The organism is Paraburkholderia sp. BR10936 (genome assembly GCF_040965735.1).
GTDB lineage: Bacteria > Pseudomonadota > Gammaproteobacteria > Burkholderiales > Burkholderiaceae > Paraburkholderia > Paraburkholderia nodosa_A.
The window spans coordinates 1-57,671 of record NZ_JBFRCM010000005.1 but is presented as its reverse complement, the minus strand read 5'-3'; the positions used below and the strand labels follow the sequence as shown (position 1 = coordinate 57,671).

Below are 57,671 nucleotides of genomic sequence, written 5' to 3'. Positions count from 1 at the left end.
GTGGCGTGGGGCATCGCGGGTGCGCTCCTCGTGGGTGCCGTGCTCGCTACGCTGTGCGTGCGCATCGTGTTCCATCTGCGGACTCGATATGGCGAAGCGGTGGGCCTCGACGGCTTCATCGCGATCGGGTTGATGTCAGTGACCTACGGCGTGGCGCTGCTGCTGCATGCGTACGCGTTCGTGGCCGTATTCGCGGCGGGCGTGGCGCTGCGTCACGAGGAACTGCGCGCAACGGGCGAGCGCCGCCCTGCAGAAGCGCTCGAAAGCGTGCAACTCGGCGAGCGCACCGAGGTCGCGAAAGACCCGCAGCGCGCGCATGCCTGGCTCGCCGAAGGCATGACGGGCTTCACACTGGAAATCGAGCGGCTGGCCGAGTTCTCGGTACTGCTGATCATTGGCTGTGTGATTTCCGCGCATTGGCGCGAGATGCTCGATCTGCGCCCCGTGCTGTGCGCACTCGTGCTGGTGTTCGTTGCGCGGCCCCTGGCCGTGTTCGCGGCAATGGCGGGTTCGCACGCGGACGCGCCGCAGCGCGTGCTGATGGCGTGGATGGGCATACGCGGCGTGGGTGCGTTCTACTACGCGGTGTGGGGCATCGACGAGGCCGGCGACGTGTTGCGGCCCGTGCTGCCCGCGGCACTCGACGCGATCGTGCTGTCCGTCGTGCTGCACGGCGCGACGGCGGGCTACGTGCTCGAACGCTATTACCGGCGCCAGGAAGCGCTCGCAGCAGCGGAGCGCGGCGTGCGCGCGAGGCAAGCGTACGACTAGCCGGCGGGTGGCGCGGCACGCATCGATGTAGACCCGGGTCGTGCCGCATCCAGCCCGATGGTTACGGCACGCGCCGCTGGGAAATGTCTTCGAGCGTATTGGCGATGCGCTCGCGCTGCGCGCCGTCGCAGCGCGTGGCGATGTCGCCGAGTGAGAGCGTGCCGACCAGTTCGCGTTCGTGGTTCACCACCGGCAGCCTGCGCACCTGCGCCTCCGCCATGCGGCGCTGAACGACGTTCACGTCTTCGTCCTCGTAGCACCACTGGACGCCCGACGTGGCCACGTGCGAGACCGTTTCCTCGCCCGTGCAACCCTGGGCAAGCCCGCGCATGGCGAGGTCGCGGTCGGTCACCATGCCGACGATCTGCTCGCCTTCGCATACCGGCAGCGCGCCGATGTCATGGTCGCGCATGAGCTCTGCGGCGTGCCGGATTGTCGTATCTGGCGCGATATGGACGACCTCGCGTGACATCACTTCGCGAACCTGGGTCATTGTCTTCTCCTTTCGTGGTTGTCGTGTCTTTTCTCATGCAAATTGCGCCGCGCGCTCGAACCGCTCGGGCGGCACGTGCGGCGGCGGATCGCCTTCGGGCAGCGTGGGCGGCGGGCGGTCGTCCGGTTGCGGCGGCAGCGGCGGGCGTTGCGGGTCGTCCAGCGGATCGGGCGGCGGCAAATGAAACGACGTCATGCAGGCGTACGGCATCGGCATGAATAACTCCTGTGGAGAGGCCATGGCGGTTGGAGGTGAGACACTTGCGTGCTACTGCGGTTTGGACACTTTCAGCTCGTTCGTTACGTAGACCACGCCGTCGAGGCCGTGGACCACGCTTTCGGCCTTGTCGCGCTGCGCCTCGTCGGGGACGGTGCCCGTGAGCGTGACGGCGCCGCGCTGGGTGGTGACGTGCACGTCGCTGGAGTTCACGCCGTCTGCAGCCATCAGCGCAGCCTTTGCGTGGGCGGTGATGAACGTATCGCTTGCCTCGCCGCCGTACCCCGGATTGCCCCCCGCGAGATTGTGCGGCGGCAACTGATTGGGCCGCGCGGCGTGCTGAGACTCGCCGCTGCCCGCCTGTGGGCTACTCTGGGAAAGCGCCAACTGCGTGCCGAGCACGGCACAGAGGCCGACGAGGCCCGCGCGCAAGGCGCATTGCAACGGGTACATGGTAGCCTCCTTCACTTTGAGAGCCACAACTTGCCTGCCGCAACAGGCGTGCCGCAGCACTCAGCGCGTCCCGAGACACGCATCGCTCTCGCAAAAGCCGGTTCGGGCACAGCCGGTGCGCATAGGCGGGGAGACCTTTTCAAAGGAGCCGGCAATGCTTTACTACGCGATCGTTTTCTTCGTGATAGCCATCATCGCGGCTGTGTTCGGATTTGGCGGGATTGCGGCGGGCGCCGCGAGCATCGCCAAGATTCTGTTCGTCATCTTCGTGATTCTCTTTCTGGCGAGCTTGCTATTTGGCATCACGAGGCGATAAACATTCCCCGGCGGCGGTCAAGGCGCCACTTCGCCTGGGCATGCATGATGCGCGCGCCGGGGAGAAAGCGGCATGGAACCGTTGAAAATCGTGGTCATAGCCGCTTCGCGCGACGGCTTTTCTGCGCTGCGTACGCTCGCGGCCGGGCTCCCTGGCGATTTGCCGGCCGCCGTGTGCGTGGTTTTGCATATTGGCCGCCACAAAAGTACGCTGCCCGAACTGATGTCGCGCAGCGGTCCGCTGCCAGCCGCCCACGCCGCCGATGGCGAAGTGATGCAGGCGGGCCGGATTTACGTGGCGCCGCCCGACCGGCATCTGATCGTCGAGAAAGGGCGCCTTCGGCTCTCCGATGGCGCAGCCGAGAACTTCTCGCGGCCCGCCGCCGATCCCTTGTTTCGCAGCGCCGCCATGGCGTACGGCAGCAAGGTGGTCGGCGTCGTGCTGAGCGGCGATCTCGACGATGGCTCAGCGGGCCTCGCAGCGATTCGCGCGTGTGGCGGCGCGTGTCTCGTGCAGGATCCGCAGGAATGCGAAGCGTCGTCCATGCCTGCAGCGGCCCTGCGCGCGGTAGACGGCGCGGCGACGGTGGCCGGCATTCAGGACATGGCTGCCGCGATCGGCGACGCCGTGCGTGCGGCGCCATTGGCTACCCTGGCTAAGGAGCGTGCCATGAAAGCGGGCTCGCAAACTGAAGAGGAGGCGCGTGTGGCCGCGCGCGGGTTCGTTTCGCCCGAAGAACTCGACAACGTCGGCGAACGCACGGCCCTCACATGCCCCGAGTGCGGCGGTACGCTCTGGCAGATAAAGAACGCGCGTCCACGCCGTTACCGTTGCCATACGGGTCACGCGTTTTCGGAGATGTCGCTGGAGGAGGGCATCGTCAGTCACGTGGAGCGCGCACTGTGGACCGCGGCGCGCTCCGTCAGGGAGCACCTGGTGTATGCTCGCGAACGCAAGGACTGGGCTCAGCGTTCCGGCGACAGCGACTTCCTCGTAGTCGAAAGCGCGCGCGTGGCGAGGGCGCAGGAACTCGAAGCCATCATGCTTGAAGCGCTACGCGCGGTGGCGCGTACATCCGGCGTGAGCGGCTAGGACGCGTCGAGCAGATTGGTCGGCAAGCAATTCAGGAGTCCATCGATCATGAAAATCACCTTTCCCGAAGGACCGGTCGAGTACGACACGGAGGAGCTTGCGCTAACCTTTGTTGCCGTGGCGGATTCCGTCCCTGTAGACTGTGCCATTACGGCCGAAGCGCTGGAAGACCGCTTCGGCGCGAGATCGCTGCGCGAGCCCGATCTGCGCCAGGCATTTCACCGCAACCGCGACGCAATCGAAGCGGCGGCCGCCCGCCTCATCGAAGAGACGGACGGCAAGCCCGTGATGCTGCACAGCGGCTATTTGCGCATGTACGGCACCGGCAGGCACTGACTACTCGTACTACTCGCCCGCGCCAGCCTTGCAGCGCGCAATCTGCTTCTTCGCTTCTTCGACCACGCGCTCCGGCGTGAAGCCGAATTTGGTCTTCAGCGCCTTGAGCGGCGCGGAGGCGCCGAACGTGTGCATCACGATCTGCGAGCCGAAGCGGCCGACGTAGCGGTCCCAGCCGAGTGTCGCCGCCTGCTCCACGGCCACGCGTGCATGGATGTGCGGAGGCAGCACCGACTCGCGGTACGCCTCGTCCTCCAGTTCGAACACGTCCCATGACGGCATTGAGACCACGCGCGCTGCGATGCCCTCCTGTTTCAGCGTCTCATAGGCGGCAATGCAAAGCGAAACTTCGCTGCCCGTGGCGAGCAGCAGGACTTCGGGCTGCTTGCCGTCGGGTGCGTCGGCGAGCACGTATGCGCCGCGCCGCACGCCTTCCGCGCTCGCGTATTTTTTGCGGTCGACGGTGGGCAGCGGCTGGCGCGACAACACCAGGCAGGCCGGTTCGCGCGAACGTGCGAGCGCTACGCGCCAGGACTCGGCGACTTCGTTGGCGTCGGCGGGGCGCAGCGTGAGCAGGCCCGGCACAGCGCGCAGCGAGGCGAGCTGTTCGATCGGCTGGTGCGTGGGTCCGTCTTCGCCGAGGCCGATCGAATCGTGCGTGAACACGAAAACGACGGGCAGCTCCATGATTGCGGCGAGCCGGATCGGCGGCTTCATGTAGTCGCTGAAAATCAGGAACGTCGACGCGAACGGCCGTAAGCCCGAAAGCGCGAGGCCATTGGAGACCGCGCCCATGCCATGTTCGCGAATGCCGAAGTGCAGGTTGCGGCCGTCGTAGTGATCGCGCTCGAAGCTGCCCGCGCCTTCGAACTTGAGATTGGTTTTGGTCGAGGGCGCGAGGTCGGCGGCGCCGCCGATCATCCACGGCACGCGTTGCGCAATGGCGTTGAGCACCTTGCCCGACGACTCGCGCGTGGCCATGCCCTTTTCGTCGGCCTCGAAGGTGGGAATATCGGCGTCCCAGCCGTCGGGCAGCTTGCCATCGAGCATCAAGCTCAGTTCCTTCGCTAGCTCGGGGTAGCGCTTCGCGTAGTCGTCGTAGCGTTGCTTCCATGCTTCGTGCTCTGCCTTGCCACGCGCGCCCATGCCTTGCGCGAAACGTTCGTACACGCCATCGGGTACGAGGAAATGCGCGTCCTCGGGCCAGCCGTACGCGCGCTTGGCGAGGCGCACCTCGTCCTCGCCCAGCGCCTCGCCGTGCGCCGCCGCCGTGTCCTGCCGGTTCGGCGCGCCCCAGCCGATGATGCTCTTCACCACGATGAGCGTCGGCTTGTCGGTCACGGCCTGCGCTTTTTCGATGGCGGCTTCGATGGCATTCATGTCGTTCGCGTCGTCCACGTGCAGCGTGTTCCAGTGGTAGCCGCGAAAGCGCGCTTCGACATCGTCGCTATAGGCGAGGTCGGTATGGCCCTCGATCGTGATGCGGTTGCTATCGTAGAACCAGATCAAATTCGACAGACCCAGATGGCCCGCGAGCGAAGCCGCTTCATGCGAGACGCCTTCCATCATGTCGCCGTCGCCGCACACCGTGTAGACGCGGTAGTCGAAGATCCTGGCGTCCGGGCGATTGAAGTGCTGCTCGAGCCAGCGCCCGGCCATGGCCATGCCCACGCTGTTGCCGAGCCCCTGGCCGAGCGGCCCGGTGGTCGTCTCGATACCTGTCGTCATGCGATATTCCGGGTGCCCCGGCGTCACGCTGTCGATCTGGCGGAAGTGTTTGATATCGTCGAGCGAGACCGCGGGCTTGCCCGTGAGCTTGCCATTTTCATCGATGGCCTGCACGCCCGCGAGGTGCAGCAGCGAGTACAGCAGCATTGAAGCGTGGCCGTTCGAGAGCACGAAGCGGTCGCGATTGGGCCATAGCGGCGCGGCAGGGTCGTAACGCAGATGATGCTGCCAGATCTGGTACGCAAGCGGCGCGAGCGCCATGGGCGTGCCGGGGTGGCCGGAATTGGCCTTTTGCACGGCGTCCATCGACAGGGTTCGGATCGTGTCGATGACGAGGCGGTCGAGATCGGATGGGTCGGCTTTCGTGGGCCTGGCATTCGACGATGAGTTCGATGACATGAGCGGAGACTCCTCGGCAGGGGCGCACTGCAACCGGGCGGCAGCGCGCGAAGGGATGGACGCGCAAACGCGGTGCCAGCCAACGCATGGCGGTTTGCACCGTACTCTGGATCGCGTCTGGAACCGATGGGCATAGCCTTTGCGGATTGAGACTACTCCTCTTTCCGATTACCGGCCCCGATGCGCACCACATCACAACGCAAAATTGCTCTCATCACCGGTGCGGGCGCGGGCGTGGGCCGCGCCGCTGCGCAAGCGTTCGCGCGAGCGGGCTACGACGTCGCGCTGCTGTCGCGCGAACCCGAACGGCTCGCGCGGGCCGCTGCGCAATTACAGGCAGCCTACAGTGTGCGCGCGCTCGCGGTGCCCACCGACGTCGCCGACGCACAAGCCGTCGAAGCAGCCGCGGCGCGGGTCGAGCGCGAACTGGGCGACATCGACGTCTGGGTGAACGTCGCCATGGCGACCATTTTTGCGCCGCTCTCGTCGATCTCGCCGCACGACTTCGAGCGTGCGACCCAGGTGACGTATCTCGGCCAGGTGTACGGCACGATGGCGGCGCTCGCGCGCATGCGCACGCGCAATCGCGGCGCGATCGTCAACGTGGGGTCGGCGCTCGCCTCGCGCGCAATCCCGCTGCAATCTGCGTATTGCGGCGCGAAGTTCGCGGTGCGCGGCTTTACCGACGCCGTGCGATCGGAGCTGATTCACGATGGCCTCGACGTGCACATCTCGCTGGTCGATCTGCCCGCCATCAACACCCCGCAGTTCGACTGGGCAGCCAACCGTACCGGGCAGGAGGCGCGGCCCGTTGCGCCCGTGTATGAGCCCGAAGTCGCCGCGCGCGCCATTCTGTTTGCTGCGCAACATCGGCGGCGCACGCTCTGGCTGGGCTGGTCCACGGTGCGCGCGATCATTGCCGACCTGATCGCGCCGGGACTGCTCGACCGCTATCTCGCGCATGCAGGGTATCGCGGACAATTGACGGGCCACCCGCGCGCGCCCGACGTGCCCGACAACCTGCATGCACCCGTGCCGGGCGAGATCGGCGCGCACGGCCGCTTCGACCGTGAAGCGCGCAATGGCGGCGCGCCGCTCTTCACCGATCGCCACGTGCATGCGTTGATGGGCGGTGTGGCGATGGGTGTCTTTGGCGTGGCGATGGCATTCGCACGTTTGCGCAGGCAGGCGCGCTCACGCAGGTAATCGTATCGCTAGCGCACGCTCGCCGCTCACGTTCGGCACGCAGGATGCGCATGCGCGCTGGTGCACCTCACCGACGTACGCGACGGCGCATCGGTGCAAGCGCTCATCGACGCTACGGTCGCGCGTTTCGGGCGCTTCGACGTGCTGTATCGCGGGCGTAATCGTGTTTCTCGCGAGCGAAGACGCGCGCTTCATCACCGGTGCGAATATTCCCGTGGATGGCTGGTCGAGCGCTTCGACCGGGCAGCCGCGGCGGGCGTGAGGGCGCGCGTTGCAAGGCACGCGTTCTGCGCGCGTCGTAGTCGCATCGACAATACAAGGAGCCTGCCATGAACAGCACGCTGGACCCCGACAACGATCTTCCCGACTCCATGCCGCCGGGGCACGACACGGGCTCGCTGGGCCCGGGCGATTCATCCGATTCCGGCAGCGACACCCAGGGCGCGAAGCGCCACGAATTCGACCGCGACACGGAACTCGACAACCATGCGCTCGAAGCGGGCGAAGACGAAGCGCAGAGCGACACCGATAGGGCGGGCACGGGCGAACGCGCCGCAGCAGACGGCGACGAATCGCTGGAACCCGACGGCGACGTGCGTCCGGATCGCATCGACGATCTGGGCGATGTTTAAACAGGTGGGCGCCCGCGATATTGCTGTCGTGCCAGGCGCCCGCACTTCTACCACATGTGTCGCCGCAGCACGGCCACTGTTACCGATGCGCCGTGTCCTTTCCGCCAGATCGGCGGCATAAATTTCCGCACTTTCACTCACTATCACGCCGCAGTTGATTCGGTGTGCGAAGTCATGCGATGCTCTCGTTGCCCGGGACCCGGCGATGCCATTGCGCATCCAGCCGGACCCGCACGCCGCAAACAAACGGCGTGAATGGGCCGGTGCGAAGAGACCAGCGAAGTGCCCCAACACCAAGGAGGCAACATGAGCACGAAGCTGCAGTCTCGCATCCACGCCGCATCGCCAAACGATGCGCATCGCATTCAAGCCAGCTTACAGTCACTCCCGCCCCGAAAGTCGCCGCAGCGTTCCCGCACTGCGATCAGCGCGGCCAGTATCGCGACGCTTTTGCTCGCCTGTGCAAACTGTTTTGCCGACACCCAGGTAGGCGCGCCGCTGCCGCCTGCGCCCGATATTCTGTACGGCGATCTGTTCGTGGCGGTGCAGACCGCTCAGATCTTCTCCGACCAGAAGACCTTCGTCGATTCGACGCCGAACACGGACCCCGCAACCATCGTTCAGCTCTACGAAACGCAGAAGAACCAACCCGGCTTCTCGTTGCAGAATTTCGTAAATCAATACTTCACGCCGCCGCCGGACCAGAGCATCACGCCGCCTGCGGGGCAGACCCTGCGCCAGCATATCGACTGGCTCTGGACCGGGCTCACGCGCACGACCACGTCGGCGCCCGACAACAGCTCGCTCGTGCCGCTGCCGAAGCCCTATGTCGTGCCGGGCGGGCGCTTCCGGGAGGGCTATTATTGGGACACGTACTTCACGATGCTCGGGCTTCAGGAGTCGGGCCATGAAGATCTCGTCGACGACATGCTCGACAACTTCGCGTACATGATCAACACCTTCGGCCATATCCCGAACGGCAATCGCACCTATTATCTGAGCCGCTCGCAACCGCCGTTCTATTCGTACATGGTGGAACTCGCGGCGCAAAAGGAAGGCAACAGCGTGTACCAGAAGTACCTGCCCGCGCTGCGTAAGGAGTACGCGTACTGGATGCAGGGTGCGAGCAGCACGCCGCGTGGGCAAGCCACGCGCAATGTGGTCGTGCTGCGCGACGGCATGGTGCTCAACCGTTACTGGGACGAACTCGACACGCCGCGCGACGAGTCGTATATCGAAGACGTCCAGACCGCGCAGCAGGCCACGGGCCGCCCCGCCAACGCGGTCTACCGCGACCTGCGCGCCACCGCCGAAAGCGGCTGGGACTTCAGCTCTCGCTGGTTCGGCGACAACCAGAACCTCTGGACGGTGCGCACCACGTCGATCATTCCGGTCGACCTGAACAGCCTCCTCTTCCATCTGGAAACGACGATCGTGCGCGCCTGCACAGTCGCGCGCGATTTCGGCTGTGTGGGGCAGTTCGCCGGCTACGCCGCGCGCCGCGCCGAGGGCATCAACCGTTACCTCTGGAACAACAAGGGCTACTACGGCGACTACGACTGGCAACTCGGCAAATCGCGCGACAACCAGACACCGGCGATGATGTATCCGCTGATGGCGGGCGTGGCGTGGCCCGAGCGCGCGAAGAAGACGGCGCAGACGATGCAGAACGTGCTGCTCCAGCAGGGCGGCCTCGCCACGTCGACCTACAACACCGGCCAGCAATGGGATGCGCCGAACGGCTGGGCGCCGCTGCACTGGATCGCCATCCAGGGCCTCAAGCAATACGGGCGCAGCGATCTCGCGCAGCCAGTCGGTACGCGTTTTCTTGCCGACGTCGAGAACGTCTATAACACGCAGCAAAAGCTCGTCGAGAAATATATCGTCGAGGGCGCAGGTGAAGGCGGCGGCGGGGGCGGCGAATACCCGTTGCAGGACGGCTTTGGCTGGACCAACGGCGTGACGCTGATGCTGCTCGATATGTACGGGGGCGGTCAGTAAGTGTGAGAGCGGACCGCTTCCGGCGCGGCTACGTAGCGGTCCGTTTTAGTTTCATTCCAGGCAATGCGATCGGAAGTCCGAAGTCCTGTCTTTCGCCGGCAGAGAACTGCGTGATTTGCCGCTGTGCGTAAAGTGCGAGCGCCGGCGCTGCGGTTCCAATGCGCGTGAGCGACATCTGCGGAAGGTGCTTTTTGCCCACGAAGAAGAGACCGGTCAGGCAGTCGTCTTCTTGCGGATCGATCCGATCGGGGCGCGCGTCCAGATCGAACAGACGCCTGACGCGCGGCGGAAGCTGCCCCACGACCGGCATCAGCGACATCGGCAAGGTGACTTCGAGCGCGTAGCGGATTCTGGCCAGATTTGGACATAAGTATTCTGGCCCTGAGCGCCGGTCTGCGACTTGTGCAGCCGTATGTCTTAACAGCGCCTTTATGACTCGAACGGATTAACGTATCGGATTTGCTTCGTTGTCAGCCGGTGGCCGGATCACGTAGATTGAAGCTGTTGCTTACCTGAAAGGCATGCTGCGTGACTACCACCGCGACATTTACCGCTTCTGCGGCGTCGAACGCGTCCCAGTGCTTCGACATTCTTCCCTTGAGTGCCCCGCTCGGCGCGGAAGTGGTCGGCCTCGATCTCGCAGAGCCGCTGTCGCGCGAAGATTTCGCGCGCATTCATCGCGCGCACCTCGATCACCATGTGTTGGTGCTTCGCGACCAACGCATCACGCCGGAGCAGCAGGTCGAATTCAGCCGCCGCTTCGGGCCGTTGCAGATCCACGTGCTGCATCAGTTCGCGCTGGCGGGCCACCCGGAGGTGCTGATCGTCTCGAACATCGTGGAGAACGGCAAGCCCATCGGCCTTGGCGACGCGGGACACTTCTGGCATTCCGATCTTTCGTACAAGGAGAAGCCGAGCCTCGGCTCGCTGCTGCATGCACAGGAGCTGCCGGCAGAGGGCGGCGACACGCTGTTCGCCAACATGCATCTCGCATGGGACACGCTGCCTGCGCATTTGCGCAGCGCCGTCGAGGGGCGGCGCGCCGAGCATACCTATCTCGCGCGCTATGCGGAACTCCAGGTGCGCAGCCCGTGGCGGCCGAACCTGACAGCGGAACAGATCGCGCAGGTCAAGCCCGTTGTCCATCCCGTCGTGCGTACGCACCCGGAAACGGGCCGCAAGGCGCTGTTCGTGAGCGAGCACTTCACGACGCGCATCGTCGATCTACCCGAAGACGAAAGCCGCGCGCTACTCGACGCGCTGTTCGCGCACAGCGTGCGTGCGGAGCATTGCTACCGGCACGAATGGCGCGAGCACGATCTCGTGTTCTGGGACAACCGCTCGCTCATGCACCTCGCGGCGGGCACGCCCGATCATCTGCGCCGTAAGCTCTATCGCACCACTATCGAAGGCGACACGCCGTTTTGACGCGCCAGATACAGCACAGAAGAATAGCGAATCCATCGTATGTCGTGGGTGCCGGGCTCGCTCGAACGGCCGCGCTATGCGCAGCGGCCCGCCTCTGCACGAACCGCGCGGCACATTTAGCTCCCCATTGCGGGATCGCTGACACTGTCCGCCCCCGTTTCGACCCGCCCTGCAAATCGGCGGGTTACGCCGTTCTCGGCGGCGAGCGTAAAGTCATACCAGCCATTCGATGACGTCACCGACCAGTACGGCTCGACCTGCATGCCTGGCGGAACCGCGTACGTCCACGGACCATCGCTCCGGTACGCGTTCGATGTGACAGTCGTATTGGTGGCGACGCTGCCTGTGTTCATGATGGTCAGATAAACGGCGTTGTTGCCCGTGTCATAGCATACGCGAACCTCAGGATTGGGCCCGCTTTTCGCTTTGGTAACGTTGCCGGTGAACTGGCGGTGCAGGCCGTTCGGGCCGAGCACCCAAAGATCATAGGCGCCCGCATCCGCAGCGGCTGTCGTCCAGACATCCGAAAGCTCCTTGCCGGCTTCCACCGTGTAGCGGTGAGGTGGTTTGTCGAGATGCAGCTTGTCGTAGACGTGAAAGACAGCGCCCGCGCTGCCAGTGTTGCTGAAGATGAGCCACACGTTGCCGTTCTTCGTGTCGACATTGGCGCTGGTGTGCAACTGATACGGCAGCGCACGCGACGGACGCGCCATTAGCGACTGCTTTGGCATCGTCTGGCTCGCGACCGAAGGCACCGGCACCGCGCCGAGCGCGCTTTGCTGCGCACTCTGGGCATCGGCGGCGGATTTGGTCGGTGCGGGGAGCGGCGCGACGGCCGTATCGTTTGGATTACTGAAGTTGAAGCAGGAGGTCAGGTCGCCGAATACTGCGCGACGCCACGGGCTGATGTTCGTTTCGCGCACGCCGAATCGCTGTTCGAGGAAGCGCAGCACCGAGGTATGGTCGAAGACCTGAGAGTTGACGAAGCCGCCCGTGCTCCACGGCGACACGACGAACATCGGCACCCGCGGGCCGGGTCCGTATGGCTGGCCGTCCGGTGCGAGCGGTGAAGAGTCGCCCGGCGGATTGGGAAGGGTGAAATATTCGTATTGCGTCGTGACCGTCGACTTGCCGGCATAAGTGCCGTTGCCATTCGGGGAAGGCGGGTTGGGCGCAGGCATATGGTCGAAGAAGCAGTCGTTCTCGTCGTAGTTCACGAAGAGCACGGTCTTGCTCCAGACATCGGGATTTGCCGTGAGCGTGTCGAGCAGTAACTGGAGGTAGTAAGCGCCCTGGCCTGGGGTTGACGATCCAGGGTGCTCGCTATACGCCCCCGGCGAAACGATCCAACTCACCTGCGGCATTTGTCCCGCAGCGATGTCGTTGGCGAGGGCCTGCAGGAATCCGCCATCGGGCATCGTGTTGCCGATGCCCTTATAGAGCGGCGAAAGCGCCTCCATTGCCGGTGTATAGGGTGCGTTCGGCGAACCGGAAATGGTTTCGTTGACCTTGCGAAACACTGCGAAGCCAGCGAGCGGGTTGTCACCGTAGTTATCGGGCTGGTTCTCGTAGACCTTCCAGCTCACCCCCGCGGCTTGCAGACGCTCCGCGTAGGTGGTCCATGTCAGGCCCGTCGCCGACGGGCCGAGGCCGTCCCATCCATTGTTGTTGACGACCGCATAGTTAGAGCCGGTGGGGCCGTTCGTGCCGGTCCACATGAAGATGCGGTTCGAGTTGGTGCCGCCGTGCAGCGAGCAATGGTACGCGTCGCAGATCGTGAAGGCGTTCGCGAGGGCGAAGTGAAAGGGGAGGTCGGCGGACTGCAGATAGCCCATCGATACGTCGCCCTTCGATTTCGGCCATTGCGTCATGCGGCCGTTATCCCAGGCGCTGTGCGTGTCGGTCCACGAATGCGCGCCACCCGCAAGCAGCGCATTGCCTTTGGTGCTGTCCAGATAGAACGGTAGCACGGTGCGGCTGCCGTCGTTCTGCTGCCAGACAGTAGAGCCGCCCGGCTGTGGGATCGTGAAGCGGTCGGCGAAGCCGCGCACGCCAGGTAGCGTGCCGAAATAATGATCGAAAGAGCGGTTCTCTTGCATGAAGATCACGACGTGCTGCACGTCGTTGATCGTGCCGGTCGTGTTATTCGCGGGAATGGCGAGCGCGCGCCGGATGGCGGGCGGGAACACGCTGAACGTCGCGCCGGCCGCCGCGGCGCGAAGGAATTGACGGCGATCCAATGAAGTCATGATGTGGTGGGTTTTCTTCTACGTTGTTTTCGCGCGCAGCCGCGCGCTACGAGGGCCGAACCGAGGGGCACGCACAGGCGCTTTGCGTGGAGCGCGAACCGTGCGTCGGGCCTGCGCTGGGCACGCCTTGCGCGCGGTTCGCGTGACGTTCAAGGCGCGCAGTTCAACTGCGTGTTGAGCAGCGGCTGCGAGGCGGCCACGCCAAGGGCCGCGTAGCTGCCCGAGGCGGGCGCCGCCACGATCGCGACCGGCGCGCTTGCGCCACCCGCACCCGCGGCCGCAACCGCTCGCGCGGAAGACCCGCCGTTCGAACCGGGGCCGCAGGCCGCGAGCAGCGTGCACAGCAGCCCGGTGAGCAGCGCACCTAAGGCGCTGCGGTGCAGGTGCTGTGCGCCGTGCATTGCGGGAAAGCTATTCGCATTCATCGAGGAGTCTCTTACGGGAGAAGGGTGGAGAGCGGCTTGCCCGAAGCGAAGACCGTCTTCAGTTCAGCCTCAGTGACGGTGCGGTTCCAGAGCGCGAGGTCGCTGAACGACTGCACATCCGGGGGCGTAGCCGCGCACTTGCCAGGCGTGTAGGGCGGGGTGTCCTTGCACGCGTTCATGTAGTACTGGCCTGTGCCGTCCTCGTTGAGGCCGAAAGCGCCGAGGCCCGGCAGCTTCGACGCGGTCACCGTGACCGAGGCCGTGTACTTCTCTTCGCCGAGCACGGGATCAAACACGTAGCCCGTCATGGTCTTGCCGACCGTGTCGATTGCGAATGCTACGTAGGCCCACTTGTTCGCGGTGATGGTCGCAGCGTTCATGTCGTTGCGCGTAGTCCCGTCGCCGATATTGAAGCGCACGTTACAACTCGTGCCAGAACCCGGGAACAGCGCGATCGCGATACCGGGGTTGCCCCCCGAGTAGTAGTTTTTGTTCGAGAAGATTGGCGTGCCGTTGCCCGTGAGATTCTGGCAAGACGTCATGACCCAGAAGCCCATGGTGAACTGCGGCTGTTTCGTCACGTCGTTGTTCTGCACGAGCTTGTAGCCGTCGTACCCATTCGTGTCGACAATGTTCGTATCCACCTTGAGACCCTGGCCGCCAAACGGATCTGGCGTAAGCGAGCCGCCGTTCGCATCCGCCGCCCAGGGGCCGAGCGTGCTGGCCGCCATCTTGTCGGCGGCTGGCAGCGCGCCGAATGCATAGTATGTCGAGAGGCCGTTGGTCAGCGTCGTCGCGAGAGCGGGCGGCGGGGGCGGGGGCGGAGGGGGTGCCACATACTCGATCTGGATCAGCGACGCGAGCGGCGTATTGCCCGCGGCCACCACGTAGTTGAACGTATAGGCGCCGGTCGTGCTGACGCCGAGCTGGCTGTCTGTGTACGTCGTCGTGCCTGCAGGGAGCGTGGCGATCTGCTGGCCGTTGCGTAGCACCGAGATCGCGCCGCTCGAAGGCGGGGTCCAGCTGAGCACCGTACTCGCATTGTCGCTGCCGGTGACACCGATGAGCTGCGACACCGGCTGCTGGCCGACCAGTTCGCCGCCATCGAGTGCATACGTCACCGCGCTCGGCAGCGCACCCCAATAGGCGAGCAGCGTGGGCGTGATATCTGCAATGCTGGCGCGGGTATATAGGTCCGCGAGCGAGGTGGGGGCGGCCGGATTGGTGAGGCGCCCGTTGGGTTGCTGGTTGATGCCGATGAAGCTCGTCGACTCCGGCGCGAGGGGTAGGGCGTCGGTGCCACCCGCGGCATTGAGGCCGTGGCTGGTTGTCACGAGCACGAGCCAATTCTCCCCGCTGCGTTGCGACACGTCGCCGACGAGCGTGCCGACGGCACTGTCGAGTTGCGCGAGCGTGGCTGAATAATTCGACGAGTTGAGGCCCCAGTTGAGAGCGGCGTCTTCGGCGGAGTGATACTGGGCGACGACGAGCGAGTAGCCGTTGTCGATCATGCTCTTGCCTTGAGTCGTCACGCAGCTGTCGACTGAGGCGCAGTTGACCACGGTGTCGATGTAGCCGGCGTTCTGGTCGGGCGTCAGGATCGAGGCGAAACCGGGCGAATCGACAGCTGCACCCAACTTGCCCGCACCCGCGGACTTCAATATTGAGAATACGGTAGGCGCGTGCAGCGCCTGTTTTGGCGCGTCGGATTCGATCTGATGGCGGTCGGCCCAGGAGCCGGTCACGATCGTGGCCCAGCCGGGCATATCGAGATTCGGTTGCTGGCTGAGCGTGCTGTTCACGCCGCCACTATAGGCAGGCGCAATGTTCAGCTTCGCGAGGTTCGGCAGAGTGCCGCCCGCGATGCCTGCAGTGAGGGCGCTATAGGTTACGCCGTCGAGCTCGATCACGAGCATCTTGTTGAGCGTGCCGCTGGCTGTGCCCGATGATCCGATCGCCGCGTCGCCTGAGAAGGTCCGGTTTGCCGCCGATTGCGTGCCACCACCGCAACCGCTGAGCGCGCTGACGAGTGCGAGACCACATGCGGCGTATACGAATGCCTGTCTTGTCATGGTTATCCCCCTGCAAAGATTCGCCGGTGTATCCAGCGATTGAGGGCGATATTAGGCAGCAGGCAAGACGCCTATATTGCGTTCTGCGAAAGATCCCCGATACACGTATCGGTTTTTTTTATGGGGAGGCCGATCGTCTCGGCCAACGTCGCCATGAATGTGGTGATGAGACGCGCGCCCGAACGGCTGCGCAGGTGGTAAAGATATTCGTATACGGCAGGGCATTCCGGCTCGATGGACACGGAAACGAGCGCTGAGCCAAGGGGCACCTCGCCCGCGGGCATCAGGGCGCAGCCGAGGCCGAGGCGGATCGCTTCACAGATCGCTTCGCGGCTGCCGATCTCGATGAGCGCGCGAGGCTCCACGCGGCGCTGCCCAAGCGCGGCCTCCGTTGCGGCGCGCGTGCACGAGCCCTGTTCGCGCAGCAGCAGCGTTTCGGCCGCGAGCACGTTCAAGTCGACGTTGCGCTGCCCCGCAAGCGGATGGCGAGGTTCGACCACGAGTACGAGCCGATCACTCGCGATGCGATGCAACTCGAGGCTCGCGTCGTCCACGTAATGGGATGAGACCGCGATATCGACGCGATGCTCCGCGAGCGCGTCGAGCACGGCTTGCGAATTGCCGATCTCGATGCCGATCTGGACGTGAGGATAGCGGCGACGAAATGCGGCGATGGTCGGCAGGACGTAGTAGGGGCCGGTGGTCCCGAGCCGGAAGCTGCCCGCGAACAACTCGCACTCGTTGCGCAGTACGAAGTCGATGTCGCTCTCCGCCTGCGTCATCCGGTCAATGAACGGCATGAGCGCCGCGCCGGTCTTCGTCACGTCAAGGCGGCTGCCGCGCCGATGAAAGAGTTGCACGCTGTACCGTTGCTCGAGCTGCTGGATGCGCGCTGTGACGGTAGGCTGACTTATCCCCAACCGTCGCGCGGCAGCCGTGACGCTGCCCTGTCGAACCGTTTCGTAGAATGCAGCAAGCAAAGGAGCAAGCATTTTCTGTTTTCCCAGACATTATCCGGCGGAGGGGATGCAGCATGTGGGGCGACCGTACACCACCGGTCCAGTCTCACGTTCGTGAGATACGTAAGGACTGGAAGCTTTATCCGGGGCACGCGCTACCGAGTTATGAAGTCATTTCCTTGCGGTAGCGATTTGCCGTTCGAGATACGGGGCGGGCAGCACCGGCGAACGCCAGTACGTCGACCAATCCCATGAAATTGTCCGGCAATTCTTCGATTTGCTCGATCGGTGGGCTATATTGCGACCATGCGTTCGCTTAATCTCTCGGCAAATGCCGGCGGGATGTATTCCGAGCGGTCCACGTAGATGTAATCTCTCATTCGGTCGTCGACATTCTGAACGATTTCCATGGCGTCGCCAAGGCAGCTATCGAGCGGCTCCGCGTTTCTCGCTTTGAGCAAAGCTGTTGCCTTTCAGCAAAAGCCGTTAAATAAGGCCACTCAGCAACCGCTTAGTTCTATGCGTCGAAGCAGTCGAAGGATTCAATGCGCGACGGTCAACGCACGCGTGACACGCGCCGACGGTCATGCCGGGCGTGAAGCGGCCAAGATCATGATCCACGACGCTCGGCAAGCGGCAGAGGGTCCGGACGCAGAAATCACGCTGGATGCAGACAAGGGTTACGACGCAAGGTCGCCGGATGTATAGCACCGCGACGCAGCACAACCTACCCTCAACCAATCTCAACCACAACCTTGCTAGCCGCACTCCCGTCGGCGACAGCCTCATAAGCCCGCTCGGTGTCGTTCAGCGAGAAGCGCCGCGAATCCACCCGCGGCTTAAGCTGCCCCGCCTCGACAAGCCGCGTAGCCTCACCAAGCATCTCACCGTGATGCCCACGGTTCTCCCCACTCAAAAGGGGATAAAGCGTAAACACCCCCGAATAAGTCGCCTCACGAAACGACAGCGGCGCGAGCGCATGCGTGCCCCACCCAAGCGCGCTCACCACGTGCCCAAAATGCTTGACCGCGGCAAACGAAGCATCGAGCGTCTTGCCACCCACCGTGTCCACCACGAGATCAAACCCGGCACCTGCCGTATGAGCTTGAACGTACTGCTCGACGCTCAGCGCGCCGTAATCGATAGGCGTCGCACCCAGTTGCGAAATCACATCGGCATTGCGCGTGCTCCCCGTCGCGAAGACAGTCGCATCAAGCACGCGCGCAATCTGCACGGCCACGTGGCCGACGCCACCCGCGCCGCCCTGAACGAGCACGCTCTGACCCGCCGCCAGGTGTGCGCGATCGACGATGCCCGACCACGCCGTGATGAACGCAAGCGGCAACGCGGCGGCTTCGCGCATCGAAAGATTCGCGGGCTTGCGCGCGAGGAGGTCCGCGTCGACGGCAGCGTACTCGGCCAGCGAACCTTGGATGCCGCCCACGCCGCCCGTCATGCCGTACACCTCGTCGCCGGGCGCGAAACGCGTGACGCCCGCGCCGACCGCTTCCACCACGCCTGCCATGTCGATGCCGGGCACGAGCGGCAGCGGATGCTTCGCATGATCGGCCTTGCCCGCACGAATCTTGACGTCGAGCGGATTGAGGCCCGCAGCATGAACGCGCACGAGCACCTGGCCCGTTTGCGGTTCCGGGCGATCGAGCGTGGTCAGTTCGAGCGGACCATCGTACTGGCTGAGGACGAGTGCTTTCATTGTTAGTGTGTGTGCCGTTGCGAATTGAAATGGTTAGCCACGCGAGATTCACTCAGCCCTTGTGATTCAGCTGCGAGGCAGCGTCTCGCAAAGCCGTGCGCAAGCCTTCTTCGACCACCGGGTGATAGAACGGCATCGCCAGCATGTCGTCCACGCTCAATCCCATCTGCACGCTCCACGCGAGCAGGTGCCCGATATGTTCCGCCGCCGGCCCGAGCCATTCCGCACCCACGAAGCGCCGCGTCGCACGGTCCACGTACACGTGGCCCAAGCCGTGGTTCTTGAGCATCACGCGGCTGCGCCCCTGATCTTCGAAGCTCACGGCGCCCGTCACGAAGCGGCCTTCCACCAGTTCCCGATGTGACTTGCCAACCATGGCGATCTGCGGATCGGAAAACACGACTGCTAGCGGTGCGCGGCGCGCAACGGGTTCGACTTCGGGAAAGCGAGCCGCATTGCGGCCCGCGGCGCGGCCCTCGTCGGCGGCTTCGTGCAGCAGCGGCAGCACGTCGTTCGCGTCGCCAGCCAAAAACACCGGCGCGGTGCCGACTTGCAGCGTAGCCGCGTCGAAACGCGGCACGCCGTGCGCGTCGAGTTCGAGCGAGGTGTTTGCGAGGCCCAGCTTCGCCACGTTGGGGTTCCGGCCCGTTGCTGCCAGGACGTAATCAAACGTTGCTTCGGACTGCGTGCTATCCGCACGGGCATAGCGCAGCGTCACGCCCGCGTCGCTGCGCGTAGCCGATGCCACACGTCCCTGCGTCTCGAACTGCATTTCTGCGCCGAACACGCGGTGTGCTTCGCTGATCAGACGCGGGTCCGTGAGCGGTCCCACGCTGCCGTGCGAGCCGCCGTACAACGTCACGCGCACGCCGAGCCGCGCAAGCGCCTGGCCGAGTTCCAGACCGATTACGCCCGCACCGACCACCGCCACGCTGCGCGGCAAGTCCTCCCACGCGAACACGTCGTCGTTGACGATCAGCCGCTCGCCTAGTCCGGCGAGCGACTCGGGGACCGTGGGCGTCGAGCCCGTGGCGATCACGACGCTCTTTGCGCGCACCTGTATATGCTCGCCAACCTGGAGCAGACCGTCGTCGATGAAGCGGGCGTGCCCGACCAGGCGGTCCGCTTCGGGCAGGGCGAGCGTGCTGTCAACGACGAACCCAACGAACCGGTCCCGCTCGGTGCGCACGCGCTCCATCACAGCCCGGCCGTCGATCTCCATACCGAGCGGATTCACGCCGAAACGCGGCGCCATCGTTACCGCGTGCGCCGCCTCGGCCGCCGCAATCAGCAGCTTCGAGGGCATACAGCCCACGCGCGCGCACGTCGTGCCGTAAGCGCCGCCTTCAATGATGATCGCGCTTGCACCTTCCGCCTTCGCGGCGCGGTAAGCGGAGAGTCCGGCCGTGCCGGCGCCGATGATGGCGACATCCGTTCGCAATGTTTGCATCGTGTTTCCTCGAGGGGTTCATGCATTCGTTTCCATGACCCAGTCTAGGAGGTCCGCACACGCGGGTGAATGTCGGCGCTGCTCAAGTTCATGCCCGATCGTCTCACGGGCGGCGGCGCGCGGGCCGCCGGTCAACCGGGCATGTGCTGCGCGAGCCAGTCGATCAACACGCGCACCTTCGGCGGTAAAAACCGGTTGGGCGGATAGAGCATCCACACCGGTCCGCTGTAAGCGCGCGGCTCCAGCGACCACTCAGGTAGCACACGAACGAGCAGACCGTCGCGCAGAGCATCCGCCGCGGCGAATTCGGGCAGGCTCGCAATGCCCCAGTCCGCGAGTGCCGCATCGCGCCGCGCGCCCACGTCGTTGGCGATATAGCGGCCCTTCACCTCGACGGTATGCGTCTGTGTGCCGCGCCGGAAGGTCCAGCGGTTGTCGTCGGGCGTTTCGCCGAGATAGAGGCAGTCGTGGCGGGCGAGGTCCTTCGGGTGCTTCGGCGTGCCGTGCGCGCGCAGATAGCCGATGGACGCGCACGGCATCCACTGCAGCGTGCCGAGCCCGCGCGCCGCGAGCCCCGGCGGCGGTGTGGGCGTCGGGCGAATCACGATGTCGACGCTGTCTCGTACCGGATCGACGTCGCGGTCGGTAAAGATGAGCTGCACCGCGACCTCCTCATACGCGCGCAGGAAGCCGGAAATCAGCGGATGAATGACGCTTTGCGCAAACGAAATCGGCGCGCTGATGCTGACGCGGCCATGCGGGCGGTCGGTGAGGCGGCTGGCGGCTTGCGCCGCGCTGGCGGCGGCTCCGACCATGTCCGTACAGTGACGGTAGACTTCGGCGCCGGATTCCGTGAGCCGCAGGCTACGCGTGGAGCGCTCCAGCAGGCGCGTGCCGAGCGCGCGTTCGAGCCGCTGCATCTGGCGGCTCACCGTGGAAGGCGTGCTGCCGAGCTGGCGGGCCGCGACCGAGAAATTACCGGCGTCGACCACGCGGGCGAAGGTGGCCAGATCGGGGAGCAGGGGCAGGAGGTCAGCGGGATTCATGGCAGTCAGGGTTGAGCCATCTGTGCATCCAGAGCATAAATGATGTTCCGTCGAAGTGGATTATCGCCGGGAAGTCATTGCCGGACAATGTGCCCGTTCCCGGCCAATCTGCACGCTCGTTCCCCATGAATGCCCTGACCCGTTCGTCCCGCACCGTCGATCTATTGCTTGTTGCTGTCGCGCTTATCTGGGGCACGAGCTATGGCGTGGTGAAAGGTGCGCTGCTCGTCTATCCGGTGCTGGGTCTGCTCGCGCTGCGCTTTGGCACCACCTTCGTGCTGCTGTCGCCCGCGTTACGCGGTCTGCGTCATGTGACGTGGCGCGAGCAGATCGGCGTGATCGGCGCAGGACTCCTGCTGCTCGGCATCTTTCTGGCCGAGACGTTTGGCGTGTCGCTCACGAACGCCTCGAACGCCGCGTTTCTCATCAGCCTGTGCGTAGTCCTCACGCCGCTCGTGGAGTGGGCGTGGCTCAAGCGCGCGCCGCGGCCGGTGGAATGGGCGGCGGCTGGCGTGTCGCTGTTTGGCGCGCTGCTCCTGACGGGCGGCCATGTGGCGGCGAGCCCCGGCGATCTGCTGGTCGTGCTGGCCGCGCTGCTGCGCGCATTGACGACCTGCGCGGTCAAGCGCGTGATGAAGTCGGGTGCCGTGCCGCCGCTCACGGTGACGGCGGTCCAGTCCGCCGTCGTTTCGATCGGCTGCGCCGCGCTCGCGTTGACTGTTGCGCCCGAACAGTGGCGGCCGTTGCCGCCCTGGCAGGGGCACGGCGTATTCTGGGGCAGCGTGATCTATCTCGTGGCGGGCTGCACGCTGTTCGCCTTCTTCGTGCAGAACTACGCCGTGAGCCGCAGCAGCCCCACGCGCGTGGCGTTGCTCATGGGCAGCGAGCCGGTGTTCGGCGCGCTCTTTGCATGCGTGTGGCTTGGCGAGCGGCTTACTTTGGCCGCGTGGATCGGCGGCATGCTGATCGTTGCCGCTTCGCTTTTCGCGCTCAAGCGGGAACCGCAGGCCGAAGCGCAGATAGAAGCGCAGACGCCGTGAAAGCGTAGGCCGCGCCCACATCCGCAAAGCTGATATGCAATTGCGAATTAACTGGTAGGGGATCGGGACGCAGGCTGTTCCAATGGGCGTTTGGACCTTCGATGCCGCAGGAGCGAGCCTTACGATGGCGAAAACGAACAAACCCATTTTGCTCAACGCGTTCAACATGAATTGCGTGGGACACATCAATCACGGGCTGTGGACGCACCCGCGCGACCGCTCGACCGACTACCGCACGCTCGCGTACTGGACGAATCTCGCGCGTACGCTGGAGCGCGGGCTCTTCGACGGGCTTTTTCTCGCCGATATCGTGGGCGTCTACGATGTCTATCAGCGCAACGTGGACGTGACGCTGCGCGAGTCGATCCAGTTGCCGGTGAACGACCCCACGCTCGTCGTGCCGGCCATGGCCGCTGTGACCGAGCATCTCGGCTTTGGCGTGACGGTGAACCTCACATACGAGCAGCCTTATTTGCTGGCGCGGCGCTTTTCGACGCTCGATCACCTCACGCAGGGCCGCATCGGTTGGAACATCGTGACGGGCTATCTGGACAGCGCGGCGCGCGCCATGGGACTCGAGCAGCAACTGCCGCACGACGAGCGCTACGACCGGGCGGACGAATACCTGGAAGTCCTCTACAAACTCTGGGAGGGCAGCTGGGAAGCGGACGCCGTGCGGCGCGACAAGGCCGCGCGTGTTTTCGCCGATCCCGCGAAGCTGCATCGCGTGGAGCATGCGGGACGTTACTACCGCGTGGACGGTTATCACCTGGCGGAACCTTCACCGCAGCGCACGCCGGTGCTGTTCCAGGCGGGCAGTTCGGGGCGCGGGCAGCGCTTTGCGGCGCGTCACGCGGAATGCGTGTTCATTTCGCCGCCAAGCCGCGCCGCCGCGCGCGAGACAGTGCGCGCGTTGCGCGAACAATTGGTGCAAGCGGGGCGCCGGCCCGACGATGTGAAGGTCTTCGTCGGCGTGGCGGTGGTGCCGGGCTCCACTGAGCGCGAAGCGCGCGAGAAGTATGCCGACTACCGGCAATATGCGAGCCGTGAAGCGGGGTTGGCGCATTTCGCGTCGAGCACGGGTGTCGATTATTCGCAATACGATCTGGACGCGCCCGTGGATTATGCGCCGGGCAATGCGATCGAATCCGCCACGCGGACGGCGAAGCAACACGGCTGGACGCGGCGCAAGCTGCTGGAGATGTTCGAGCTGGGTGGGCGCTATCCGGCGATTGTCGGCAGCGCTTCGCAGGTGGCGGATGAACTGCAGGCGTGGATTGACGAGGCGGATGTGGATGGGTTCAACCTGAGCCGCACTGTCGTGCCCGAGAGCTACGAGGATTTCGTGGATCTCGTCGTGCCGGAGTTGCAGGCGCGTGGGCGGTATAAGACGGCGTATGCGCCGGGGACGTTGCGGGAGAAGTTGTTTGGGGGGGAGGCTACCTTGCCGCAGCGGCATGCTGGGGCGGGGTATCGTTGGGCGGGTGAAGTGGTTTGAATGGGATTTAATGGGAGAGGCCAAAGCGCCGGGGAGCCGCGAATATAAAGCATCACGGCGCCCCGCGGCAAACCCCACCCACTCCCTTACTGCTGCGGCGCCCCCTGCCAGGCAGGCAACGTAGCCCCGTGATACACAGCAATAATCTCCGACGCCACATTAGGCTGCTGATAGCTCTCCACAAGCGCACGCACCCAACCCGCGTTAGCGTCCTTCTCATTCACGGCAATGAAGTTGCGATAAGGATTGCCAGTCACCTTCTCCTGAGCAATCCGCTCCTGCGGAATCTTGATGCCGGATTTGACGGCCCAGTCCGTATTGACAACGGCCGCATCCAGATCGCCAATCGCGCGCCCGACGATACCCGAATCAAGTTCCTTGATATGGATATTCTTCGGGTTCTTCGCGATGTCGCGTGCGGTCGGCAGCAGGCCGACGTCCTCGCGCAACGTAATGAGTCCCTGTGCCTGGAGCAGCAGCAGCGAGCGGCCTTCGTTGCTCGGATCGTTCGGCACGCCAATGGTCGCGCCCTGCGGCAGGTCTGCCACTGACTTCACCTTGCGCGAATACAGCCCGATAGGCTGCACGTAGGTAAAGCCGACCGGCACGATCTTGTAGCCGCGCGCCTTGATCTGCGCGTCCAGATACGGCTTGTGCTGGAACGAATTGGCGTCGAGGTCGTGGCTGGAAAGCGCTTCGTTGGGCTGCGTGTATTCGGAGAACGTGGTCACCTTGATCGTGAGGCCGCGCTTCGCGGCGTTGGCGGCCACCACGCGCCACACGTCCTCGTCTTCACCCGACATGATGCCAACGCGCAACGTCTGGTCTGCCGCGTGCGCGAGCGTCGCGCCCCCAATACTTACGCCCAGCGCGAGCGAAGCCAGCATCGCGCCCAGCAAGGTTCTTTTCTTCATAGAATCCATTATTCGAAGAGTTGTGGATAGGGCGATGCTAGAGAGCGCGCGGCAAGCGGACAACCAATTTTGGGAGGATTGCTTAGCTATATTCGTCGTTTTGCGGCACGCAGCGACGTGGCTAGGATGCAGCGATTCCATTCCTCACGCGAGTCTCGTTCCATGTCCACTCTCGCCGTTCCCGCATCGGAACTCGTCGAAGCCGCCGGGCAAGCGCAAGCCCCGCAACATGCCGTGATCCGCTCCGCTCAGGACGTCTCCCGTATCGTCAACGCCGGCGCAGCGCAGGGCAGCAACGCGCGTATCGTGATCGCGATCGCACTGGGCGGTGTGTTTCTCGATGCCTACGATCTCACCTCGCTCGCCTATGGCATCAAGGATATCGCACGCGAATTCTCGCTATCGCCAGTGCAAGTCGGCTTCGTTTCGGCGGCCATTACGTTCGGCGCGATTCTCGGCGCCCTGTTCGGCGGCTATCTCACGGACCGCATCGGGCGCTACCGCGTATTCATGGCCGACATGCTGTTCTTCGTGGTGGCCGCAATCGCGGCCGGGCTCGCGCCCAACGCCTGGGTGCTGGGCGGCGCACGCTTTCTCATGGGCTTCGGGGTGGGGCTCGATCTGCCGGTCGCCATGGCGTTTCTCGCCGAGTTCTCGCGCGTGGCGGGCAAGGGCAACAAGGCGGCCAGCGTGGCGGCGTGGTGCCCCGCGTGGTACGCGGCCACGAGCACCTGCTATCTGCTCATTCTCGGCCTCTATGCGATCCTGCCCGAGCATCAGCTCGGCTGGCTCTGGCGTATCACGCTCGCGTTCGGCGCGGTGCCGGCGCTCGTCATCATTGCCGTGCGTAGCCGCTATATCAGCGAGTCGCCCGTGTGGGCCGCGAATCAGGGCGATCTGGAAGGCGCGGCGCGCATTCTCAAGCGCTCGTATGGCGTGGATGCCGTGGTCGAGCGCGGCGAAGCGCCCACGCGAGCGCCGCGTGCTGCTTCATGGCGCAACTACGGCGTGCTTTTCAACGCCACGTATCGCCGCCGCACGATCCTTGCCGCAACGATCGGCGCGGCGTCTTCTTTCGGATACAACGCGATCATTTTCGGCCTGCCCGTGATCATCGCGAGCTTTCTCCAGCAGGGTCCGCTCACGACCATCGTTGCTTCGCTCACGCTGAACCTGTTGTTCGCTTTCGTTGGCGGGTTGATCGGCGTGCGTACCGCGCCCACCGTCGGCGCGTGGAAAATGACCGTGCTTGGTCACACGCTGCAGTTCGTCTCGCTCATCGGTCTTGCGCTGATCGGCCATCCGGGCAGCGCCTTTTTCGTTGTGGTCGCCATTCTGCTGCTAGGCGGCTATCTGTTCGGGCAGGGCTTCGGCCCCGGTTCGCATTGCATGACCTATGCATCGCTCAGTTATCCGACCTCGCTGCGCGGCATTGGCGTGGGTTTCAATCAGACGCTCGTGCGCTCCGCTTCCACGGTGTCGCTATTCCTGTTTCCCGTGCTCGCCGCGGCGCTCGGCACGAAGGTCTTCTGGGTGATCGCCATCGCGCCGCTCGCTTCGCTGCTCGTGCTGCTCGCGATCCGGTGGGAGCCCTCGGGCTACGACATCGATAGCGAGGATTATGCGGATGAACGCGAAGAAGCTGCAATTGCAGCATAAGCAAAGAGGAATAAGTCATTTTCGTTTCGAACGTGCGCATTCCATACTGAGTGCGAGGCGCGTGCTTCGGGATGTGTAGCGCCTGTTTAACGGCGACATGGCGATTGCCGCAATCGAGGTTTGAACAGGGGAAAACTAACTATGAGCCATACGACTCTTGCGGATGAGGGTGGCAAGCGCGCGGGTGAGACCGTCACCGCGCAACGCAGGCCGTTCGGGACGGAAGACTGGTGGGCGGTTGCAATCGGGCTGTTCGTGATTGCGATCGCGTATGGGCTGTTTGCTTCGGGCGGCAGTATCAAGAGCCTTGCCGTGGCGCCCGGGCGCTGGAACGACTTCGACGAGCTCGCTCGCAACCTCGCCGCGCATGCGGGAGCCTATGTCGCGCTTTTCGTGGGGTTTGCGGCCGTGTTCTCGGTGGCCATTGCGGCGCTCGGCTTGCCGGTCGCGCAATTCATTCGGGGATTCTTCGTCCTCTTCGTGGTGTCGGCGGCCATCTTCATTGTGGGCGCCTGGGCGCAGGCCGCGCGCTACAACCTTGAGCCGCCGCTCATCGCACTGGCGCTCGGGCTCATCGTGTCGAATATTTTCACTGTGCCCGCCTGGCTTGCGCCGGCGCTGCGAGTGGAGTTCTACATCAAGGTCGGGATCGTCCTGCTCGGCGCGACGCTGCCGCTTACGTTGATTGTGTGGGCGGGGCCGGTTGCCGTGGGGCAGGCTACCATCGTTTCGCTCGTCACGTTTTTCGTGATCTATGGCACGGCGCGGGCGCTGAAGATCGACCAACGCTTCGCCGCAGTGCTCGGCGTGGGCGGTGCGGTGTGCGGCGTTTCGGCCGCGATCGCGATTGCGGGCGCGGTGCGCGCGCGGCGCGAGCAGGCTTCGGTTGCGATCACGCTGGTCGTGGTGTGGGCGATCGTGATGGTGTTCGCGCTGCCGGCGCTTTCGCGTGTGTTCGGCCTGCCGACCGGTGTGGCTGGGGCGTGGATCGGCACGTCGGAGTTCGCGGACGCGGCGGGCATTGCTGCCGCCCAGGCCTACGGGGACTTTGCGCGACACGCGAGCGGCGCAGTGGCGGGTGCGCCCGATGCATCGCTGCAAGCATTCGTGTTGATGAAGGTGGTGGGCCGCGACATCTGGATCGGCATCTGGGCCTTCGTGCTGGCGATCGTGGCGACCACGCGCTGGGACCGCGAGGCCGGTGACGAAGTGCAGACCACGACGCGCGCCCGCGAAATCTGGACGCGGTTTCCCAAGTTCGTGGTCGGGTTCGTGATTGCTTCGGCGTTTGTCACGTGGGTCGCTTCGCACTACACGCTGGCCGAATACCGCAGCGCCGTAACGCCAGGCTTCGTCGCGCCGATCGTCGCGTTGCGCACGTGGGCGTTCACGTTCTGCTTTCTCAGCATCGGCCTCACGACACGCTTCGCCGCGCTTTCGTCAACGGGCGTCAGGCCGCTCGCCGCGTTCACGGTCGGTGTGGCCGTGAATGTGGTGCTCGGGTATCTGCTTTCGGTGCACCTGTTCGCGCCGTACTGGCTTGCGCTCGGAAAATGAACTTGAATGGCGCGGCGCAATCCGGGAAGCGCCCACTGTGCGGGCAGTGTGCGCACTGGGCCGAAGACCGCGCGTTGCTGGAGGCACGCATCCCCGGGTTGGCTTCGTTCGGCTCGGCTTATGGGGCGAGTGTCGGGGAGAGCCGGTTATGTCTGCGGCACGACCGTTTGACTCAACCGGACGACCGCTGCGCGGCATTTGTCGCGCGCATCGCGTGAGGCCATTCAACGAAGCTCGGGATAGCCTTGCTGCGCGGCGGCATTCGCGATTGCTTCGATCTCGGCGTACGTCTCTCCCCTGAGTCGCGCGAATCCGCACAGGCGCAACGTGCGTGCGCGCTCGGCGTCGGCTGCATGAGCGGCATCTAGCGCGTCTCGCAGCGCCTGCGTCTGATCCTCGCCGAGCGCACGTGAGGCGATCAGCGGAAGGCCTGGGGCTGAGGCTGTCATGCCGATGGTTTGCACGCCGTCGAACCGTTCGGGGTGCGAATCGTGCAGCAATGCGAACGTGACGCAGTCGATCGCGCCCACGTCGGCCGCGCCGCTCGCCAGCGCGCGTAACGTGGTCGCGTGCGAGCCTGTCCAGAGCACCGAGGCGAAGAAGCGGCCCTCGCGGGCGAGCGGCGCGACCGCGTGGCGCAACGCGTTCATGCCGCTATGCGAATCCGCGCTGTTGCATGCGGCGCGCAAGCCGCGGCACGCTTCGAGCGTTTTCGCGCCGCGTTCCCACGCCTGGGATGAAACGGCAAGCACGCTTCGATAGCGCGGGCCTTCGCAACCGGGTGCGTCGAATATCGGGGTCGCGATCAGGCGGACTTCGTTGGCGAGTCCGAGCACGCGGTACGGAAACCCGCAGGTCTGCGAGAGCAGCAAGTCCTCGCGGCGCCAGTGCGGCATGAGTTCGCCCTCCGGCGCGTTCTCGATCGTGACGTCGCCTATGTCGAACGAGCGCGCCACGATGCCCAGACTGTCGCTCAACAGCGAGCGCCACGCCGCCGCATGTTGCGGCGTCACGTTGTACATCGGCAGGGAGGCGATCCAGCGGGTCATGGGCGCATTCTACGCCGCACGCAGGTGGCGCGTCGCGCAGCGCGGTGAGATAAGCAAATGGCAATTCGTTGGTTGGTGAGGCGCCGCGCGTTCGGTATGGTGAGGACCTGCGTTGCTTTGCTCTCCGTATGGAGTGGCACCATCCTTCATCGCGGGAACTGGCGAACATGGCCGAATATTTCGACGCAGACCACGCGCGGGAAGTCGCCGCGCTCGCCACCGGGTTCACGGCCCGCACGGAATGGCCCACGTGGCTACTGATTGCCGTGATCTACGGCGGCTGGTTTGCGGTGCTGGCCTTCGTGCGCTCGGGGCTGATCACGATCCTGGCCGCCACGCCATGCCTCATCGTGCTGTGCGCATGGCACATGTCGCTCCAGCACGAACTGCTGCACGGTCATCCCACCCGGTTCGCATGGCTGAACATGGCGCTGGGCTGGCCGCCGCTCGCCGTCTGGTTTCCCTATGCGGTCTACCGCGAGAGCCATATGGCGCATCATCGCGACGAAGCGTTGACCGTGCCCGGCATCGACCCCGAAACGAACTACGTGCAGCACGAGCAGTGGGCCCGCCTGCCGCGCTGGCATCGCGTGCTGTGGCACGCACGCAAGAGTTTCGTGGGCCGGGTGGTGATCGGGCCGCCGATGAGCGTGGCCGCCATGCTCGCCGGCGCGGCGAAAGCGCTGCGAAGCGGTGACTGGCGAGACGTGCCGATGTGGCTCGCGCACTGCGCGGCCGTCGTGGTGCTGCTCGCGTGGGTGCAGCGTTACGCGGGCGTGCCGTGGTGGTGGTATCTCGCCGCCGTCACCTGGCCCGCGCTCGGGCTCGCGATGGTCCGCTCGCTGTACGAGCATCGTGCGGTGTCGCATCCGAAGGCGCGCATCGCCATCAACGAGGCCGGGCTCGTCATGCGCTTTCTGTATCTGAACAACAACTACCATCTCGTGCACCACGATCTGCCGCGCTTGCCGTGGTTTCAACTGGCGCGCGCCTATCGCATGCGGCGCGACGACTATCGGCACAAATGCGGCGGATTCGTGATCGAAGGCTACGCCGCGCTGCTCAGGCGTTACGCGTGGCGCGCGACGGATGCCCCCGCGCATCCGTTCGGCGACAACGCCGCGCAGTGACCTTCATTCCCGAAACCGTTTAAAGAAGCGGCGAATGTCGGCCGCGAGAAGATCGGGCTCTTCCATGGCGGCGAAATGGCCGCCGCGCGGCATGTCGGTCCATTGCGCGACATCGAACACGCGCCCGAGCCACGACCGCGGCGGATGATTGATCTCCTTGGGAAAGCGCGCGAAGGCGACGGGCGGCGCCACGCGTTGCCCGGCCGCGAAGCGAAACGGCTGAAGACGGTTCTCCCAGTACATCTGCATGGATGTGCCGATGCAGCCGGTGAACCAGTACAGTGAAAGATCCGTCAGCAAGGTGTCCTTCGAGAACCGGCGCTCGATGTCACCGTCGCAGTCGCTCCATGCGCGAAACTTCTCGCCGATCCACGCGGCCAGTCCCGCGGGAGAGTCGTTGAGCGCCGCTGCCGCCGTCTGCGGCTTCGTGCTGTGCATATGCGCGTAGCCGCCCTCCAGCGCTGCCCAGTCGGTCTTTTCGCGCAGATAGGCCTGTTCCGCCGGGGTGAGCGGGGCTTGCGCGGCGTCGATTGCCGGTTCGTAGGAGCTGGGCAGGAAGTTCAGATGGATGCCCTCGACGGCCTGGCTGTGCCGCGCGGCGAGCGCAATGGACACGCCCGCGCCGAGGTCGCCGCCCTGCGCACCGAAACGCTCGTAGCCGAGACCGCGCATCAGCGCGGCCCACAGGTCTGCGATCTGGAACGCGGAAGTGCCGGGCGCTTCCGGCGCGGGTGAAAAGGCAAAGCCCGGCAGCGACGGGACGACGACGTCGAACGCTTCGGCCGGGTCCGCGCCGAATGCGGCGGGGTCGCAGAGCCGGTCGAGCAGCGCATGGAATTCGACGAACGACCCCGGCCAGCCGTGCGTAATGACGAGCGGGTAGGGCTTCGGGCCCGCGCCGCGCCGATGCACGAAGTGCACGCGCTGGGCACCTGCGCCACCCGCACCCCCCACTTCAGCCATAAATTGCGGCAGCCGGTTCAGCGCGCGTTCGGCGGCGCGCCAGTCGTATTCGTCTGCCCAATACGCGACGAGCTCGCGCAGCCACGCAGTGTCGGCCCCTTGTTGCCACGCCGGCGAGGGCGTGGCGTTGGCCCAGCGCGTGGCGCGCAAACGCCGGCGCAGGTCGTCGAGTGCCTCTTCGGGAACGCGAATTTCGAATCGGTCGATATGCATGGTGGTTCATCCGCACGTTGGCAGGCCGAGGGAACTGACGATTATGAGCGAATTCGCCGCAGCGCACCGGCCGCCCCCAGGGACCCTTCGAATTCCATCGATCGCTTACCAGATGTTTATCGAGCCATCGATTTAATTTATCGGCATTCGGCCGGCGCGGCAGGGCGGTGCGCCGCCTCATCCGGGCGAGGCGGCGCGGCGCAAACCCCACGGCGTCCATGGTTGCCGGTATTTTCAGCCGCCGGCTCCCGCACTCGCTTAGTGGCGCCAGCGGTATTATTTGCGCAGTCCAGGTAATAGCCCTGGCTACTAGCGCGGTGGGGCCAATTCGTACCGTAGCGCCACGCTTCGAATCAGCAGCAGAGGTCCCAATGATCATCGACATTCACGGCCACTACACTACGGCGCCCGCAGCGCTGGAGGCGTGGCGCAAACGCCAGATAGCGGGCATCGCCCATCCGTCCGGGATGCCGAAGGTATCGGAGCTGAAGATCAGCGACGACGAATTGCGCGAATCGATCGAACTCAATCAGCTCAAGCTGATGCGCGAGCGCGGTCTCGATCTGACGATTTTCAGCCCGCGCGCGAGTTTCATGGCCCATCACATTGGCGACTTCGAGGTGTCGAGCACCTGGGCCGCGATCTGCAATGAGCTGTGCCACCGCGTGAGCGAGCTTTTTCCGGAGCATTTCGTGCCGGCCGCGATGCTGCCGCAAAGCCCGGGTGTCGATCCCGCCACGTGCGTGCCGGAACTCGTCAAGTGCGTGGAGCAGTACGGCAATGTAGCGGTCAACCTGAACCCCGATCCCTCGGGCGGCCACTGGACGAGCCCGCCGCTTTCCGATCGCCACTGGTACCCGATCTACGAGAAGCTCGTCGAATACGACATTCCCGCGATGATCCACGTAAGCACGAGCTGCAACGCGTGCTTCCACACCACGGGCGCGCACTACCTGAACGCGGACACGACTGCGTTCATGCAGTGCCTGACGTCGGACCTGTTCCGCGATTTCCCCACGCTGCGTTTCGTGATTCCGCACGGCGGCGGCGCGGTGCCCTATCACTGGGGACGCTTCCGCGGTCTCGCGCAGGAGCTGAAGAAACCGCCGCTCAGCGAGCATCTGCTGAATAACGTGTTCTTCGACACCTGCGTCTATCACCAGCCCGGCATCGACTTGCTCACGCGCGTGATTCCCGTGGACAACATTCTGTTCGCGAGCGAAATGATCGGTGCGGTGCGCGGCATCGACCCGGAAACGGGCCACAACTACGACGACACGAAGCGCTATATCGAAGCCGCGCATGTCGATGCCGCGGATCGCTACAAGATTTACGAAGGCAACGCGCGCCGCGTGTATCCGCGCCTCGACGCGCGGCTCAAGGCAAAGGGGTTGTGAGCGCGCGCGTAGCGGCTCGCAGTCCATGCGACACCAGCGAAGCGCAAGACAAGGCGGCCTCGCTCACTCTGGACTGAAACGGAAGTCAATGACAAAGGACGATGTGAAAAGCAACGCCGCACTGGCGGGAGTCGGGTCGATGGCGACGCGTCTCCTGCTCGCGGACCTCGCCGAGCAATACGAGCGTGAAACGGGGCAGCGGCTGACCGTTGCGGCGATAGGCGGCGTGGAAGCCGCGCGCCGCGTGCAGGCCGGCGCGGCATTCGATTTCGCCGTGCTGGCCTCGGCGGCGATCGACCGCCTGGCGGCGGGCGGGCACCTCGTCGGTGCGCGCACGGACGTCGTGCACTCCGGCATGGCGGCGGCCGTCGCCGCCGGCGCGGCGCACCCGGATATCGGCACCGAGGACGCACTGCGCGAGACGATGCTGCGCGCGGCGCGCATCGGCTATTCGACGGGGCCTAGCGGCGACCATTTGTTGCGGCTGGTCGAGCGCTGGGGCGTGGCCGAAACGCTCAGGCCGCGCCTCGTGATGGCGCGGCCGGGCGTGCCGGTGGCGAGCCTGATCGCGGCCGGTGAGGTCGAGATCGGCTTTCAGCAATTGAGCGAGCTAAAGGATGTGCCGGGCGTGGAAGTGATCGGGCCGCTCCCGGCCGGGGCGCAACTCGTCACGGTCTTTTCCGCGGCGATCTGTGCGGTGTCGCAGCAGCGGCAGGCGGCAGCGGATTTCCTCGCGTTCCTCGGTTCGGCGCGCGCCGAGGCGACCAAGCGGGCGTTCGGCATGGAGCCGGCCGGCAACGCGGCGTACGGGCCGTAGCAGGGCACGAGCAAGACGGCAATAAGGGAAATAGAAGGGGCAATATAGAAGGGGCAATAACGCGATTGGATTGGACATTTCATGTCGCATGGTCTACGTATCCAAAGTAATTAGGCTTACTAATCAGAAAAAACAGAATCGGAGGCGTGAAAGTGACTCAGAAAAAAACCAGGACGTACGACACCAGGAGGCAAGCATGAGAAACCTGCATACCCGATGGCTTTTCACGAGCGTGCGCGCTCGTGCCGCCTCGCTGCTCTCGCTGTTCGCCCTCTTCGCGGCGGCCACGCTCGTGGCCGCGTGCGGCAGTGGCGGTAGTGGCAGCAGTAGCGCCGATGCATCGAAAGCGCCGCTTGCAGTCGTGGCGCCCGTGGTGGATTGCTCGAAGCTGGCGTCGGTCGATATCACCGATATTGGCGGCGCGGGCAGCGCGATTACTTCGGCTAGCGTGACCACGGCGACCATCAACGGTGCTTCGGTCAACTTCTGTACCGTAAAGGGCACGCTCGCGCCTTCGAATACGTTCGAAGTGGCACTGCCGGTGAGCACGTGGACGCAGCGCTTTGCGGCGCTGGGCTGTGGAGGCCTGTGCGGCAACCTGAGCGACCCGACCCAGCAGTCGTCGTTCAGCTTCAGCTACACGTGCCCGCTCGTGCAGGAAGGCGGCTTCGTGACGGCGGCGACCGACATGGGCCACTCGGGCAACGACACGACGTGGACTACGGACCCGCAAAAACAGGCCGATTTCGCCTATCGCGGGCAGCACATCACGACGCTCACGGCGGAGAAGCTCATCAAGGCCTACTACGGCCAGACGCAGAAGTACGCGTACTTCATCGGCTGCTCGGACGGCGGCCGCGAAGCGCTGATGGCCGCCCAACGCTATCCGAACGACTATAACGGCATCATTGCGGGCGCGCCGGCTGCGCACTTCCAGATCCAGAACTCGCTGTATCACGGCTGGAGCGTGGAGTCGCAAAGCACGACCGGCGACAGCACCGGCAACGCCGTTCTGTACGCCGACAAGGCGCTCGTGCTGCACAAGGCAGTCATCGCGGCATGCGGCGGCCAGGCGGGTGTGCCCGATGGTCTGATCGCCGATCCGCGCACCTGCAATTTCGATCCCGCATCGATCCAGTGTGCGCAGGGCGCGACGAACACGAGCAACTGTCTGACCGCAGCCGAAGTCGCCACCGCGAGCAAGATCTATGGCGGACCGGTCGATGCGACAACGGGTGAGCGCATGCTGGCGGGCTCCCCGCAGATGGGTTCGGAGGAGAACTGGGTCGGCGTGGAAGTGCCCACGACGAATTCGACGGCCACGCCGGTATCGGTGAAGAGCCTGTTCAGCTACATGATCGTGACGGGTGCTTATAACCTGATCTTCACGGGCTCGCCCACCATGCCGACCATCGACACCTTCGGCTACACGGATGCGAGCTTCTACCCGACCTACCTGCAGGCCAACCATCCGCTGGTGGACGCGACGAACCCCGATCTATCGGCGTTCAAGAAGGCGGGCGGCAAGCTGATCCTGTGGCACGGCTGGGCGGATCAACACATTTCGCCGCTCTTCACGATCCAGTACTACGAAGCGATGCAGAACACGATGGGCGCTTCGAACGTGAGCGATTTCGCTCGCCTGTACCTCGTGCCCGGCGTGGCCCACTGCGGCGGCGGCGAAGGCTTCCCGAACATCGACCTCGTCTCGCAGATCACGGCGTGGGCCGAGCAGGGCGCGGCGCCGAACGCGGTCATCACGTACCAGACCGATTCGTCGAACAACGTGACGGCCAGCCGCCCGGTTTATCCGTACCCGGCCGTCGCGCAGTTCACGGGCACCGGCGACTGGCACCTCGGTGCGAACTGGACGCAGGGCGCACCGCTGTATAACCAGCCGACGCATACCTGGGCAGGCTCGAGCTTCTATGCGACGTACACGCCGACTACGCAGGGTGTTGCCGCGCCTTAACGGGTGAATTTCGGGCACACTCGCTTGATTCGACGTTGAACCGGCCAGCCCTTCGGGGCTGGTTTTGTTTTGGAAGCGATAACTGAATCGCATGGCACATGCGGGGCAAGGGCAGCGGCTCGAACGGCGCCGCCGCCTCGAAAAGCGGCGCGTAGGGAAGCGGCCCCCGGCGATGTAGCGGCAACTGAATTCCGCACGATCGTCCAGCGCGTTTGCGAATCCTTTCGGAGAACATCGATTTTGTTTATCACGCTGGATTCGATTCCAGCCCCGGGCCGCGTCGGGCAAAGCGCGGGCCGAATGCGCACGGCCTTTACGCGGCGCGGCTTCCCGGGCGGTATCGCGGGTGCGAGCGTGCGGGAATCGCCCATGCGGACGGGCAAGGACGTATCCAATATGTGGTTAACCCGCACTTTTAGACGCGGGGTTGGCCATCTATCGTGCCCCCGACGGATAGCAGTTCGTTGAAATTCGACTCGGGCACGAGCGAGCGGCAGACCACAGAACGGACAGGAGACGACAGATGTCTGGCAGCAAAACAATCGATATCAAGGCGTTCATCGACGAACGCCACATTTCGGCCTACCAGTGGCTACTGGTGGCGCTGTGCTTCCTCGCGGTGACAGCCGATGGCATGGACGTGGCCATCATGGGCTTCGTCGCGCCCTCCATCATTCACGAGTGGGGCATTTCGCGTCCCGAGTTCGGTCTCGTCATGAGCGCGGCGCCCATCGGCCTCGTGATCGGCGCGCTGGCCGCCGGCCCGGCTTCTGACCGCGTTGGCCGCAAGTGGGTGCTGATCACCTCTGTGTTCCTCTTCGGCGTGTTCACGATCCTCACGGCGTTCACGCAGTCGCCGGTTTCGATGGCGGCGCTGCGCGTGCTGACCGGCATCGGTCTTGGCGCGGCCATGCCGAACTCCACGACGCTGCTCTCGGAGTACTCGCCGCAACGCCGCCGCGCGCTGCTCATCACGATCATGTTCACGGGCTTCAACCTCGGCTCGGCGTTGATCGGCTTCGCAGCTGGCTGGCTCGTGCCGAACCACGGCTGGCGCGCGGTGCTGATTTTCGGCGGCGCCATTCCGCTCGCACTCGTGCCGCTGCAGGCCTGGCTGCTGCCGGAATCGGCGCGTCTGCTCGCCGTGCGGGGCGCCACGAGCAAGCGCATTGCCGCGACGCTGAACCGCGTGACCGGCGCGAGTTTCGCGGGCGACGAGAACTTCGTTTCGACGGAGCCGCCGCTGCCCACGCGCAAGCCGATCGGCGTGCTGTTCTCGGAAGGCTATGGCGTGATGACCATCGCGCTGTGGGTCACGTATTTCATGGGTCTGCTCGTCATCTATCTGCTGACCGGCTGGCTGCCCACGCTGATCAAGGACGCGGGCCTCTCCATCACGGTGGCGGCGAACGTCACGGCCATGTTCCAGATCGGCGGCACGATCGGCGCCGTGCTGGTGGGCTGGATCATGGACAAGGTGCGCCCGGCGCGCGTGATCAGCGCGGCGTATGTCGGCGGCGGCATCTGCGTGCTGGCGCTGGCCGGTGTGGGGGCGCTTTCCTCGTCGCTCGCGCTGCTGGTGTTTGCCGCGGGCTTCTGCATGAGCGGTGCGCAAACGGGCCTGAACGCCTACGCACCGGGCCGTTATCCGACGGTTGCGCGTGCAACGGGTGTGAGCTGGATGTTGGGCATGGGCCGCTTTGGCAGCATCTTCGGCTCGGCCATCGGCGGTGCGCTGCTGGGTCTCGGCTGGGAATTCGCTGCGATTCTCGCCATGCTCGCCGTACCGGCGGTGCTCGCGGCGCTTGCGATCCTGGTTTCGCAGCGTGCGCGTCATTCGGAACCGGCTACGCAGGTGAGCGCGGCACACTGAGCTGGATTTAACAACAGCGCTGGACTGATCGGCGCGGCGGTCGGTCATTGTCTGTGTCGCCGGCTCATCCGTTACTTCGTCAGGCGAACCACATACAGCCCCGTCCGGTTCGGAATGCCGGCGACGCTGTAATTCGGGCTGACGGTGAACAGCGCTCCCGGAATTGTTGGAGAATAGGTCACGCCCGCAGCCGTAACGGTCGCCAGCTCGAGTGCAGGAGTGCCCGTCACAGGCTGCGTTGTCGAGAAATTGAACGTCAGCATCCGGTTGTCAAACTGCGTGATATCGCCAGCGCCACCTTCCGTGATTTCGTAGGCGAAGGGCGTCGTGATGCCAGCGGGCACCGGGTCAGGTTTGCCGAGGCAGAGCGTCAAGGCGCGCGTAACGCCACCTGTGGGGGCCTTGAATGTCAGCGTTGCGATATTGTCATTGGAGACCATCGTCATCGCCGTGCCCGCAGCGGTACTCGGGGGGATATCGAGGCGACTGTAGCTGGCCGGACAGTTGAAAGTGGTCGATTGCGGCGATGAGGCCGCGTCAGGCGCAGAGGCCGCACCTGGCGAGGATACTCCCGCGGAAGCCGACGAATCCGCCCCTGATGCTCCGCCACCGCCGCCGCTGCCTCCACCACACGCGGCCAGCAGCACGGCGGCGCTAATCAGACCCATCGAAAATTTTCGGCTCATCAACAATGTTAGCTCCTTATCGTCAGTGAATCGCACATCAGAATTGTCCCGTCACCTGAAAGCCCAGCGTCACGCCCGGCGCGGGGAAGCCGCGCGGCGCGTAGACCGGCGTGCCGGCGAACACGTCATAGGTGAACGCGCCCAGGCGCGAGGATACGGAACCCTTGAAACCAAGGACCGCGCCCGCGAGCTGCGTTCCGGCAAGAAACGCCGTAGATGGTCCCCAAAGGTGGCCGTAGTCGAGGCCCGCATAAAGCAACTGGCCTGTTGCCCCAAGCGGATACTGGAGTTCGTTGCGCCAGTAGAAGCCTTTCTCCGCGGCCAGCATCGTTTCACCGCTGAAGCCGCGAACCGTGTAGCGGCTGCCGATGGTCAGGTCATCGATATAGTTCAGTTCGTCGTTGGTGAACTGCCCGTGCAGCGTGCCGACATAACGCAGCGTCTTGCCGGCCACCGCGAACGGAACCGAGAGATTGGCGTCGAGCGTCGCCACGTGGAAGTAGTAGGTGGGCCCATTCGCCGAATCCGGCGATGCCCCGAGCGCACCGATACCCTGCCGGTAGGCGAGGGTGCCATCGAACTGCGCCGCGTCGAAGTAATGGCGATTGGTCAGCCCCGCCTCGATGAACGTGTTGTCGCGCTTCTGCTGTGGGATTTCGACGTCATCGATGAAGCTCGCGCCAAAGCGCTTGACTAGCTGAAACTCGACGCCCGAAACATCGTTCTGGCTACGACGAATGACGCGCTCCAGCTTCAGACCCGCTGTCTGCGCGTTTCCGCTCGAAACGAACGTCTGGTTGACCCCGGCAATTTGCTGGTAATACGTGTTCGTGTAGCCGAACAGCGTGCCAGTCCAGTAGCCCCACGGCACCGCATACGAGGCATTCCAGCCGTGTGTACCGAGGTCATGGTTGCCGAACTGCAAATCCTGGTTGTAGCCACCTGAAAGCACGTCGTTGATGCCCAGGAGGTTATAGAGCGCGAGCGACACGTTGCCGATGTAACGGCCCGTCGCGTCGCTGCCCGAGTTATCCGCCGAGACGACGAGCGACCATGGCTTCGTGCGCTTGACCGTAACCACGACATCACTCTGGCCGGGTTCGGTACCGGGCACTATCTCCATGGAGGCGTCCTGGTTCGGGACGCGCTTCATCTGCTCCAGTCCCTGTTCAAGGTCGCGCAACTGGAGGATGTCGCCGTCACGAGCCGGAAAGGCGGTTTTCAGCGTGCCCCGTGTACTGGCGTCGGCAAACTTCAGGTTGCGGATCACGCCCGGTATGAGCGTGAATTTCATCGTCCCTTTCGAGAGGTCCTGGGTCGGCACGAGTACGCGTGTCGTGATGTAACCGTGGCTCAGGATGACGCCTTGCAGGCCCTTCGCCAGCATGTCAACGCCTTGTTTGCCAACACATTGGCCCTCATAGTGGCCCAGCCAGTCGTGCAGGAATCCGAACGGATCGAGCGGCAACGCCGATGCACCCTTTACACGAACTACCTCAGGCAGCGTATCGGGAACCTCGACCGTGAACGTGTCGATACGGAAGCACGGCGTCTCGACGGGCAGTACGGGGTACTCGCCGACTACGGGCTCGGTCGAGCGTACAACGGGCGCGGCGACGGTCGCAGCGCGCTGCTGCGCGTCGCGTCGCTGCTCGACCTGCTGTTGCTGTACGGCGTTGGTACGGGCCGCCACATCGGGCGGGGTCTGCGCGTGGACAGCGAGCGGAATCAAGGCCGTCAGTGTCCCCGCTGACAGCCGCTTGGTGCGAGTCATTTTTCGTGATGACCGGGTTATTGCGGAAGAATGCCGCCCTTTACTTCTTCCTTGCTCGACTGCATGGCAAAATTCTTCACGACACCCTTGTCGTCAAAAAACACAACAAGTTCCTTTTTGTCCACGTCCTGCCCAGACATGAATATGTTGGCGAGAGGCACAAAATTGATCCCCTTGGCAGTGGAGTGCGAATAGCGGTAACGCCAGATTTCATTGCCGCTGTCGGTAAACGATGTTTCGGTTGGGTCCCCGAATGTAGCGCGCACGTCATCCTTCGTGCTCTTGCCCTTGGTAATTTTCTCGCCGACCGATGCGGCGCTCTCATCCTTGAGTTTCTGGACGCCCGCACTTGCGCAGCCGGCTAGTACAGCAGCAACGATCAACCCAGTAGCGATATTTTTGTAGAACACTGCCTTGTTCCCTTTAATAGTGTCGGCCATATCTATCTTCGCCGTTGCCGACCCCACGACGAAGAAGTGAATGATCAGACGTGATGGAAAAGCCCAAACTCTGGCGGTTCTAAAGAGCGCACCCCTCGCGCTACGGACACGCATCCCGCTGCTGCTGGACCTGTCGCTACTGTTCGGCGGTCGTGCGGACCGCCGCATCGGGCGGAGTCTGCGCGAGGACCGCGAGAGGAACGAGAACAGCAAGCGGAACTGACAAAAATTTCTTCTTGCTTATTTTCACTTGTTGCTTTCGTCATCGTCATTTTCGTAGCTCTTGCGGGCCTTCTTGTAGCTGCTATCGAATGGCTTGATATGCGCTAGTCGTGCGCGAGAACACATCCCGCCCACCGCAGCAAGTCCGAATCCAAACAACGCAAAGAGCGCGCTCCAGATCGAAGGAGTGAGGTACTTGAATGTCACGTAGCAAATTCCAATACCTATCGCTATAAAAGCGGAACATACCCATCCCGATAGATTTCCGTCTTCTATGAGTTTCATTTCTTCACCGAATTAACAAGTCCACCCCAAGACGCTCATTTCCATCTGGCGCATCTGGTCCTCGATCTGAGCTACGGTATATTTCCCGCCGCTCGCATCGGCCAGTTGCTGCGCGAGGGACTTCTCCTTGGGATCGATTTGACGATTGTAGAGATCCACGTTCGTTGCAGTTGCCGCGCCTGCTGTACCTCCGCCGACCAGTGCGCCGCCTGCGCCCGCTGCCACGTTCGCTGCAAGGTTGCCCAGAAGGCTGGAACCCGTCTCCGACGCCATGCCTTTCGAAAGGCTATCCAGTTGGTTCGCCATCATCGAGGCAATGCCCGCGCCAGCCGCGCCCCCGACCGCGTGCGTTACCGCACCTATAACGTTGACGCCTATGGGGCGTCGGCATCGACATATATGCCTGATTCCCGTCGCCCGCAAGAATTAAATTCTCCTACCCCCCTTCAAAATCATCAGGAAGATCGCCTATTTCTCGATATAGCGCCACGGCACACAGCACGACACAAAACAGAAAAACAGGGAGGAACATCCCAAACGCCTCCCCCCCATTTCCCTTCATCTCCCATAGTATCGAAAGCCCGAAATAGGAAACAAACAAAACAAATACTGCTGCATAAAAGCGAGAAAATAATTGCCCTCGGCTGAGCCGAGGCTTGCCAGTTAATGATCGATTCGCCTTGATCATCTGATAAGCAAAAAAAACAAAAGCAAACAAAAATACGGGAATCAGCCTCCCAAGTGCCGCAACAAATGTCATACCTCTCGCAATCGAAACGACGATGGAAAAAACCACCAATGATGCGAAGAGAGGAAATCTTTTCCGTAGTTTTGAGAATGCTATTTTTCCTGCTTCAAGCATGACTGCCTCTATTGCTTCTGGATTACAGATTGAATAGCTCCGGCCGAATTTTGTATAGCCTTGTTGGCAGTTACTCCAATGGGTCCCGGGATGAGCGCTTGTACTGCATACCCTGCAGCAGTCGTTCCTGCCGCAACCCCACCCGACAAATCGGGTTTCCCATTTGTCGCCGCCGCCGCCCCAAATGCAGACGTACCGTTAACTATAGCGTTATAGCCTCCGGCAGCAACTATGCCACCTCTGCTCAATCCCGCAAGTTCACTATCAGCTATGGCGAGTGGGCCGAATACGCCACTGACTAGGCCAGTCGTATACGATTTCGCAACGTTCGGTGCGTCAGTCGATAGTTTCGTCACATATGCTGCAATGTCGTTAGCATAATCTACTGCACCCAGCGTCGCAGCCGCGATGATCGCATCCGGTCCAGCGGCAACCCCCAAGGCGAGCGTGCCAGCAATATAGGGAGCTTCAGCCTGCATGTTCTGCGATGCAACCTGCGCATTTGCCCCCGTTGCATGACTTTGAGCGGTCATCACCGATTCATTGCACGGGCCCGTCGCCGTGCAACTGGACGGAACGAGGCCCTTTCTCTTCATCAACGGATCAAGCTGCTGGTTATAAAGCTGCACGTTCGAAGCTGTAGCCGCGCCTGCCGTACCGCCCACCAATGCTCCGCCTAACCCCGCTACGATGTTTCCGGCAAGGTTGCCGATCAGGGCCGAACCTGTTTCCGATTCGACGCCCTGTGCAATGTCGTTCAATCCTTGCGCTGCTTTTGAGGCTAGTCCCGCGCCAAATCCGCCGCCTACTGCAGTAAAGATACTGCCTCCACCAAGGCCACCGATGAGCGCACCGCCCGCCGCCTGCAACAGGGCGCGGCTGTTTCCGCCTTCGGCCCACGACGCATCCGTGGCCTGCTTGCTGTCCGCATACGCACCGATACCCTGTGCAACCACCTGGCCTGCCGCCTGCGCCGCCTGCATCGTGTCGGTCTGCTGGTTCAGGATCGCGTTCACGTCCGGCGTGCCGGCTACCATTCCGTTCGTGTTGATCGTATCGCGGCTCAGGGTCGATACATCCTGCGTCTGCGCTGCCTGGTTCGTGATGTCGATCGAACCCGCGCTGATCGCGTTGCGCGTGGTCGCGCTCGAATCACCGCTTTCGTTCTGCGACATCATCGGTGATACACCACCTGTCCCGCCGACCGAGCCCGGCCCGATTGCCTTGCCGGTACTGCCAACGCCTACGCCCGCGCTAATACCGTTGCTCGTCGCGTCATAATGCGACTGGTTCTGGATATCGCTGAACGTGAGGGTACCGGTCGTCAAACTGTTGTTCGACGGGTCAGCGGTGCTCGAAATCACCGCGCCCGTCAGGTTCGTATTGCCGTTGACGTTGACATTGAAACCACCGCTACCGGCCTCGATGCCCGCCTGCTCGGTGACCTGCGCAAAATTCGAATCGGCGTGACCGTTCTGGGCGCTGAAGCTCGCGCTGCCGCCGCCCTGGCTGATGCTGAAGCCACCGCCCGTACTGCTCTGGTGCGCGGTGCTCACGGTCGTGTCCTGCACACTCCGGATGTTGAGGTTGCCGCCGACATTCGCCGTCACCGTACCGCCCGCGACATCTGAGCCGACGATATTCGTATCGCCTCCACTCGTGATCGTCACGCTGTTAGCGCCCGTGATATGCGAGTTGTTCTGGATCGCCGCGTCGCTGTTCGCGTCGCCGTGCGCGTTTGACATTGACGCTGATACGCCGAAGCCCTGCGTGCCATACGAAACGCCAACACTTGCGCTGCTCGATTTGTTCGTGCTGGCCGTCTGGTCCGTATTCGTGGTGTTGACGATATTCACCGCGTTCTTCGCAGTGAGGGCGACATCGTTCGCGCTCACGTTCGAACCGGCAATCGTGACATTGCCTGACCCGGGCGTGCCATTGCCCGTTGCCGTAAAGCTCGCGGTGCCGCCTGCCTGGACGGTCGAACCCTGTTGCGCGGCCTGGCTCTCGCTGAACGTACTGCTGCTCTGGCTGGACCCAAAACTCAATTGCACACCAATGCTCGGACTCTGGCCCGCCAGCGCGCCACCTGTCGCACCGGCCACGGCAATCGCTGCATCGCCTGCCGCCGCGATGGCGTGCAGCGCCGTCGCGCGGCTGTCGCTGTTGCCGCTTGCGACTGCTTGCCCCTGCTGGTACGCCCCGTTGATGGCGTCGCCCACGCTGCCCGAAAGACCGAGTGTGAAACCGCTCTTCCTGGTCTGCGTGGTCTCACTGTAGTTCGAGGTGTTGGTTGCTGAGTCGATGGTGACGTTCGCAGCTTTGCCCGTCACGTTTTGCGCAGCGATGACATCGCTGCTGGTGATGTGCAGGTTGTTGCCTGCCGTCATCGATACGTTGCCGTCAAGGCTGCCGATCAGACTTCCGTTATTCGTGACGCTCGACTCCTGGTCGGTCTGCGTAAGCTTGCTGGTGCCAGCCGTGACCGTCAGACCGCTTGTGCCCAGTCCAGAATGCTGCTCCTGATACGTGCCGGAGGACTGCATGGTGTCCTGCGTCGTGGTAACGGCCAGGTCATGCGCGGCACTCAACGCCACGTCGTTTGTGCCGACAATCGTGCTACCCGCGACGTTGATGTCGTGTCCGCTACTAATGGACACGCCGTCCGCCGAGATCGTGCTGCCAAGCGTCTGCGTGGTGGTCGTGTCGCGCGTGCTTGCGACCTGCTTGCTGCTCACAATGTGACTGGTGCTCGATGTCTGCTGCGTATCCGCAACCTGGGTCGCAGCGGTCCCGCCGATATTCACGTCATTGGCCGCCTGAAGGTTTGCATTGCCCTGGGTCAGCGCAATGGAACTGCCGTTCACGTTGATGTTGTTGCCCGACACCACGTTCAGCGTGTTGCCACTCGTGAGGGTCGTGCTGGTCAGGGCCTGGCTGGACAGATGCTCCGCATCGGAGTAGTTGCCATTGTGATCGCTGGTTGCATGGCTGCTGTCAATGGTCGACGTGGTCGTCGCCGCCTGCAACGTCACGTTGCCGTTCGCTGCGATAGTGCCGCCACCGCCCAGGTTGATCTTCGCACCGGTTGCGGTCAGGTCGCCACCCACGCCAATCAGCGAGGCCCCGCCCACTTTCACCGAACTGCCGGTCGCGCTATTGAGGTTCGTATCCGACACCCCGTTCGCGCCATGAACCACCTTCTGCTCGCCGGTCTGCACCGTGCCGATGTCGTAGTTGCCGCCAACGGCCATGCCAAGGTTGCCGCCCACATTCAGGTTGGCCCCGTTCTGCTCGAAGTTGCCGCCCGTCACAATCGCAGCATCGCCCTTGACGTTCAGGTTCGCGATGGGTCCAAGCATGGTCGTGGTTCGCGTGGCACCCGTTGCGCTGACCTGGTTCACCGTGTTCGTTGCCGTGTTCAGCAGCAGATTGCCGCCTGCGTTCAGCGCCAGACTTCCGGCGTTTACCGTCGCGGAGGTGAAATTCACGTCCCCGGTTGTCGCCAGCGACATGAGGCCGCCACTTTGCAGCGTGCCGAACGCGTTGTCGATCGACTTGCCGTTGATCGTCAACGAATTGCTGGCCTGCATCGTGCCGCTATTCGTGAAGGTCTGTGCATTCTGGAGGTCGATGTCGGTCGCCGTGATGAGCGGCCCGTTCATGTTCTGCTGGCTGGCCTGCGCGAGATAGACGACGGGAACGAGCACCGACTGCCCGTCAACCATCTCGGTCTGCATGATGACGACGTTGGTCGTCAGGGCCGCAACCTGCGCGGGTGACAGCGTCATGCCCAGCGGCAGGTTCAGGGATTCGGAAAGCGATGCGCCCGCTGCGAGCAGTGCCTGGTACATCGCCTGGGTATCGGTATAGGGACCGAGTACAGCCTTGCCGGTCAGCGACGTGATCTGGTTCTGCACGAGCTGCTGCTCGTAAAGGCCATCGCCCAGGCGCTTCTCCACCGTCTGCGGATTCAGGCCAAGCTGCTGGAGATAGTAGTCGCTTGAAATGAACGATTTCGCGCTCGTAAAGGCCGGATTCGACTCGATCAGATACGGCGCGTTCGGTGCCGTATCGCGACTGAACAGGCCGCCTTGGGGAACTGACAGATTGCTCAGGACACTCACCGCCGTCGCGTGTGCGATGACCGGGTCGACCTGGGTCGCGTTGCCCTGGACAGAGGCCGCGCCGCTCTTTGTGCCGTTCGCACTGCCGCTAACCGAGCCGACATTGATGCCCGAGATCGACTGGCCGTTGACCAGGCCGAGTGACGGAATTCCAGCGTTGCCGGCGGTATTGTTGATGCTAACACCGTTACCGGAGATCGTGCCGCCCGCGCCCCAGGTGGATTCGTAGTCGGGCAGACTATAGAGCTTGATGCTAGCCGGGGCCACCTGGTAGCCACCCGGATTGGAGGTGACGAATGTCGCGTTGCCGAACGGCAACTGCCAGTTATGTTCCGAGTTGTCGTAGTTGTCGTAGTGATACTGGCCCGAGTACGTCACCTGCACGCCCGGTGCAAGCTGTCCGGCCCAGCTATTCGCGTCGAGGTAGGCCGGCATCGCAATGTTGCCCACGGCAGCCACCGCGCTCCAGTAGTTCTGGAACAGGCCCACATTCGACAGGTCCAGGTTGCCACCCGCCATAATCTGCGCCTTCGGGCTGATGGCGGTAATCAGGTTGCCGAGCGCCACGCCCGTATAGGTCGTGTACTGGTACGTACTGTTCCACTGGCCGCCGTGCGGCGGATCGATCGGCATGCCGCCTGGCCCGGCCTGCAATGCAGCGATGACGGCGGGATCGTAGTTGGAAGCATTCGGATCGAACTGGATGCCCATGACCTGCGGATTGCCAGGACCGCATGCGGCCATGTACGCTGCCGTACACCCCGAAAGGCTGATACCAAGCCGCTCGATGATCGACGGATCGACTGCTTCGGTGTAGGCCCCGTCGGTCGTCATCACGCGACGCGTGTTCGTGACCTGATTCGAGTACATCGCCATGTCAGCCGAGGACTGGATGAGCGCTGACACGTTGTCGATCAAGTTCGCGTTGGTGTAGTTGCCGCTTGCACCCTTGCCGCCCGCGAGCACGACCCGGCCAAGACCGAAAATCGCGGTGGTCGCCTGCGTGTCGGTGGCCGTGGTGTCGTCACGGTTCTCGATGTCGGGCGCGAGCAGTTCAAGCAGGCCGTTACTGTCGGTGGCGCCAATGAGCGCGGTCGGACCCACGTTCGAAATACGGGTGGTCGCGTTCAGCGATACGCTACTGCCCACAATCGCGCCCGAGTTTTCGAGCGTGTTCGATTGCGTTGAAAGGGTACCGCCCGCCATCATGGCGCCGCTGTTGTTGATGTCGTTCGCGTTGACATTGAGGTTATCGACCGCCTGGAGGGTGGCGGAATTGTTGAATGTGCCCGGCAGGGTGAAGTTGAGGTTGTGACCTGCCGTGAACTGCATGGCCGACGTCGGCGCGAAGTCACCCAGCAGGTTTGCCGTCACGTCATTGGCTGCACTGTATGCGCCTCCCCCCGTGAGCGTTGCGGCACTGATCAGCAGGTCATGATCGGCGCCGATCTGGCCGTTGGTATTCGACACAGCCCCCGTGGCCGTAATATCGACATCACCGCCCGAACCGGTAAAGGTGCCAATCTTGCCCGCATTGTCGTCGAGCGTGCCCGTCTGGATCGAGACGGCCGCGCCGGCCACCTGGCCGTGCTGCGTGTTCGAGATGGACGACGCATTGAGCTTCACGGCCCCGTGACCCGCAACGAGCCCGTTACTGTTGACGATCTGGCTGCCGCCCTGCACGATGGTATCGCCCGTGCCGAGGTTGCCAATGAGGCCATTTGTGGAATCAATCGACGCGGCCTGAACACCGAGTGTGCTGCTGTCACCGGGCGAACCCGTGCCGGACTGGATTTGCCCGTTCACGTTCGTCAGTGCACCTCCGCTCGCGAGGTCAATCGAGGACAGCGATCGCACAACGCCCTGGTTGTTGTTCACGTCCCCCGCAACGGTTGCCGAGATAACCCCCTGTGCCGCGAGTGCTCCGGCCTGATTGTTGACGCTGCCAGCCTTGACCTGAAGCTGCCCCGCCGTAAGGACCTGGCCGCCCGCATTCGAGAAGGAGCCCGAACCATTGCCCGGATCAATCGTGAGCGTGCCAGTACCTGCGTGCGTGATCGTGCCGCCATTGTCGTTGATGAGACTGGCAGGGGCGAGGGTGAAGTCCGTACTGTTGGTCTGGATGACGCCATTCGCGGAATTGTCCAGCGTATCGCTGACATCGAGTGCCATTGCTGATGCGCCAAGTTGCGTAATGGTTCCGCCGCGGTTCAGCAGATCCGTCGCCGACAACGCAAGCTGATTGGCCTGCGTTTCGCCGCCACTGTTATCGAACGTGCCACCGGTCGTGATCGAGAGGTTCGGTGCCACAAAAACGCCGCCGCTGTTTGTGACTGAGCCAGCATGGATCGTTTCGTTCGCACCCGCGCCAGCCTGACCGTCATCGTTGCTCAGTGTGCCGCTTGTGAGGCTCAGGTCCGCATTCGACAGCAGTTTGCCGTTTGTGTTGTTGAGCGCGCCGCCTACCGTGGCGATGAGGCCGTTCTGAGCGACAACCTGCCCCTGGGTATTGTTGAATGCACCAGCCTGGGCAACCACTTCGCCGTTGCTCTGAATCTTGCCATTGACGTTCGACAGCGTGCCCCTGCCATTACCCGCGTCGAGCGTCAGGGTGCCGGTCCCTGCATGCGTGATTGTGCCGCCATCGTTTTCAATTGCAGCGGAGGTGAGCGAGAGGTCGGTACTGTTGGTCTGAAGCGTGCCCCCTGCCGAATTGTCGAGCGTATTGCTGACATTCACGCTCATCGGCCTCGAACCGCTCTGCGTGATCGTGCCCGCGTGATTGACAAGGTTCGTTGCGTTGAGGGCGAGTAGCGCGGCCTGGGTGACGCCCCCACTGTTATCCAGCGTCCTGGCGCTGAGGCGCGCGGCCTGGCCCGCAACAATGGCACCGCCGTTATCGGTGAGTTGCGCTCCGGCGTTGATCGTTGCATTGTTCTGCGCCTGAAGCGTGCCCGCGTCGTTATTCAGGGAGTGCGTATCAACCTGGAGGTCTGTTTGTGCGATGACCGCGCCGTGGTTGACAATGCTCCCACCCTGCAACGTCACGGCACCATTGCCGCCGATTACGCCGCCCTGCGCGCCGCCTGCCGTGGTCCCCGCTGCGTTCAGAAGCTGCCCGGTTGTGGTGACCGACAGCCCGTCGCTGGAGAGGGAGGTGATGCGCCCCGCCGTATTGTCCAGTGACGAACCTGCGACCGATACGCCCGCAGCACCCTGCATGACCCCCGCGTTGTTCGCAATGGCACCCCCGCTGCTAACCTGCATTGCGCCCTGAGAGACAAACTGGCCGCCCTGGTTCGCCATCTGTCCCGAGGTCTGCGCGACGAACGCGCCCTGCGAAGACATCTCGCCCTGGTGGTTCGAGATGCTGCCCGTATCAAGTGTGATGCCGCTGCCAGCACTCAGGGAGCCGAAGTCGTTGACCAGTGCCCCGGTCGCCTGTGCGTTCACGGCGCCGCCAGCGCTAGTGGTCGCGCCAGCAAGGTTCACGTCACCGCCATAGGCCGCCAGCGACAGGTTGCGGTTCGCTGCTGTCTCGCTGCCCGCAAGATTCGCGCCGCTACCCGTAAGCGTCGCGTTGCCGCCCGCCAGGTTCAGCCCAGTAGCGTCAAGCTGTCCCGACGCGGAAAGCAGCAGGTCACCGCTGCTGCCCACCGAACCGTCGCCGTTCACGCCTGCACCGAGTGTGCCAGTCGATGCGATACCGCCGGCGGTAATCGAAGTGTTTTGTTGGGCAGCAACTGTCCCACTGTTCGAAACGGTTCTCTCCGTGCCAATCGCGGTGTTGCCCAGCGCGTAGATGGTGCCCGTATTCGCGACGCCCGTCGCACTGATTCCGACATTGCCGCTCGCATTGACCTTGCCGGACTGCACAAGCTGACCCGCGCTCGTGAGGATGAGGTCGCCCGCCTGCGCTGCAATGGCGCCCGCATTCGCGACACCCACGCCATTCTCCGTGCCGACCAGGATGATGCGGCCACTGTACATGCCACCCAGTTGCGATACGTCGATGGCGACGCCGGGTGCAGGTCCCGTACCTGCGATGGGCGTGGGAACGAGGCTCGTGTAATCGATGTTGTTGGCGCCCGTCACGACATGAAGTGTATTGCCGCCATATATGGCCGCATTCACTTCGAGGGCTCTGGACAACAAATCGACCTCATCGATATTCGAGGCGTTCAGGCCCGCGCCCTGGACAGTAATCAGGCCGCCCCTTACACTGAAGCCCGTCAGATTCCCACTGCCATCGATAAGCGGATTACCGGTCGTTAAAATTCCACGTGCGGTATTGATAAAGCCGCCGCCATCGACCACGATCCCGGAACTGTTCGCAATCACGACATCGGCTTTTTTTCCTGCGACCTCGACGTAACCTCTCAACTGGGATGGATTATTGCTGTTAACCTGGTTGACGATAATCTTCGCTGCGTCATTCGGACCAAAATTCGGATTCCCCGATATTTGCCCGGCGAGTTGCGTGCCTGCAATAACAGGCGAATTATTTAGAATTGTTCCGTTTTTCTGGACGTCGAATTGTGAATATGTATTAAGTGATACGCCAGCCCCGGAGGGCTTGGTGACGTTCACTTGCGGGAGCCCGTTTGCCGTAGTGATTACGTTTGGCGCGTGCGCGCCGGACGGTGCAATCTGTGCTTCGGAGAGGGCTGGCGCGAGACCAAAGAGAACGAGCGCAGCAAACGCTGCATGACGCATTGAGAAGAGCGCAAAGGACTGAAGCGCGCGCGCGGGGCCGGTTTCCCCATGACAGGCGCTACTGTGTCCCGTCGTTGTTTCTGAAACTGCGACCAACATTTCCCGCAGCTTGCTGAAGACAAGCCGATAACAACGGTCATTCATTTTTATTAACCCTTGAGGCCAGATGATGTCCGGCATCGCTACCAAAGGCGCGCGCGAAAGACAAAATCATCGCCTGGGCGGCAGAAAAAATCCGTCAACAATCGTTAAGCGAAATGACGATCGACAAGAATTCGGGCTAAACAAATTTCGAGATACCTGATTCGCATTACTTACGCTTCGCTAGCGACGTGCATGTCCCGTTCTATCAGTTGTGCTGACAAGATTTTTGGACTGCGGCTCAGCATGCGGATAACGGCTTCCATGCAAACGGCTGGATATCAACGCGCGGTAGGTGTCGATTACGGCGCTCAGTTCGCCGGCCACTGGCGGGTGTGCACTCGTGGTCTCCGACGTTTTTCGATTGGGTTGGCCCGCTGACCGCTGCTTATCGGCCAGTGTTTTCGATCATGAATGGGGCGGTTCGGGGGCAACATTCGTCGCCGCGGCGAAGGAGGGCGATAAATGGAGCGGGGTGCCGGGGAGCCACGGCTGAAACCGCACGGCATAAGGCTTGCAGCCAGGAAGGCAAAGGGTTCGAGGCATTCGAGCGGGCGTTTGCATGCACGATACCCGATGACTTCTTCGCAAGTCCCTCAAAGCAGATTCGATACGACCGTTCGAAATGCATCCCGCAGGACCTGGGCGGCTACGCCAGGCGCGCCGCCCGGAAGCGCAGCAAGCGACATAACGCATACAATTGAGCCGGACACACTCAAAATTGAACGGCGATGCGCATTCTCGTAATCGAAGACGAGCCGAAGACCGGCGCGTATCTGAAGAAGGGCTTCGAGGAATCCGGCTATGCCGTGGATGTCGCGGCGGACGGCGCGGAAGGCCTGATTCTCGCGAAAGAGGCGGCGTACGACGTGATCGTGCTCGACGTCATGCTGCCCGCGATGGACGGCTGGACGGTGCTCAAGACGCTGCGCGCCACGCACACCACGCCGGTGCTGTTCCTCACCGCGCGCGACGACATCAGCGACCGCGTGAAGGGCCTCGAGCTGGGCGCGGACGACTACCTCGTCAAGCCGTTCGCCTTCGTCGAACTGCTCGCGCGCGTGCGCACGCTGGCCCGCCGCGGCCCCCCGCGCGAGAGCGACGTGCTGCTGCTCGGCGACCTCGAAGTGGACGTCACGCGCCGGCGCGTGAAACGCGGGGCCACGCGCATCGACCTCACGCCGAAGGAGTTCTCGCTGCTGCAGCTGCTCGTGCGCCGCCAGGGCGAAGTGCTCACACGCACGCAGATCGCCTCATACGTGTGGGACATGAACTTCGACAGCGACACGAACGTCGTGGAAGTCGCCATCCGCCGCCTGCGCGCGAAGGTGGACGACGCGTTCGACGTCAAGCTGATCCACACGGTGCGCGGCGTGGGCTACGTCGCCGAAATCAAAGGGAACGCCTGATGCCGCGCATGGCTGTGCGCTCGCTCGCCACAGGCCTCGCGCTGAGTTTCGCGGGTACCACGCTCGCGGTATTCGCGCTTGTGGGCAGCACGCTTTATTTCACGCTGGACCGCGAGGTGAAGCAGCAGGACGACCTCGATATTGTGCTGATTTCGCGCCACACGCGCCGCCTCGCGCAGGAACTGCACAACGAGCACGACGTGCGCGAACATGCGGAGCGGCTCACGAGCCAGGTGCTCGGCAATCCCGCGCTTTCCATGGAAATACTCGGTACCGGCGGCGCGCAACTCGTCGAGCACAACACGGCGGGCATTGCAGACGCGGCGTTTCCAGAAGCGGCGCTCGCGCGGCGTCTCCCGCCGACGCAACGCATTACCGAAGGCGATGTGGTGGAGTGGCGCAACGCGCGCGGTGTGCCCGTGCGCGGACTCGCTACCGACGCCGCGCTGGCGGACGGCACGCCTGTCACGATCGTCATCGCGCGTGACATGACCGATCGCTGGCAGCTGCTCGATCACTATCGCGAGCGGCTCTACGGGTTCGGCCTGGCAGGCATGCTGCTGGCGTTCCTCATGAGCTGGCTGCTCGTGCGCGAGTCGCTGCGTCCGCTGCGCGAGATGGCGGCGCGTGCGGCCACGGTCACGGTGGACCGGCTCGACACGCCCATCGAAGTCGAACGCGCGCCGAGCGAGCTCGAGGCGCTCACGAAATCGCTCAACGCCATGCTCGACCGTTTGCACGGGGGCTTCGAGCGGATGTCGCAATACACGGCGGATCTCGCGCATGACATGCGTACGCCGCTCGGCAACCTGCGCGGCGCGAACGAAGTGGCGCTCGCACGCGAGCGCACCACGGCCGAATACGAGGCGTTGCTCGAATCGAATCTGGAGGAATGCGAACGGCTTTCGCGCATGATCGAAAGCGTGATCTTTCTCGCGCGTGCGGAGCACCCGCAGTTCATGACGACACTCGCGGAGTTCGACGTGCACGATGCGCTCACGCAGATTGCCGACTACTTCGAAGGTCTCGCCGACGAAGCGGGCGTGCAAATCCGCGTGGAGGGCGAGGGCCGCCTGCGCGCGGACAAGGAGCTGTTCCGGCGCGCCGTGGGCAACCTGCTCGCCAATGCGCTGCGCTATACGCCGCGCGGCGCGGCGATCACGCTGAGCGTCGAGCAGACGCCACGGGCCGTCGAGGTCACGGTGGCCAATCCGGGCACGCCGATCGAAGCCGCGCTGATGGAACGCATTTTCGATCGCTTCTATCGCGCGGATGCGTCGCGCCATCGCGAGGCGCGTGCGGGTGCTTCGGCGGGTCTGGGGCTCGCGATCGTGCGCACGATCATGGCGCTGCACGGCGGCTCGGCGCGCGCCGAAAGCGACGCGGCAAGCACGCGGTTCATCCTGACGTTCGCCCGTTCCTAGCGCTCAGGTCGCTCAGCGCCGCGCGGTCCCAGCCGCCGCCGAGCGCCTGGAGCAGATGCACGCTCGCATCGAGCCTTCTTCCTGCGATCTGCTCCTCGTTGCGTTCGTTCGAGAGCGCGATGGTCTGCGCCGTCACGACATCGAGATAGTTCACCGCGCCCGCCTGGTAGCGGTTGGTGGTGAGCTTGAGCGAGAGTTGCGCGGCGGCGGTGGCGCGCTGCTGGCTTTGCGCTTCGCTCGCCAGCGTGTCGAGCGCGCTCAGGTTGTCTTCGACTTGCTGGAACGCCGTCAGCACGGTTTGCCGGTAGCCGGCTACTGCCGCATCGTATTGTGCGCTCGCGCCTTTGAGCGTGGCGTCGCGCCGGCCGCCGTCGAAGAGTGTGCCCGCCAGTTGCGAGCCGAGCGACCAGAAGAGGCTGGGCGCGCTCAGCCACGGCGCGAAGAACGTGCTTTCGAGGCCCGCCGTCGCCGAGAGCGTGAGATCGGGATAAAAGGCCGCGCGCGCTGCGCCGATTCCTGCATTGGCCGCGGCCACGCGCCGCTCGGCCGCCGCGATGTCGGGACGCCGTTCGAGCAGCGCGGAGGGCACGCCCGCGGGAATCGACGGCACGACGGCGGGATCGACACGCGGCGGCAGACTGAACGTCGAAGCGGGCACGCCGATCAGCGTGGCGATGGCGTGCTGAAGCTGCGCGCGTTGCACGTCGATGTCGCTATCCGCCGTGCGCGCGCTCTCGAGCTGGGTTTGTGCCTGGGCGACGGCGGAGGCGTCGATCGCGCCATCGGCGAGCTGCTGCTGCACGATGCGCAGCGCGGCCGCGTAGGCGCTCACGGTGTCGTCGAGCAGCTTCTTCTGGCGATCGAGCGAACGCAAATCGAAGTAATCCGTCGCCAGCTGGCTCGCAACCGAAAGGCGCACCGATTCGAGGTCGGCTTGCGTGGCCTGGGCGTTGGCGTGGGCCTGGGTGGTCGCGTCCTTCACGCGCCCGAACAGGTCGGGTTCCCAGCTTGCCGTGAGGCCCGTCGAGTAATCGGGAATCGTCTTGCCCGCAAGCGAATGGTCCACGAGATTCTGCGAGGTCCGGTAACGCTGCGCCGCCACACCCGCCGTGACGGTCGGCGCATAGCCCGCGCGCTGATAGTCGATCATCGCGCGCGCGGCTTCGAGATTGGCGACGGCCTGGCGCACGGTCTGGTTCGACACGTCCACGCGGGCTTCGAGCTGGTCGAGGTCGTTGTCGCCGAAGAGCGTCCACCATGGGCCGCGCGTTTGGGCGTCGGCGGGCGCGGCGACGGTCCAGCCGGGTGCCGCCGCCGGTGGCGTTGTTTGTGTCGCGAAGTGCGCAGGCACGTCCGTCGAGGGTACGCTGTAATGGGGCAACGTGGTGCACGCCGCGAGCGATGCTGCGGTGAAGGCGACGACGATCCGGCGCAGTGCAGTGAGAGGGCGTTCGAACATGATGAGCCTCGCTTACGCTTTCGCTTGCGCAGCCGTCGAGGCTGCCGCCACGCGCACGCTCTGGCCGCTCGCAATGGCGTCGCCGGGATTGTTGATGACGCGATCGGTCGGCGCGAGTCCGGTGGCGATCTCCACATGGGTGCCGAAGTCGCGGCCGATGGTCACCTTGCGCAATTGCACCATGCTCTTTGCATCCACCACCGCGACGGTCACGCCGTCCGGGCGGAACAGCAGCGCACTCACGGGCAGTTCGAGCGCCGGCGCGGCCGCCGTGAGCGCGAGGTGCACCTGCGCGTAGGCGCCGGGCATCAGCGCGCCGTCGTGATTGTCCACATCGACTTCCACATGCAACGTGCGGCTCACGGGATCGATCACGTTCGCGCTGCGCGCCACGCTCGCCTCGAAGCGTCGCCCCGGATATTGCTGCGTCGTCAGCCAGACGGTCGTGCCTGGCGTGACGAGGCTCGCGTCGTCCTGGGGCACGTCCACGTACACGCGCAGCCGGTCGGTCTGGGAGATATGGAACAACTCGCCCGGCATCGTGGCGAGGCCGGGCGTGCCGCCCGCGGTGACGAGCGCGCCCACCTGCACGTTGCGCGCCGTGATGACGCCATCGAAAGGCGCCGTCACCTTCTGGTAGGAAACCAGCTCCTGCAGTCGCGCCACGTTGGCCTGCGCCGCCTGGAGCGTGGCCAGTTTCGCGGCGGCGTCGCTCGTTTTCGCCTGGGCGTCCTGCTCGGAGACCGATTGCGTCTGCAGCATCGTTTGCCAGCGCTGCGCCGTGCTGCTGGCGAAGCGATAGTTGGCCTGTGCGGTGGCTTCGTCGGCGCGCGCCTGCTGGAGTTGCGCGTCGAGCTCGGGCGTGTCGATCTGCGCGAGCGTCTGACCCGCCTTCACGTGCGCGCCGATATCCGTGTACCAGTGCTGCACGTACCCGCTCGTGCGAGCGTAGATCGAGGCGTCGGCCCAGGACATCACCGAGCCGGGCAGCAACAGGTCCTGCGTGGCAGGTGCGCGCGTGGGCGTGAGGGTGGAGACGATCAGCTCGCGCTGTGCCGCGACCTGCTGCGCTTGCGCCGTGCGCGCCTGGAGGCGCGGTACGATGCCCGCCGTGAGGAGCGCCGCGGCGATGGCGAGGCAGGTCAGGCCGACGACGACAGCCGAGCGACCTCGCGTTGCGGTTCGCGCCGCGGCATCGCGTTCTTCGTGCGGTGTCTGCGATTTCATTATGGAATCCTTATTCAACGTGAGTGGTTGTATCGGCTTGCGCATCGTTGCTGGCATCGCGCGCGGCGCGGCGTTGCGCGAGCCAGCCATGCACCATGCCGAACACGACCGGCACGAACACGAGCGTGGAAAGCGTGCCGATCGCGAGGCCGCCGATCACGGCGCGCCCGAGCGGCGCGTTCTGTTCGCCGCCGTCGCCGAGACCCAGCGCCATCGGCAACATACCGATCAGCATCGCGAGCGCCGTCATGAGCACCGGGCGAAAGCGGTTGAAACCCGCATCGAGCGCGGCGGCGAGCGGCTCCATGCCCGCGGCGAGCGACTCCCGCGCCGTGTTGATGACGAGAATGCTGTTGGCCGTGGCGATGCCCATGCAGAGGATCGTGCCCGTGAGCGCCGGCACGCTGAGCGTGGTCTGCGTGACGAACAGCATCCACGCGATGCCGGCGAGTGAGGCCGGCAGGCCGCTCACGATGATGAGCGGATCGAGCCACGACTGGAAGTTCACGACCATCAGCAGGTAGACGAGCGCGATGGCAAACACGAGGCCTGCTGCGAGGCCGCTGAACGACGCGTTCATCGACTGCACCTGGCCGCGCATCACGATCGACGAGCCCGGCGGCAGTTGTGCGCGCGCGGCGTTCACGAGGCGGTTCACATCGGAGGCGACGCCGCCCAGGTCGCGTCCCTGTGTCGACGCAAAGATGTCGAGCACGGGCTGCACGTTGTAGTGCGAGACCACGGCTTCCTGCGAGCTGCGCGAAACCGTGCCGAGCGTGCCGAGCTGGTTCTGCGGCGTGAACGTGACCGATTGCGACGTCGTCAGCGGAATATTGGCGAGTGTTTGCAGCGAATGGATATCGTATTGCGGTACTTCGGTCACGAGCGGATAGCTCACGCCGTTCTTCGGATCGAGCCAGAAGTTGGGCGTCGTTTGCGAGCTGCCCGAGAGCGCGATGAGCAGGTTCTGCGCCACGTCGTGCTGCGTGAGGCCCGCTTGCAGGGCCTTCGTGCGATCTACGTCGACGTTGATGGTGGGCTCGTCCCCGGGCTGCTGGATGCGCGCGTCGACGAGGCCGCGCACGCCACGCATCTGGTCGAGCAGATGATTCGCCACGACGCGGTTTTGCGCGAGCTTATTGCCGACGATCTGTACGTCGATGGGCGCAGGCAGGCCGAAGTTCAGGATCTGGCTGACGATGTCGGCGGGCAGGAACGCGAACGTCACGCCCGGAAACGAGGCGTTGAGCACGTTGCGCAGCTTCGCGACATATTGCGCGGTGGGTTTGTGCTTCGGCGCGAGCGTAACGAGGATGTCCGCGTCTTCGGGACCGATGGGGTCCGACGAGTCATATGTGAGGTTGATGCCGCTCACCGGCACGCCGATGTTGTCGAGCACCGCGGCCTGTTCGGCGGGCGGAATCACGCTGCGGATTTTCGCTTCGACTTCGTCGGTAATGCGGGCCGTTTCCTCGATGCGCGTGCCGGTAGGCGCGCGCAGGTGCAGGCGGATTTCGCCGGTATCGACAGCGGGGAAGAAGTCGCGGCCGGTGAACGGCACGAGCACGAGCGAGCCGAGGCACAGCGCGAGCCACAGCACCACGAATCGGCGGCGCTGCGCAATCGCCGCCTGAAGCAGCGCGCGATAGCGGTTGCGCACTGCTTCGAAGCGTCGTTCGAAGCCCGCCTGAAAGCGCGTCAACGCACCGGCGATGCCGCGCCTGGGCGCAGCGTCAGGCTTGCGCGCGCGCAGCAGATACATGGCGAGCGTGGGAATCAGCGTGCGCGAGAAGAAGTACGACGCGCACATCGCGAACACCACGGCTTCGGC

Annotated in this window: 44 protein-coding genes and 2 pseudogenes (1 of these 46 running past the window's edge); 21 read left to right on the top strand and 25 right to left on the bottom strand. The window is 64.0% G+C overall.

Annotated elements, in window-relative coordinates; translation table 11 throughout:
• Positions 1 to 771, top strand: the 3' portion of a protein-coding gene (locus AB4Y36_RS12480) for a cation:proton antiporter (protein ID WP_368602661.1). The gene continues 579 nt to the left of window position 1, outside the view; the window shows 771 of its 1,350 coding nt (coding positions 580-1,350); its start codon lies beyond the left edge, outside the window; it ends in the stop codon at positions 769 to 771.
• A 61-nt stretch (positions 772 to 832) separates the two neighbouring features.
• On the opposite strand, the gene AB4Y36_RS12475 is transcribed toward AB4Y36_RS12480, so the two are convergent.
• From AB4Y36_RS12475 to AB4Y36_RS12465, 3 genes are read right to left on the bottom strand one after another with little or no spacing between them, the layout of a single operon-like run.
• Positions 833 to 1,264, bottom strand: coding sequence for a CBS domain-containing protein (locus tag AB4Y36_RS12475; protein WP_069263251.1), 432 nt, complete (start codon positions 1,262 to 1,264; stop codon positions 833 to 835).
• A gap of 33 nt (positions 1,265 to 1,297) precedes the next feature.
• A complete protein-coding gene (locus AB4Y36_RS12470) occupies positions 1,298 to 1,480 on the bottom strand; it encodes a hypothetical protein (protein WP_069263253.1) in 183 nt (60 codons plus the stop codon).
• 51 nt (positions 1,481 to 1,531) lie between these two features.
• Entirely contained in the window at positions 1,532 to 1,933 is a 402-nt protein-coding gene (locus AB4Y36_RS12465) for a BON domain-containing protein (RefSeq protein ID WP_342948671.1), read from the bottom strand.
• Positions 1,934 to 2,087: 154 nt separating this feature from the next.
• On the opposite strand from AB4Y36_RS12465, the gene AB4Y36_RS12460 reads away from it, so the two are divergent.
• From AB4Y36_RS12460 to AB4Y36_RS12450, 3 genes are all read left to right on the top strand, one after another.
• A complete protein-coding gene (locus tag AB4Y36_RS12460; protein WP_042267338.1) occupies positions 2,088 to 2,249 on the top strand; it encodes a DUF1328 domain-containing protein in 162 nt (53 codons plus the stop codon).
• A 72-nt stretch (positions 2,250 to 2,321) separates the two neighbouring features.
• Positions 2,322 to 3,341 carry a chemotaxis protein CheB gene (locus AB4Y36_RS12455; protein ID WP_368683107.1) on the top strand — a complete coding sequence of 340 codons (1,020 nt, stop codon included), beginning with the start codon at positions 2,322 to 2,324 and terminating at the stop codon, positions 3,339 to 3,341.
• A 48-nt stretch (positions 3,342 to 3,389) separates the two neighbouring features.
• Entirely contained in the window at positions 3,390 to 3,677 is a 288-nt protein-coding gene (locus tag AB4Y36_RS12450; RefSeq protein WP_069263263.1) for a DUF1488 domain-containing protein, read from the top strand.
• A gap of 9 nt (positions 3,678 to 3,686) precedes the next feature.
• Here the strand turns inward: AB4Y36_RS12450 and tkt are convergent, their stop codons facing one another.
• A complete protein-coding gene (gene tkt, locus AB4Y36_RS12445) occupies positions 3,687 to 5,804 on the bottom strand; it encodes a transketolase (protein ID WP_368683106.1) in 2,118 nt (705 codons plus the stop codon).
• 180 nt (positions 5,805 to 5,984) lie between these two features.
• Here tkt and AB4Y36_RS12440 point away from each other — a divergent pair, with 180 nt between their 5' ends.
• From AB4Y36_RS12440 to treA, 4 genes and pseudogenes are all read left to right on the top strand, one after another.
• Positions 5,985 to 7,010, top strand: coding sequence for an SDR family oxidoreductase (locus AB4Y36_RS12440; protein WP_368683105.1), 1,026 nt, complete (start codon positions 5,985 to 5,987; stop codon positions 7,008 to 7,010).
• Positions 7,011 to 7,158: 148 nt separating this feature from the next.
• A pseudogene (locus AB4Y36_RS12435) lies at positions 7,159 to 7,272 on the top strand (3-oxoacyl-ACP reductase); the annotation flags it as partial.
• A 67-nt stretch (positions 7,273 to 7,339) separates the two neighbouring features.
• Positions 7,340 to 7,642 (top strand): chemotaxis protein, encoded by a 303-nt coding sequence (locus AB4Y36_RS12430; protein WP_368683104.1) that lies wholly within the window; start codon positions 7,340 to 7,342, stop codon positions 7,640 to 7,642.
• Positions 7,643 to 7,948: 306 nt separating this feature from the next.
• A complete protein-coding gene (gene treA, locus AB4Y36_RS12425; RefSeq protein ID WP_368683103.1) occupies positions 7,949 to 9,643 on the top strand; it encodes an alpha,alpha-trehalase TreA in 1,695 nt (564 codons plus the stop codon).
• A gap of 28 nt (positions 9,644 to 9,671) precedes the next feature.
• On the opposite strand, the gene AB4Y36_RS12420 is transcribed toward treA, so the two are convergent.
• Entirely contained in the window at positions 9,672 to 9,968 is a 297-nt protein-coding gene (locus tag AB4Y36_RS12420) for a hypothetical protein (protein ID WP_368683102.1), read from the bottom strand.
• Positions 9,969 to 10,231: 263 nt separating this feature from the next.
• On the opposite strand from AB4Y36_RS12420, the gene AB4Y36_RS12415 reads away from it, so the two are divergent.
• Positions 10,232 to 11,071 carry a TauD/TfdA dioxygenase family protein gene (locus AB4Y36_RS12415; RefSeq protein WP_368683339.1) on the top strand — a complete coding sequence of 280 codons (840 nt, stop codon included), beginning with the start codon at positions 10,232 to 10,234 and terminating at the stop codon, positions 11,069 to 11,071.
• Between the two features lie 116 nt (positions 11,072 to 11,187).
• On the opposite strand, the gene AB4Y36_RS12410 is transcribed toward AB4Y36_RS12415, so the two are convergent.
• From AB4Y36_RS12410 to AB4Y36_RS12395, 4 genes are all read right to left on the bottom strand, one after another.
• Entirely contained in the window at positions 11,188 to 13,320 is a 2,133-nt protein-coding gene (locus AB4Y36_RS12410; protein WP_368683101.1) for a phosphocholine-specific phospholipase C, read from the bottom strand.
• Between the two features lie 149 nt (positions 13,321 to 13,469).
• On the bottom strand, positions 13,470 to 13,745 hold the full coding sequence (locus tag AB4Y36_RS12405) for a hypothetical protein (RefSeq protein ID WP_342948677.1): 276 nt from the start codon (positions 13,743 to 13,745) through the stop codon (positions 13,470 to 13,472).
• 11 nt (positions 13,746 to 13,756) lie between these two features.
• Positions 13,757 to 15,817: a LamG-like jellyroll fold domain-containing protein gene (locus tag AB4Y36_RS12400; RefSeq protein ID WP_368683100.1), complete on the bottom strand. Its 2,061-nt coding sequence runs from the start codon at positions 15,815 to 15,817 to the stop codon at positions 13,757 to 13,759.
• 71 nt (positions 15,818 to 15,888) lie between these two features.
• Positions 15,889 to 16,809: a LysR substrate-binding domain-containing protein gene (locus AB4Y36_RS12395; RefSeq protein ID WP_368683099.1), complete on the bottom strand. Its 921-nt coding sequence runs from the start codon at positions 16,807 to 16,809 to the stop codon at positions 15,889 to 15,891.
• 525 nt (positions 16,810 to 17,334) lie between these two features.
• Between AB4Y36_RS12395 and AB4Y36_RS12390 the strand changes: the two are divergent.
• A pseudogene (locus tag AB4Y36_RS12390) lies at positions 17,335 to 17,463 on the top strand (IS5/IS1182 family transposase); the annotation flags it as partial.
• 46 nt (positions 17,464 to 17,509) lie between these two features.
• Here AB4Y36_RS12390 and AB4Y36_RS12385 read toward each other — a convergent pair.
• The 3 genes from AB4Y36_RS12385 to AB4Y36_RS12375 form a co-directional block, all read right to left on the bottom strand.
• Positions 17,510 to 18,490 (bottom strand): zinc-dependent alcohol dehydrogenase family protein, encoded by a 981-nt coding sequence (locus tag AB4Y36_RS12385; protein ID WP_368683098.1) that lies wholly within the window; start codon positions 18,488 to 18,490, stop codon positions 17,510 to 17,512.
• Positions 18,491 to 18,542: 52 nt separating this feature from the next.
• Positions 18,543 to 19,940, bottom strand: a complete 1,398-nt coding sequence (locus tag AB4Y36_RS12380; RefSeq protein WP_368683097.1) for a dihydrolipoyl dehydrogenase — start codon at positions 19,938 to 19,940, stop codon at positions 18,543 to 18,545.
• A gap of 131 nt (positions 19,941 to 20,071) precedes the next feature.
• Positions 20,072 to 20,986 carry a LysR family transcriptional regulator gene (locus tag AB4Y36_RS12375; RefSeq protein ID WP_368683096.1) on the bottom strand — a complete coding sequence of 305 codons (915 nt, stop codon included), beginning with the start codon at positions 20,984 to 20,986 and terminating at the stop codon, positions 20,072 to 20,074.
• 125 nt (positions 20,987 to 21,111) lie between these two features.
• On the opposite strand from AB4Y36_RS12375, the gene AB4Y36_RS12370 reads away from it, so the two are divergent.
• Positions 21,112 to 22,026 carry an EamA family transporter gene (locus AB4Y36_RS12370; RefSeq protein WP_342948682.1) on the top strand — a complete coding sequence of 305 codons (915 nt, stop codon included), beginning with the start codon at positions 21,112 to 21,114 and terminating at the stop codon, positions 22,024 to 22,026.
• A 124-nt stretch (positions 22,027 to 22,150) separates the two neighbouring features.
• Complete coding sequence (locus tag AB4Y36_RS12365; RefSeq protein ID WP_368618233.1) at positions 22,151 to 23,524, top strand: LLM class flavin-dependent oxidoreductase; 1,374 nt, start codon at positions 22,151 to 22,153, stop codon at positions 23,522 to 23,524.
• A gap of 86 nt (positions 23,525 to 23,610) precedes the next feature.
• Here the strand turns inward: AB4Y36_RS12365 and AB4Y36_RS12360 are convergent, their stop codons facing one another.
• Positions 23,611 to 24,411 carry a MetQ/NlpA family lipoprotein gene (locus tag AB4Y36_RS12360; protein WP_254318700.1) on the bottom strand — a complete coding sequence of 267 codons (801 nt, stop codon included), beginning with the start codon at positions 24,409 to 24,411 and terminating at the stop codon, positions 23,611 to 23,613.
• Between the two features lie 189 nt (positions 24,412 to 24,600).
• Between AB4Y36_RS12360 and AB4Y36_RS12355 the strand changes: the two genes are divergently transcribed.
• Complete coding sequence (locus AB4Y36_RS12355) at positions 24,601 to 26,097, top strand: MFS transporter (RefSeq protein ID WP_368683095.1); 1,497 nt, start codon at positions 24,601 to 24,603, stop codon at positions 26,095 to 26,097.
• A gap of 141 nt (positions 26,098 to 26,238) precedes the next feature.
• Entirely contained in the window at positions 26,239 to 27,654 is a 1,416-nt protein-coding gene (locus tag AB4Y36_RS12350) for a YeiH family protein (RefSeq protein ID WP_368683094.1), read from the top strand.
• Between the two features lie 224 nt (positions 27,655 to 27,878).
• On the opposite strand, the gene AB4Y36_RS12345 is transcribed toward AB4Y36_RS12350, so the two are convergent.
• Positions 27,879 to 28,703 (bottom strand): phosphate/phosphite/phosphonate ABC transporter substrate-binding protein, encoded by an 825-nt coding sequence (locus tag AB4Y36_RS12345; RefSeq protein ID WP_368683093.1) that lies wholly within the window; start codon positions 28,701 to 28,703, stop codon positions 27,879 to 27,881.
• Positions 28,704 to 28,831: 128 nt separating this feature from the next.
• Between AB4Y36_RS12345 and AB4Y36_RS12340 the strand changes: the two genes are divergently transcribed.
• Positions 28,832 to 29,833, top strand: a complete 1,002-nt coding sequence (locus tag AB4Y36_RS12340) for a fatty acid desaturase (protein WP_368683092.1) — start codon at positions 28,832 to 28,834, stop codon at positions 29,831 to 29,833.
• A gap of 3 nt (positions 29,834 to 29,836) precedes the next feature.
• Here AB4Y36_RS12340 and AB4Y36_RS12335 read toward each other — a convergent pair whose 3' ends face one another.
• A complete protein-coding gene (locus AB4Y36_RS12335) occupies positions 29,837 to 31,009 on the bottom strand; it encodes an epoxide hydrolase family protein (RefSeq protein ID WP_368683091.1) in 1,173 nt (390 codons plus the stop codon).
• 371 nt (positions 31,010 to 31,380) lie between these two features.
• Between AB4Y36_RS12335 and AB4Y36_RS12330 the strand changes: the two genes are divergently transcribed.
• The 4 genes from AB4Y36_RS12330 to AB4Y36_RS12315 all read left to right on the top strand — a co-directional run bounded on the left by AB4Y36_RS12330 (position 31,381) and on the right by AB4Y36_RS12315 (position 37,068).
• Positions 31,381 to 32,406: an amidohydrolase family protein gene (locus tag AB4Y36_RS12330; protein WP_342948688.1), complete on the top strand. Its 1,026-nt coding sequence runs from the start codon at positions 31,381 to 31,383 to the stop codon at positions 32,404 to 32,406.
• 139 nt (positions 32,407 to 32,545) lie between these two features.
• Entirely contained in the window at positions 32,546 to 33,223 is a 678-nt protein-coding gene (locus AB4Y36_RS12325; RefSeq protein ID WP_368683090.1) for a substrate-binding domain-containing protein, read from the top strand.
• Between the two features lie 196 nt (positions 33,224 to 33,419).
• Positions 33,420 to 35,195: a tannase/feruloyl esterase family alpha/beta hydrolase gene (locus AB4Y36_RS12320; RefSeq protein WP_368683089.1), complete on the top strand. Its 1,776-nt coding sequence runs from the start codon at positions 33,420 to 33,422 to the stop codon at positions 35,193 to 35,195.
• Positions 35,196 to 35,718: 523 nt separating this feature from the next.
• Complete coding sequence (locus tag AB4Y36_RS12315) at positions 35,719 to 37,068, top strand: MFS transporter (protein WP_342948691.1); 1,350 nt, start codon at positions 35,719 to 35,721, stop codon at positions 37,066 to 37,068.
• Positions 37,069 to 37,139: 71 nt separating this feature from the next.
• Here the strand turns inward: AB4Y36_RS12315 and AB4Y36_RS12310 are convergent, their stop codons facing one another.
• The 7 genes from AB4Y36_RS12310 to AB4Y36_RS12280 all read right to left on the bottom strand — a co-directional run bounded on the left by AB4Y36_RS12310 (position 37,140) and on the right by AB4Y36_RS12280 (position 50,360).
• A complete protein-coding gene (locus tag AB4Y36_RS12310; RefSeq protein ID WP_368683088.1) occupies positions 37,140 to 37,508 on the bottom strand; it encodes a hypothetical protein in 369 nt (122 codons plus the stop codon).
• A gap of 283 nt (positions 37,509 to 37,791) precedes the next feature.
• The gene (locus tag AB4Y36_RS12305) at positions 37,792 to 39,528 is read right to left on the bottom strand and encodes a ShlB/FhaC/HecB family hemolysin secretion/activation protein (protein WP_368683087.1); all 1,737 of its coding nucleotides are present in this window, start codon (positions 39,526 to 39,528) and stop codon (positions 37,792 to 37,794) included.
• 17 nt (positions 39,529 to 39,545) lie between these two features.
• Positions 39,546 to 39,968, bottom strand: coding sequence for an outer membrane protein assembly factor BamE (gene bamE / locus AB4Y36_RS12300; RefSeq protein WP_368683086.1), 423 nt, complete (start codon positions 39,966 to 39,968; stop codon positions 39,546 to 39,548).
• A gap of 246 nt (positions 39,969 to 40,214) precedes the next feature.
• Entirely contained in the window at positions 40,215 to 40,475 is a 261-nt protein-coding gene (locus AB4Y36_RS12295) for a hypothetical protein (RefSeq protein ID WP_368683085.1), read from the bottom strand.
• A gap of 12 nt (positions 40,476 to 40,487) precedes the next feature.
• Positions 40,488 to 40,784 carry a hypothetical protein gene (locus AB4Y36_RS12290; protein ID WP_368683084.1) on the bottom strand — a complete coding sequence of 99 codons (297 nt, stop codon included), beginning with the start codon at positions 40,782 to 40,784 and terminating at the stop codon, positions 40,488 to 40,490.
• Between the two features lie 127 nt (positions 40,785 to 40,911).
• Entirely contained in the window at positions 40,912 to 41,337 is a 426-nt protein-coding gene (locus tag AB4Y36_RS12285; protein WP_368683083.1) for a hypothetical protein, read from the bottom strand.
• Positions 41,338 to 41,345: 8 nt separating this feature from the next.
• Positions 41,346 to 50,360 carry a hemagglutinin repeat-containing protein gene (locus AB4Y36_RS12280; RefSeq protein WP_368683082.1) on the bottom strand — a complete coding sequence of 3,005 codons (9,015 nt, stop codon included), beginning with the start codon at positions 50,358 to 50,360 and terminating at the stop codon, positions 41,346 to 41,348.
• Positions 50,361 to 51,052: 692 nt separating this feature from the next.
• Between AB4Y36_RS12280 and AB4Y36_RS12275 the strand changes: the two genes are divergently transcribed.
• Positions 51,053 to 51,730, top strand: a complete 678-nt coding sequence (locus AB4Y36_RS12275) for a heavy metal response regulator transcription factor (RefSeq protein WP_069263361.1) — start codon at positions 51,053 to 51,055, stop codon at positions 51,728 to 51,730.
• A gap of 8 nt (positions 51,731 to 51,738) precedes the next feature.
• Positions 51,739 to 53,154, top strand: coding sequence for a heavy metal sensor histidine kinase (locus tag AB4Y36_RS12270; protein WP_368618358.1), 1,416 nt, complete (start codon positions 51,739 to 51,741; stop codon positions 53,152 to 53,154).
• Here the strand turns inward: AB4Y36_RS12270 and AB4Y36_RS12265 are convergent.
• The 3 genes from AB4Y36_RS12265 to AB4Y36_RS12255 all read right to left on the bottom strand — a co-directional run.
• Entirely contained in the window at positions 53,129 to 54,613 is a 1,485-nt protein-coding gene (locus tag AB4Y36_RS12265; RefSeq protein ID WP_368683081.1) for an efflux transporter outer membrane subunit, read from the bottom strand. The genes AB4Y36_RS12270 and AB4Y36_RS12265 overlap by 26 nt on opposite strands.
• A 12-nt stretch (positions 54,614 to 54,625) precedes the next feature.
• Complete coding sequence (locus AB4Y36_RS12260) at positions 54,626 to 55,840, bottom strand: efflux RND transporter periplasmic adaptor subunit (RefSeq protein WP_368683080.1); 1,215 nt, start codon at positions 55,838 to 55,840, stop codon at positions 54,626 to 54,628.
• A gap of 10 nt (positions 55,841 to 55,850) precedes the next feature.
• Positions 55,851 to 57,671 (bottom strand): efflux RND transporter permease subunit (locus tag AB4Y36_RS12255; protein ID WP_368683079.1); only part of this gene is annotated, 1,821 nt, incomplete at its 5' end.

Coding starts and splice junctions, on each gene's coding strand:
- AB4Y36_RS12370 (WP_342948682.1), top strand. CDS start 21,112: ATGAATGCCCTGACCCGTTCGTCCCGCACCGTCGATCTATTGCTTGTT.
- AB4Y36_RS12365 (WP_368618233.1), top strand. CDS start 22,151: ATGGCGAAAACGAACAAACCCATTTTGCTCAACGCGTTCAACATGAAT.
- AB4Y36_RS12470 (WP_069263253.1), bottom strand. CDS start 1,480: ATGCCGATGCCGTACGCCTGCATGACGTCGTTTCATTTGCCGCCGCCC.
- AB4Y36_RS12340 (WP_368683092.1), top strand. CDS start 28,832: ATGGAGTGGCACCATCCTTCATCGCGGGAACTGGCGAACATGGCCGAA.
- AB4Y36_RS12375 (WP_368683096.1), bottom strand. CDS start 20,986: ATGAATCCCGCTGACCTCCTGCCCCTGCTCCCCGATCTGGCCACCTTC.
- AB4Y36_RS12320 (WP_368683089.1), top strand. CDS start 33,420: ATGAGAAACCTGCATACCCGATGGCTTTTCACGAGCGTGCGCGCTCGT.
- AB4Y36_RS12405 (WP_342948677.1), bottom strand. CDS start 13,745: ATGAATGCGAATAGCTTTCCCGCAATGCACGGCGCACAGCACCTGCAC.
- AB4Y36_RS12305 (WP_368683087.1), bottom strand. CDS start 39,528: ATGACTCGCACCAAGCGGCTGTCAGCGGGGACACTGACGGCCTTGATT.
- AB4Y36_RS12410 (WP_368683101.1), bottom strand. CDS start 13,320: ATGACTTCATTGGATCGCCGTCAATTCCTTCGCGCCGCGGCGGCCGGC.
- AB4Y36_RS12260 (WP_368683080.1), bottom strand. CDS start 55,840: ATGAAATCGCAGACACCGCACGAAGAACGCGATGCCGCGGCGCGAACC.
- AB4Y36_RS12330 (WP_342948688.1), top strand. CDS start 31,381: ATGATCATCGACATTCACGGCCACTACACTACGGCGCCCGCAGCGCTG.
- AB4Y36_RS12430 (WP_368683104.1), top strand. CDS start 7,340: ATGAACAGCACGCTGGACCCCGACAACGATCTTCCCGACTCCATGCCG.
- AB4Y36_RS12280 (WP_368683082.1), bottom strand. CDS start 50,360: ATGCCGGACATCATCTGGCCTCAAGGGTTAATAAAAATGAATGACCGT.
- AB4Y36_RS12355 (WP_368683095.1), top strand. CDS start 24,601: ATGTCCACTCTCGCCGTTCCCGCATCGGAACTCGTCGAAGCCGCCGGG.
- AB4Y36_RS12310 (WP_368683088.1), bottom strand. CDS start 37,508: ATGGTCTCCAATGACAATATCGCAACGCTGACATTCAAGGCCCCCACA.
- bamE (WP_368683086.1), bottom strand. CDS start 39,968: ATGGCCGACACTATTAAAGGGAACAAGGCAGTGTTCTACAAAAATATC.
- AB4Y36_RS12475 (WP_069263251.1), bottom strand. CDS start 1,264: ATGACCCAGGTTCGCGAAGTGATGTCACGCGAGGTCGTCCATATCGCG.
- tkt (WP_368683106.1), bottom strand. CDS start 5,804: ATGTCATCGAACTCATCGTCGAATGCCAGGCCCACGAAAGCCGACCCA.
- AB4Y36_RS12265 (WP_368683081.1), bottom strand. CDS start 54,613: ATGTTCGAACGCCCTCTCACTGCACTGCGCCGGATCGTCGTCGCCTTC.
- AB4Y36_RS12295 (WP_368683085.1), bottom strand. CDS start 40,475: ATGAAACTCATAGAAGACGGAAATCTATCGGGATGGGTATGTTCCGCT.
- treA (WP_368683103.1), top strand. CDS start 7,949: ATGAGCACGAAGCTGCAGTCTCGCATCCACGCCGCATCGCCAAACGAT.
- AB4Y36_RS12440 (WP_368683105.1), top strand. CDS start 5,985: ATGCGCACCACATCACAACGCAAAATTGCTCTCATCACCGGTGCGGGC.
- AB4Y36_RS12335 (WP_368683091.1), bottom strand. CDS start 31,009: ATGCATATCGACCGATTCGAAATTCGCGTTCCCGAAGAGGCACTCGAC.
- AB4Y36_RS12455 (WP_368683107.1), top strand. CDS start 2,322: ATGGAACCGTTGAAAATCGTGGTCATAGCCGCTTCGCGCGACGGCTTT.
- AB4Y36_RS12270 (WP_368618358.1), top strand. CDS start 51,739: ATGGCTGTGCGCTCGCTCGCCACAGGCCTCGCGCTGAGTTTCGCGGGT.
- AB4Y36_RS12395 (WP_368683099.1), bottom strand. CDS start 16,809: ATGCTTGCTCCTTTGCTTGCTGCATTCTACGAAACGGTTCGACAGGGC.
- AB4Y36_RS12345 (WP_368683093.1), bottom strand. CDS start 28,703: ATGACCCGCTGGATCGCCTCCCTGCCGATGTACAACGTGACGCCGCAA.
- AB4Y36_RS12315 (WP_342948691.1), top strand. CDS start 35,719: ATGTCTGGCAGCAAAACAATCGATATCAAGGCGTTCATCGACGAACGC.
- AB4Y36_RS12285 (WP_368683083.1), bottom strand. CDS start 41,337: ATGCTTGAAGCAGGAAAAATAGCATTCTCAAAACTACGGAAAAGATTT.
- AB4Y36_RS12460 (WP_042267338.1), top strand. CDS start 2,088: ATGCTTTACTACGCGATCGTTTTCTTCGTGATAGCCATCATCGCGGCT.
- AB4Y36_RS12465 (WP_342948671.1), bottom strand. CDS start 1,933: ATGTACCCGTTGCAATGCGCCTTGCGCGCGGGCCTCGTCGGCCTCTGT.
- AB4Y36_RS12350 (WP_368683094.1), top strand. CDS start 26,239: ATGAGCCATACGACTCTTGCGGATGAGGGTGGCAAGCGCGCGGGTGAG.
- AB4Y36_RS12325 (WP_368683090.1), top strand. CDS start 32,546: ATGGCGACGCGTCTCCTGCTCGCGGACCTCGCCGAGCAATACGAGCGT.
- AB4Y36_RS12275 (WP_069263361.1), top strand. CDS start 51,053: ATGCGCATTCTCGTAATCGAAGACGAGCCGAAGACCGGCGCGTATCTG.
- AB4Y36_RS12450 (WP_069263263.1), top strand. CDS start 3,390: ATGAAAATCACCTTTCCCGAAGGACCGGTCGAGTACGACACGGAGGAG.
- AB4Y36_RS12290 (WP_368683084.1), bottom strand. CDS start 40,784: ATGATGGCGAACCAACTGGATAGCCTTTCGAAAGGCATGGCGTCGGAG.
- AB4Y36_RS12400 (WP_368683100.1), bottom strand. CDS start 15,817: ATGACAAGACAGGCATTCGTATACGCCGCATGTGGTCTCGCACTCGTC.
- AB4Y36_RS12380 (WP_368683097.1), bottom strand. CDS start 19,940: ATGCAAACATTGCGAACGGATGTCGCCATCATCGGCGCCGGCACGGCC.
- AB4Y36_RS12360 (WP_254318700.1), bottom strand. CDS start 24,411: ATGCTGGCTTCGCTCGCGCTGGGCGTAAGTATTGGGGGCGCGACGCTC.
- AB4Y36_RS12385 (WP_368683098.1), bottom strand. CDS start 18,490: ATGAAAGCACTCGTCCTCAGCCAGTACGATGGTCCGCTCGAACTGACC.